The following is a 50,328-nucleotide window of genomic DNA, read 5'->3' on the forward strand; positions in this document are numbered from 1 at the left end:
TCGAACTGCTGCGGGGCGGAGGCGGCGGTTCGTGCGACGTCGATGCAGTGGAGGAGGTCGACGTGCTCGCCTCGCTGGACACCGTGCCCGGCGGTTTCGGCCGATTGGCCGAGCGCGGCGGAATCGGCGGCGGCGTGCCCGGCGTCTGGCCCGCGTTGCGCAGCGGCGAGCGCGGCGGTGGCGTCAACGGCGCACCGGTCGAGGTCGATGTCGAGGCGGACGTCGAGGCGGTGCCTGGCAATTCGGGGGCCGACGAGCGCGCCGTGATGCGCGGCGAACCATCGCCGCGCGGGGCTTCGGTCGAGGGCGTCAGGTCCGATAACGCATGATTCGATGCGGAACGGCGCGCCGCGCCGGAATCGGTCGCCGGGGTGGAATGCTCGGTGTGTGTGCTGGAATCGGCGCCGGGTTGCGGGCCGATCCGGTTCCCCGAATTGACGTTATTGAGCATGACGAAGTCCTTTGAGTGCGCGGCGTGGTCGAACGCTGGGCCTTTTGTCATGAAAATTTAATCTTCCGATCAAACGGAAAATAATTCCATGCGAACAGGCGTCGCGTGATGCGAAGCACTCAGGGTTTCGGCTTGCTCCGTTCAGGCCACCACGGTTGCGGTGTCTCGCGAATCCGGTAGTCGTCGAGGTTCTTGCCGACGATCCATTGCGGGCGCTGGCCGCGCCCGGACCAGGTCTGCCCGGTTTCCGGGTTGTAGAACTTCGCCTGCACCGGCGTGCGCTTGGGCTTGATGAAGCCCGCCGCGCGCAGCAACTCCAGTTCGGAGATGTCGTACTCCTGGACATCCTTGGCGAGCTGTTCGAGCTTGGCCAGCTTTTCCCGTTGACGGGTTTCCTCCAGCAACTGGTTCAGTTGCCCGAGCCGTCGTTGCAACTGGCGGATGGTGGGATTGGTCATCGTGCAATGTCATGAGCAGATCATGGCGTGGCAGGCCGACCTCGCCCCACCATCGTTCGTCAGTCGCGCCGGGCCGCGGCCGGCGAGTCAGGTCATCGTGAACTCCGCCTGGGTGCCTGCCGCGACCGGGCGGACGTGTTCCCGGCGCACGGCGAGAAAAATTTCCTGAAGCAGTGCGAAGCATTCGGTGGTCACGTCCTCGCGGGCACGCCGGTTCAGCACTTCGTGATCGACGTTGTCCAGCACCAGCGCGTTGAGCCGCGGCAGGCTGCCGAGCTTGCGGCGGCTCGCGCCGAAGTGCAGGTAGAACTCGTCGAGCGCGTGATCCTTCGGGCTGAACAGCAGCCGCACGCGCACGCCCGCCGCATCGAGCCGGCGGAAGTGGCGATGCACCTGATGGCTGGAGGTGGTGGCGAACAGCCGGTCGTTCGACAGCGTCGCCAGATGGTGCTGCGCGCGCGTCATGGCGTGACGCCATAGCGTGCGGGCCGCCGGACGCAGGCTGACCTCGCCGCGCAGCACCTTGGTCCATTTGTCGGCGCGCGTCATCGAGCGCAGGTTGGCGCGCGCCGAGCCGCGCGGGTTCTGCGCCGCCTGCAGGATGGTGCAGTTCTCCGGCAGCAGGAAGCTGGCCGGATTCACGAGGATCAGCCCACGGATGCCCAGGTTCTTGCGCGCCGCGACCAGCGCCGTGTACGCCCCGGCGCAGATGCCGAAGATCACGATCTGCCGGTAGCCCTGTTCGGCCAGCCAGTCCACCCAGGCCGACAGGTCCGCCGCCATCGATTCGTACGGAATCTGGCCGGGGCCGCGTGCCTGCGCCGCGCCCGCGCTGTCGCCGATGCCGTCCGCATCGACGCGCAGCGACGCGTAGCCATGAAACACCATCTCGCGCGCCAGTTCCACGCCGAAGCGGCCGTCGCCGACATGATGGGTGGCCCCGGTGTTGGCAATCAGCAGCGCGGGCGCGGCCATGTCGCCGTGTTGCATCGGCTCGCACAGGATGCCGGCGAGCCGGCCATCGCCGGTGCGCACCGGGCGTTCGACGCCGCCCGGCACCGGCATGCCTGGGTGCAGGCGCTCGACGGTGCGGCACGACGCGACGGTGGCGGTGCCGTCGTGCCGCGACAGCCAGTCCGCCGCCGCGTTGAGCATGACCACTGGCGATTCGGTCATCCAGGGCGGGCAGAGCGTTTGTGCGTAATGGGTGAACTCGATCGATTCGACCGGCACGCCTTGCGCGCCGAGCCGTGCGGCGAGCTTGTCGCTGCCGTCGTTCTGCCCGCTGTGCGCGATCAGCACGCGGCCGGCCGACGGTCGCGGCCCGCTGGCGAGATCGTATTCGGCGATCGCGTCCAGCCCACCGGCGCAGAACAGGTGGCCGAAGATTTCGCGCGTGCCGTCCGGGGGCGGTGCTTCGTCGTCGGCGAGGCCGGCCTTGCGGCGCCAGGTTTGATGGAGGAAATTCATTTCACGCAGGAACAGCCGGGCCGACACCACGGGCGCGAACAGCGCGAGCGAATCGACCTCGACCTGCCGCGCCGCCAGCGCAGCGATCATCGCCCCGAAGCGGAACCCCGCCAGCGAAACGTGCTTGACCGCCGTGGTGTCCTTCAGCCAGTTGACGGCGTCCACCACCTCGGCCACCCAGTCGGCCGGCCGGACCCAGGCGCCGTTGTCGGTCGAGTCGCCCGTGCCCAGATAGTCGAAGCGCAACACCGTGACCCCTCTCAAGGCCAGATAGTCGGCCAACTGACGCATGGCCTGATGCAACCACATCGCTTCGTGCCCCAACGGATTGCAAAGCACGACCCCGCAGTCGCCATCGGCTTCATGCAGCCATCCGGCGTGCCCACTGAAAATGATCGGTTCCATATACTCATCGCGGTCTAATATTGGTCAAATTGGCGAAAGTCTCTCGTCATTCGAGGATCCCTCATGGTGAGCCTGGCGGAGCCCCCTTCCGCTGTCGAATGCGTCTCCCCCGTCCCGACGATATCGTCGTGCGTTCGGCATTCCTGATCGCCTTACCCTTCACGTCATTCCTCGTGCAGCCAGCATGCAATGCCGGTGCCCGGGCGTTCGGTGCGCTGGCGCACTTTGATGGGGCAGGCAGACATGCGAGCCGTCAGGAGCACGAAATATCGGGGCGGCGGCGCCTGTGTTCGCGACCGAACGGTGTGCAGTGCAGCAAGCTTTTACGTTGGCATGTACCGCGCGCCCGCCCGTTCCGGCGCACTTGCAGCGGACCGGCGCCGCGCGATTGCGCGAATCCCTCGTGAAACTGGAGCCCATCGATGAGCACACCCCTCGCATTCCAAGCTGCGCAACCTGTCCATGCGGCGGCCGCCAGCCTGCCGATCCAGCACGTGATCCTGGCGGGTGGCGCCGGCACGCGGCTGTGGCCGCTGTCGCGCGAGCAGTATCCGAAGCAGTTGCTGAAGCTGCTTGGCGAGGACTCCTTGCTGATGGCCACCGCGCGCCGCCTCGACGGCCTGCAGGCAAGCTGGCCGACCGCCGGCGAACTGTTTCTGGTGTGCGGCGAACCCCATCGCTATATCAGTGCCGAGCAATTGCGCTCGTGCAGCAAGCCGGCGCGCATCGTGCTGGAGCCGTGCGCGCGCAACACCGCGCCGGCGCTGACCGCCGCCGCGCTGGTCAGCGTGGCCAATGGCAACGACGCGATCCTGGTGGTGACGCCGGCCGACCATGCGGTGCCGGACGCCGCCGCGTTCCAGGCCGCCGTGTTGCGTGCCGCGCATTACGCGGCGAATGGTGCGATCGCAACCATCGGCGTGGTGCCGCGCCGCGTGGAGACGGGCTACGGCTATATTCGTACGGGCGTGCCGATCGGGCAGGACGGCGGCTTCGTGATCGACCGTTTCGTCGAGAAGCCGCGCCGCGAGCTGGCCGAGCAATACGTGCATTCCGGCGAATATCTGTGGAATGCCGGCGTGTTCGTGCTGCGGGCTTCGGTGTGGCTCGATGCGATCGGCATGGTGCGCCCCGATATTCTCGCGGCCTGCCGCGAGGCGCATCGCGGCAGCACGTCCGACGACGTGTTCGTGCGCCTGAACAAACAGGCATTCGATGCTTGTCCTGACGATTCGATCGACTACGCCGTGATGGAGCGGTTGGCCGAATGCGGCAACATCGCCGGCGTGGTGGTGCCGATGGATGCGCCGTGGTCCGACGTCGGATCGTGGGATGCGATCTGGGAGATCCTGCCGCGCGATGCGTCCGGCAATGTCGGGCAGGGGCGCGTGATGTTCGAGGACACCGAGAACACCTTCGCGCATTCGCAGGGCCGGCTGATCGCCTGCGTCGGGCTGCGCGACGTGGTGGTGGTCGAAACCGCCGACGCGATCCTGGTGGCCGACCGGCAGAACGCCCAGCAGATCAAGGCCGTGGTGTCGCGAATCCGCGCCGAGCGCGGCCCCGAGGCCGACAACCACCGCAAGGTGCATCGCCCGTGGGGCTATTACGATTCGATCGATTCGGGCGAGCGCTTCCAGGTCAAGCGCATCGTCGTGACGCCGGGCGAGAAGCTGTCGCTGCAAATGCATCATCATCGCGCCGAGCACTGGATCGTCGTGCGCGGCACGGCCGAGGTGACGCGCGGCGAGGACACCTTCCTGATTTCGGAGAACGAATCGACCTATATCCCGCTCGGCACCGTGCATCGCCTGGCGAACCCCGGCAAGACGCCGCTCGAAATCATCGAGGTGCAGTCGGGCACCTATCTCGGCGAGGACGACATCGTCCGCTTCGAGGACAACTACGGCCGGCTGGTCTGATTCGCCAGACGAAGCCTTCCGGCGCGGGGCGGGGCGTCCCGTCTTGCGCGGACCGGCTTGCCTCGCCTACAGGCCGTAGGTATTCAGCAGACGGTACAGCGTGGCGCGCGACACGCCCAGCTCGGCCGCCACCTCGAAATGGCGGCGGCGGTGCTTCAGCAGCGCGGCTTCGATGGTGAACTTCTCGGCGCGTTCGCGGGCTTCGGCGAGCGTCGTCGGGGCTTGCGCCGTGAACTGATCGAGGCCGAGATCGGCCGCCGAAATCAAGCGCCCGTCGGCCATCACGATCGCGCGGCGAATCCGGTTGATCAGCTCGCGCACGTTGCCCGGCCAGCCATAGCTGTACATCGCTGCGATCGCACAGGCCGTGAACCCGCGAATCTTGCGTGCACCGTCGCTGGCGAACTTCTGCAGCATGTACTGCGCGAGCAGTTCGATATCCTTGCCGCGCGCGCGCAGCGGCGGCTCGTCGATGCGCAGCACGCACAGGCGATGGAACAGGTCCTCGCGGAACTGGCCGGCGCGAATCGCCGCTTCGAGATCGACGTGGGTGGCCGAGATGATTCGCACGTCGATCGGAATCGATTCGTGCCCGCCGAGCCGCTCGATCCGGCCTTCCTGCAGGAAGCGCAGCAGGCTGGCCTGGCTTTCGAGCGGCATGTCGCCGATTTCGTCGAGAAACAGCGTGCCGCCGTGCGCCGCCTCGACGCGCCCGATCTTCTGCTTGTTCGCGCCGGTGAAGGCGCCGCGTTCATAGCCGAACAGTTCGGACTGCAGCAGATGGTGCGGAATCGCGCCGCAATTGATCGCGACGAACGGCGCCTTGCGTCGTGAGGATTGCTTGTGGATGGCGATCGCCGTCAGTTCCTTGCCGGTGCCCGATTCGCCGGAAACGAACACGGTCGCATCGGTGTTCGCAACCTTGCGAACGGTGCGGAACAGGCGCTGCATCGCCTCGCAAGTGCCGACCATCGCGCCGCCGCCGGTCTCCACTTCGACCGCCGGCTCGCTGTCGCACAGCGTCATCATGCCGTAGGCATGCGTCACCAGGTAATCGACCATGGTGCGCGTCAGCGGGCGCTTCACATAGTCGAAGCAGTACTGATGAATCAGCTTGCGAATCTCGGGATCGGCCAGCCGGGCCGAGTCCACCAGCGCGATCCAGCCGGTCTGCTTCTGGCGCAGGATCGGCTCCAGCGCGGCCAGTTCACGCGCCTTGAAGCTGTCGAGATCGACGATGCCGGCCTGCGCGACGCCCGGGTTCTCCAGGCGCTTCGCATCGGCCGAGGTGCTCGCGCAACGCACCTCCCAGTGCTGTTCCTTGAGGTAGGCCACCAGCGTGGGGTCGGGATGACGCGACAGGTACAGGCACGGGCGGGCCGAAGGCGCAGGGGCCGGTTCGTGCACTTGCGTGCCGCTCGGCAAGGATGTCGCAGTACGAAAGATCGGGGAAATCACATGATGAAATTCGTGCATGTTGTCCTCGTAAAGTAACCGCGCCCCGGTTCACGGAAGGAAGCGCTGGCAGATGCTGTCGTGCTTCGCGGCGGGTAGGCTCCCGGCGCGGCCGACGCATCCGGCGTCGGATGCTGGCGAGCGGCCGTGAAGGCCGCCTCCGGCCCCGGCTGCCGGTTGTTACGCGGGTTCGTGGCGAGGCACGTTGCCGATTCCGCCTCGGTCAGTCGGGCTGCCCCGCATCCGCCCTGGCTGAGTCGTCGATCCTCGAGGCCGACGAGAGCTGCTCCCGGAACTGCTTTCGCCAATGCGAAAGCTGACTGGGATTGATGTTGTGCCGCGCTGCCACCGTCTGCAGCGACGTGCCGGGGTCGAAGCTCTCGGCCACGATTTCCCGTTTTCGTTGTTTCGTCCAACGTCTGCGCCGCTTCGCGAGCTGATCCATTTTTCGGTCGAATATCAAGTTCAAGGGCACGGTCACAATGATTCCCAAAATTGATCGCTTCTGTTCGGTATCGCGCGCGGCAATTGAACGCGACATCGACCACGCAACACGGGCCGACGCGCGCGCAATACCTGGCAATCGGCCAGGTATTGCGCCCGTCGGACCCCTCACGATTATTTTTCGGACAAATCAGATGCCATCGAACAAAACCGCTTCATTCGGACCTCATGAAACGGTGCGCGTGATGGTAGCCCTGTCAGACGCTGGCCTGGATCTATGCGACTGGCATCGCGGTGCTGCGTCGATTGATGTGATTTAAGATAAGTCAGAAAACTGGCTTATCCATCAAGTGAAGCTGTCGACGCTATTGTTCACTAAATTCGCACGCAGCAGGGAGGACTGTAAGACTATTTAGCAGTTGCACCAAGCGGGAATATCCCGATTTTCATTTCAAGAAAACCAACATATAATGTTGCGCCTCGTTTTCGTGTAACGATTTCTTGCTGTTTGTCTCGAAACATTTCCTCGGCTTCCTGTTTGATTCCGTCTGATTGTTGATTTTTGATCGGCAATTCAATTCCAGGATGCAGGATTGTGCCGGAATGTGGCGTGAATTGGTGCAAGTCTCCGGCCATGCGTTGGTTTTCTTCAACAGGGTCGATTCACGGCGCTGCCTCCGTTCGATTTTTCGACGAATCCCGATACCGGTAGTTTTCGAAGCAGCGCGTCGCCAATCTCATGAAATACAAATCTAACGCACCTATGATTCCGTTTTTTGGCGTTTTCGATTCGAGACGATGAACCCGGGATTAATCAATTCAATGTAAAACGTTTGCGCGGTCATTTCAGGTAAAAACATCCGATTATTACTTCTTCTCGGGAACGAGATAAATTCGAGGCGAGATGGAGGGGCGGTAATTTTTATAAAGCAATTTGTTGTGCAGGCGGTACGCTTCTCGTGATTCGGTAATTCATGCCAATATTGTTTTTGGCGGCAAGCGCGTCGGTTTCGATACGGCAGGCCGTCCTTATTGCCGAATTCTTTCAGCCTGCGCCTTGCTCCACTGCGAAAGCCCGACCGCATCGCGATCGATTCGAGCCGATACCGGCGCGACCTTGCCGTGATACATCACGACGGCCGCGAGCGCGGCGGCGGCAAACAAGGTGGGATCGTGCAGCGTGAAGCCGCCGGGCTTGCCGAACAGGGTGTGGGCGAACGTGAACTGGAAGCAGGTCAGGGTGGCGACCAGCATGCCCGCCACCAGGCCGCACACCACTTCGGCGGTCGAGTGATAGCCGAGCAAGATGCGCGACGCGCCGATCGCCGTGGCCAGCAGCAGGCCGCCGGCATACGGGCCGACCACGGCGCCGCGGCGCGTGCGGTTGTCGCACAACGAGAACACGGTCGGATACACCGCACCGGCAAGCATCGCGTGGCCGCTCACCACCGTGAAATTCAGCGCCGGCACCTCGATGCCCCAGATCACATGCACCACCCGGCTGGCCGCCACCACCGACGCGCCGAGCGTCATGCCGCCGGCCCAGAACAGCGCGGCTCGCCAGGAGCGCATCATCGCCAGCCACAGCAGGATCAGCGCGGCCAGCGGAATCGTCAGATAAGGGTCGCCGAAATTCGTCACGTAACTGAGCAGGGGCATGGGGCAGATCCATTCGGGGTACGAACTGGCTTGAACAGGCAAGGGGAGTGTCGCGTCGATCTGACAGCGGCAGGAGACGAGGTCGAAGCGTGGCGCGGCGATCGCGGCAGGGCCCGCCGGCTGTGGCAAACTTGCGGCGCGGGCGAGCGTTGTCCCGCGTTCCCGGCCTTCTCCAGCCCTCGACCGCCATGCACCTCTTGATCGTCATCGTCATTACCGTTCTGGAAGTCGGCGCGATCCTCTTCGTCGTGGCGCTGTGCGTGGCGGCACGCCGCGCGGACGCGCGTACCGAGCGGATGCTGACGCGCGACGAAGTCGAGGCGCGCCAGCGCGTGGCGGAGGAGCCGCGGCGCCGGCCCTTGACCGTGACCGCCGGGCGTTGGCTGCGCCGGCTGTTCGGCGCCAGCCGGGGCTAGGCACCGGTGGGGCGGCTCGGCACGGCGCGCACCGGCAGCAGATAGCGCGGCAGCGGCCCGAGTTGCCAGAGGAACGGCCGGCTGGTGACCGTCACCGCCGTTTCCACGCCCTGCCAGTCGCGTTCCACATAGCGCCCGGGCGGCAGATCGATCGACGCCGTGCCCGGCGTGGCGCTCACCGTCCAGCCCACCGTCACCGCATCGTCTCCCGTCGCATACCGATAGACCTTCACGTCGCCATCGGCCAGCGCATTGCGCCAGGGCCGGCTGCCGAGCGTCGCCGCCAGCACCGAGGCGGCGACGAACGCGGGCTTCGGCGACATGTCGTGATGCAGCAATCCGAAGTTGTGCTCGATATTGTTCGGATCGGTGCCGTCGTCCATGAAGTCGTACCAGAACAGCACGCGGACCGAATCGGCGCGTCGCGACATCAGATAGCTGCGCACGAGGTTGCCGGCCTGGCTCGCCTCGTCTTGCCCCGGCACCTTCGGATTGACGGGCCAGCCGTATTCGGTGATCCATACCTGCAGCGGCGTGCCGTTCTTTTTCGAATATCGCGTGCCCACGGATTTCAGATAAGGCCAGGTGGTCGGGATGCTGACCGTATCGATCGGGCCACCCTTGGCCGCATAACCGCGCTCGGGCGTGTTCGGCGACATGTAGGGGTGCACGCTGAAGCCGTCCTGATAATCGAGGGCGCCGGCCTTGACCAGCTCGATCGGGCAATCGGCGCCGGGGCCGCCGCCGATGCCGCCGCCGCCGCACGCGATCACCGTCGCGGCCGGGCTCAAGGCCTTGATCGCGGGGTAGACGGCCTTCAGCAGCGCGCCGTAGGTTGCGTAGGAGATCTGATCGAACGACGGCTCGTTCCATAGCTCCCAATGCTTGACCAGGCTGCCGTAGCGCTTGACGACCTGCTCGACGTAGCCGACGAAGCGCTGGCGTGCCTCGGGGGTTTGCGGGAACGACGCCTTGCCGAACAGCGCCGGATAGGCGCGGGGGTTGCCGTAATCGAGCACCACGAGCGGCGCGATGCCCAACTGCGCGGCCTGCTTGAGATAGGCATCGTATGGCGGCGGGAAGCGGAACTGGCCCGGGGTTTTCTCGATCTCCTGCCAATAGAGTTCGTCGCGAATCCACGAAAATCCGGCTCGCTGCACCATCGGCAGCAGCACGGCCGGCGAGCCCTGCAGTTGCGCGAAGTGCGTCACCACGCCGAATCCGGGCAAGCCGGCCACGCGGCGTGTCGGCTGGAGCGTGAACGTGGTGGCCGCGCGGCCGAGCAAGGTGCCGGCGCGCGAATACAGTTCGGCCTGGGCCCGATAGAAGCCGGGCCGGGTCAGCGTGACCGGCACGCTCACCGCCCGGCCTTGCTGGTCGGGGTCGACATCCTGGAAGTAGGTGGCGGCCGGCGACGGATTGAGCCGGCCCGTGGCGTCGTACGAAAACACCAGCACCGTCAGCGTCGCGCCCAGGGCGTCGAGCGAGGCCGGCGTGAACTTCAGCGAAAATCGCTCGCCCGGCACCCCCTGCAAGGCGACCGCATCATTGGCACTGCGAAGCTGTGCCGAGGATTCGGCCGACCATCCGAGCAGCGGCGCGATAAACAGGGTGAAAAGCAGTGCGAGAAGCGGCATCGCACGCCAGGCTGCCCGCGGCGCCGGATGCATGAGCGCGAGCCTCATCGCAGCAAATGACGCGGAGGAACCGCGATCGGCGCCGGGGGTGGCCGCGAGATCAACCGCGAACGGGCCGGCGCGGCGGGGCGTTCGCGTTGCGCGCTCAGATACCGCGCAAAGCTCGGCCAATACGCGATCAAATAGGCAAGCGGCACGAACGAGGTCACGGTGGTCAGGCCGACGGTGGTGGTGATCAGCAGGCAGAGCAGGATCACGAAGCCGTCGCTGGCCGTGAACGCCAGCACGCCGAGCACCACCAGCGCGCCGAGCAGCCCCACATCGGCGAACAGGCCCGGGATTCCCGTGAACGTGACCGAGCTGATGGCGTACAGCTCGCGATTCGAGGCCAGGTAGGGCAGGTAGCCGTATTCGTCGTTGAGCTGTTGCGAGGTGACGCCCCGCACCAGGTCGGCGAAGCTCGCGTCCACCAGGAACGGATAGCCGGCAAACCGGTGCGCGAAGGTTTCCGAGCCGAAGAAGTCGTGGGCGCTCATGTACAGCGCGATCACCATCGTCACGCCGAAGAACGCGGCCAGCGAAAACAACGGCAGCATCGCGCGCAGTTGCCGCCGCATGCCGTACAGCGCGGCGAAGATCAGCAGCACGAACGAGGCCTTGGACAAGCTGATGAACAGGCCGACGCAGTACATCGCGATGATCCAGCGGTTGCGCCGCCCCTGAAACAGGTACAGCACGAACGCGGCCGACAGCAGCGAAGAGAAGAACCCGGCTTCGCGCGAGAAGCCGCTGACGCGCGCGAAATAGAGGATGGCGTAATAGTTGGCGTTGGTCTGGGTGGCCGAGTCGCCCCACAGCATCTTCGACACCTGATCGGGGCCCATCGATACCGACAGCGAATAGTCGGCGTAATACAGCACGAACTGCGCGAGCCCGAACAGGATATTGACCATCATCCACGGGTGCAGATAATCGATCCGCTTCGAAATGGTGTACATCAGGTAGCCGACACTGGCGAAGATCGAGACGATCTTCGCGGCCATCATCGGATTGGTCAGCAGGCACGCGGCCATGGCGATGCCGATCGGGATCAGCCAGCGGCGCGAGGTGGCCAGCAGGAACCGGCTGAAGCCCGGGTCGAGAAACGGCAGGAACGTGTAGAGATAGATCGTGACGCCGGACACCTGCGGATTGAAGATCACGCAGGTGAAGAACAGGTAAAACAGCATCGAAATCGACTTCGCGTACATCGAAACCTCCGGCGGGACGGCTGGACGATCGGCTGACCGAGGTCGCCACCTTAAGTCAGGTTGGGAGGCGGTTCAGTGTGCCAGCGCACTTGGGCCGGGCGGCGGGTGCAAGCTGTCATGCCTCGTCGCGCGCGGCCGACGCCGGGCGGGCGGCATCGAGCGCGGCGCGGCGCGGTGCGGCGCCGGCCGGCGAGCGGCGCGACGGCGTCAGCGCGTAGCCGGCGTCGATGCCGGCCGTCTCGACGAGCCGATAGCTCGCCCAGGCCAGCGCCAGCGCCGGAGGCACGGTCAGCACCATGTACAACCCCAGCGGGCCGCCCGTCAGGCCATTTGCTTTGCAGTACCAATAGATCAGGTAAAGCGGCACACCGTGCAGCAGATACAGCGAATAGCTGATTCGACCGATCCAGGCGAACACGCGCGCCCGGATGCGGATCACGGTGGCGAACAGCAGGAACGCGAGGATTCCGAACAGATAGCCGATCGACGCCGAAACGTGCACGAAATCGCGATGCAGCAGGTCGATGCCGGCCATCAACACGGCAATGCCGACCACGGCGGCCGTCACGGCAACAAACGCCGCGCGATACGACAGCGAAACCCTCCGCCAGAACACGCCGAAGCTCACGGCGGCGCGCGGGGTGTCGTAAGCCTGCCGGAAGCAGGCGCCCCAGAACATGATCGCCAGGTGATACAGCATGCCCTTGTATTGGCCGAGCGCATCGGCGGGAATCAGCTTCAACGCGGAACCGAGCACGAACGCGGCGCACAGGCCGAGGCAGGTCAGGCACAGCGTGCGCATCTGGTGCAGGCCGCCGAGCCAATGCAGCGCCAGGCACAGCGCGTAGAACGCCAGCTCGGTTTCGAGCGTCCAGTAATGCGACATGATGGCGTCCCAACCGAATGCGGTGGGGATCATCGACAGGTTCGCGGCCAGCCCCATCGGCGCCATTCGGTGGCCGAACAGCAGCCAATACACGGCATAGCCGATCGGCAGCGACAGCCAGAACGCCGGATACAGGCGAAACACCCGTCGGATCACGAAACGGCGCGTGCCGTCGGCCACCGAGCCGCGCAGGCTGTTGGGAATCAGCATGCCGCTGATCCCGAAGAAGATCACCACGCCGATCCGGCCGAAATTGATCGACTGCTGCATCGTGTCGAACGCGAATTGCGAGCCGGCGATGGTGCCGTACAGCTCGGCGTAGTGCGTCCACATCACGAGCAGCACGGCGATCGCGCGCATGGCGTCGACATGATCGAGACGGTGCGGGCTGGCGGCGCTGGGCATGAGGGTCGGTAGGAAAACGAAACGATTTGACGGCGCGCGCTGCCCGGCGGGCCGGCGCCGCGATGTTGCCCAAGCATGCTCGGGGCATCGTGGCGATCCATCGGTGCGCCGTCGCACATTGGCGAACGCGGGGCAGTGTGCGAGATCGTACGGTGCGCACCGGGCGCGAATTGCCTAATGCGCAGACCGACGTCAACCCCGGAGAGCCACGCCCGATGAGCCAGACGATCAAGGAGTCGCACACGCGCGCCACGGACCCGGACCTGCCGCGCGGTTCGGTCATGCGCGGCGCGGATCACGAGCTTCGCGACCGGTCGAGCCGATCCGGCCGGGGCGGGCGGTTCGCCATCAACGGCAAGTTCGCCTCGCAGCGCATGACCGGCGTGCAACGGGTGGGCTACGAACTGGCCATGGCGTTCGCGCGCCTGTTTCCGTCAGGCAGGCGCCCGGCCTTGCTGCTGCCCGCGAACGCGCAGGATGGCGTGGTGTTTCCGGCCGAGCAGATTGTGGCGGCACGCCTGAGCGGCTCGCTGTGGGAACAATTCGGACTGCCATGGGCCGTGGGCGGGCGCGTACTGTTGAGCCTGTGCAATATCGGCCCGTTGTTCGCCCGGCGGCAGGTGCTGATGGTGCACGACGTGGCCGTGTACGACCTGCCCGGGAATTACTCCTGGAAATACCGGCTCTGGTATCGCTTCGCCTACGCGATCCTGAAGCGCACCGCCCACCATATCGTGACCGTGTCGGAGTTCTCGAAGCTGCGCATCATGGCCCGGCTGAACATTCCCGCGTCGCGCATTTCGGTGGTCCACAACGGCGTGGATCATTTCGACCGGATCGTGCCCGATGCCGGCATCCTGGCGCGGCTGAACCTGCGCGCCGATCACTACGTGCTGATCGTCGGCAGCCTGTCGGTCGGCAAGAACCTGGCGCGCGTGCTGGCGGCCATCGCGCTGCTCGACGGCGGGCACGACTGGCAGTTCGTGGTGGTGGGCGGGTTCGACCTGCGGGTGTTCAACGCGAAGGAGAAAGCCGATATCTCGCTGTCGAACGACGTGGTGATGGCCGGCTTCGTGTCCGACGGCGAATTGAAGGCGCTGTACGAGCACGCCGGCTGTTTCCTGTTTCCTTCGCTCTACGAAGGTTTCGGCCTGCCGCCGCTGGAGGCCATGTCGTGCGGCTGCCCGGTGATCGCCTCGCGCGAGGCCGCGCTGCCGGAAGTGTGCGGCAACGCCGCGCTGTATTGCGACGCGCGCTCGGTCGAGGACATCGCCGCCAAGGTCGTGCAGATGATGACCGACCCCGACACCCGCGACACCTTGCGCGCACGCGGCCGCGCGCGCGCCGCCGATTTCCGTTGGGACGTGGCCGCGTGCCGGCTGCTCGAGATCGTCGAACGCGAACTGCCGGCGAGGCAGTGAGCGGCTGGCGGCCGGCAGCCGCCGGTCAGGCCGCGTCCGCCTGCTGCAACGTGCCGATCGCGTCGGCCAGCGCGTCGATGCTTTCGAACATCTCGTAGGTCAGCATCGCGTCGGGAACATGAACGTCGAATGCGCGTTCGATTTCCAGAAGCAACTGCACCGACGTCAACGACGTCAGGCCGACCGCGTAAAGGTCGGTGCGGTCGGTCACGGCGTCGACCGGCACGTCGAGGCAGTTCAGGTCGGCGATGATGTTTCGGACTACGTGCTGCGTGTTGTTCATGAAGTCACTCCATGGCGATGCCGGAACGGCAAAACAGCAGAAGGAATACCTCGTCGCGGCGCAGCCCGATCGCTCAACGCCACAGCACCCGGCGCACCGGCTCGGGCCACGCGCCGGGATCGAAGCCGTGGTGCCGGAACAGGCCCAGCGCCAGGCGCTCCAGCCCGAACCCGCAACAGCCGGTGTGGGCCGTGTCGCCGGTGGCCGTCTCGATCTTCCAGAGTTCGCCGAAGCGGTCGAGGTGGTAGTTGAAGCTGCCGCAGGCGGTGGGCTTGTCCGGGTTGATGCCGTCGACGAGCAGTTCGAACTTCAGCGCGCGTTGGCGCTGGCTGTTCGCCATGAACTTGCCGATGCGGCCGAAGAACGGATCGTTGGCCAGCTCGATCGACCAGGGCAGGCCGAGCGAGCCGATCGCCGCCTTCGCGTAGTCGATCAGGTCCTCGCGAAACGCCTGCACCTGTTCGGCGGTGCCCAGGCACACGAATTCGCGCTGCCGGAACATCAGCATCCGTTCCGGCTCGCGAGACGGTTCATGTCGGCAGCAGTACGAAAAGATATCGATCAACCGGCCGCCGGCGGGCAGCGGGCCGCGCGCGGCCATGATCGGGTAGACGGGATAGCAGGCCACCGGCGTGACGGCGAGGCGGGTGGGCTTGACGTCTTCGGTCCAGTCTTCCTGCCGGTCGAGGCAGGCCAGCAGGCGTTGATGGCGAACCTCGTCGCCGCTGAAGCAGAACACGCTGCCGATCTGATCGGGGAAATGCTTGAAATAACCGCTTTCTTCAAGAATCGTGCGGTTCATCGCGGGCGGGAAGCGCAACACTTCCACCGATTTGCCGTCGCCCCAGCGGCCGATCAACGCATTCACGCGCTCGACCACCTCCTCGAATACCGCGCTGCGGCCGTACAGGCCGTCCACGCCGGTGGAAATCAACAGGCCCGCCTCGAGCAGATCGTCGAGATAGGTCGGGGCGTCATGGTGCGGCAGTGCGCTTGCGTGGCCGGAGGAACCGGCCGGGACAGCTGACTGGGACATGGCGGACTCCTATGGAAATCGGGCATAGGTTGGCAGCCGGCGTGGCGACGAGCGTGTCGCCGCGACGCGGGCAGGTAGCGCGTGGTCCTTTTCGGTATGGGTTCGACTATCGGTCAGGCCGCGTGCGCCGTTTGTGCGGCGCCGCACGCAAGGGTTAACGCGACACCGGAATCAATCGATTTTCAGCGCCACGTCCGCCTGCTGCGAACCGGGCGCCTCGGGCGCGCGCAGCGCATCGCGCAACGCCGCGCGGATCTTGCGGGCAGCCGGCAGCGATGGCCGGGATTCGGCCGCCCCCAATACGGCGGTCAGCAGGCCGCGTTGGAATTCGGCCTTCGAAAAGCGCTCGGCATTGAGACGGCAACTCACCGGTGAGAATCGGCCGAGATTCGCCTCGAAGCGGCCGACGGCCGCCTGGATCGATTCCACCGTCTGTGCTTCGAAGAACAGGCCGGTGGGGTGGGGCTGCGTCTCGTCGATGACGGTTTCGCATGCGCCGCCCTTGCCGAACGCGATCACCGGCGTGCCGCACGCCTGCGCCTCGACCACTGAAATGCCGAAATCCTCTTCCGCCGCGAACACGAAGGCGCGCGCGCGTTGCAGGTGGTCCTTCAGGACGGCGAACGGTTGATGGCCGAGGATCGTCACGTTCGGGCCGGCCTTGGCGCGTACCTTGGCCATGTCCGGACCGTCGCCGATCACCACCAGCTGGCGGTCCGGCATCGCGGCGAACGCCTCGACGATCAGGTCCATGCGCTTGTACGGCACCATTCGCGAAACCGTCACGTAGAACGCTTCCTTTCGTGAGCACGGCTCGAACGCCTCGACGTCGACGGGCGGATGCACCACCACCGAATCGCGCCGGTAGGCCCGCTCGACACGCCGCCCGATGAACCGCGAATTGACGATGAACGTGTCGACGCCGTTCGCGGTACGCACATCCCAGATCCGCAGGTAATGCAGCACCGCGCGCGCGAGAAACGCGCGCAGCCCTTTCGTCAGGCCACTTTCGTTCAGGTACTGGTGCTGCAGATCCCACGCGTAGCGGATCGGCGAATGGATGTAGCTCACGTGCAATTGATCGGGGCCGACCAGCACGCCTTTCGCCACCGCATGCGAACTCGAAATGATCAGGTCGTAGCCGGACAGGTCGAACTGCTCGATCGCCAACGGAAACATCGGAAGGTAGCCGCGATAGCGGCGCTTCGCGAACGGCAGCTTCTGGATGAACGAGGTCTTGACCGGCTTGCCCTTCAGCAACGGGTGATCGGGCATGAAGTTGACGAGGCTGAAGAGATCGGCGTCGGGAAAGCATTCGAGAATCTGCTCGAGGACTTTTTCCGAGCCGCCGTACGTGACCAGCCAATCTTGAATCAGTGCGACCTTCATCGCCGTTCCTCCGTGATCGTTCAGTCCGCGCCAGCACGCCAGAGCCGAGTCGCGGGGATGATTCCGCAGACGCGATGCTATCGGGCGCCATGGCGTAATTCGGTACGGCGTCGCACAGAGTTTCGGTACTCGGAAAATCAATGCGCGGACATGAACGTCAGGGGAATGACAGTGCGCGATCGCGCATTTTCAGGCCGCGTATCAAATATGAAGCAGATCGAATCAAATCGCGCTTGCCGAAAATCACCGCCTTGCGGCGATCGCACGAGAGGGCTTATCGCGCCCTGCGCCTTGACAATCTTGCATCCGAGCCGGCTTGAGTGCAGCGCAGCATCTTGTGCAATGCGTCGAGGCTGCGGAGCGAGGCCGGAAAGTAGCTCAGATTCGAGACATTTCCGACATAAAACCCCTCACTGTTTAAAACACATTTTAAAAAAACGTTTATAAACAAAGACTTGATGTTGTTGGCATGGTTATCGCTGTATGAATCTCACCAACGGCAGATGACCGTCGGCAGTTGTCCTGCACCGGAGTAAGGGCTGGTGCGCTGCAAAAAAATGCTTGGCTGTCCTGCTTTCCAGCTTACAGGCCCGAATTACTTCGGTATGTCAAATGACCCAGCGCCAATATTTATGTCCGATGTCATGACCACACAACCTGCAAATCATCTTCTCGCGTCCTTGCCCGCCTCGGATTTCGACGCGCTTGCACCTCATCTTCAACTCGTTCAATTGAAGAGCGGCCAGTTATTGTCCGATGCCGGGGAAACCGTCAAGAAAGTCTATTTCCCCACCAGTGCCATCATTTCCATGATTTTCCTGATGGCGGACGGCGCCACCGCGGAAGTCGCCGCGGTGGGCAATGAAGGCGTGATCGGCGTGCCCGCCCTGACAGGCGGCTTCACGATGCCGACCCGCATCGAAGTGCGTAGCGGCGGTTACGCCTATGCGATGAATGCGCAATTGTTCAAGCGCGAATTCGATCGCCACGGTTTCGTGCATCAGTTGATGCTCTATTACATCCAGGCGCTGCTCACGCAGGTCGCGCAGAACTCGCTGTGCAACCGTCGCCATCACATCGTCAGGCAGGTCAGCAGCTGGCTGCTGCTCACGCAGGATCGTCTCAAGACTGACGAGCTGGCCGTCACCCAGCAATTGATCGCCTCGATGCTCGGCGTGCGTCGCGAAGGCGTGACGGAGGCCACCGGCAAGCTGCAGGACGCCGGCTTGATCGCGCAGCGGCGCGGCAAGATCACCATCCTCGATCGCGCCGGCCTCGAAGCGTCGGCCTGCGAGTGCTACGGAATCATCAAGGGCGAGTTTCAGCGTCTGCTGCACGCCAGCTCCTCGGCCGAAAGCGCCAGCGACGGCAACGTGCGTCGCATGCATGAGATGCCGTCGAAATCGGCAGGCAGCTATCTCGGGCATCAGATCCGCGCGGCGGCCTATTGAACGCGCGCCGCCCGATCGATTCGCACTGCGTATTGAACTGCATATTGAAAACGAACACCGACCTAGATCGATTCGTACCTCGTCACGGGATGACCAACATGAAAAGCATCGGCAGGATATTCGCACTGTTGACGTGCTGGGCGGCAGCCGCTTGCACGTTCGCCCCCGGGCCGTATCTCAATCCGGCTCAAATGCAGGAACCGGCGAAAAGCGATGCACCGCCGCCGGTGTACCCGGTGCAGATGATCGACGCCGGCGTCATTACCGGCCAGGTGCAGGCCATGAAATCCGAGCCGCCGGCGCTGCCGCAGGCGCCGGACGGCCCGCAGATCGACTATCGGGTCGGCCAGGGCGACATTCTCGGCATCACCGTGTGGGGGCACCCGGAACTGACCGTGACCGGTGCGGCCGCCACGCCGCTGCCGCCGCTCGACAACACGGGCGGGGGCGGCGTCGGCGCGCCGGGCGTGCAGATTACGCCGGACGGCGCGCGCGTGGCGGCCGACGGCACGATCTATTTCCCGACCGTGGGCCGTGTCGCGGTGGCCGGCAAGACCACCGCGCAGATCAGCGCGATGCTGGTGTCGCGCCTGGCGGGCTACGCCATCAAGCCGCAGCTCGACGTGCGCGTGATCCAGTACCGCAGCCAGCAGATCCAGCTCGCCGGCGAAGTGAAGAACCCGGGCTCGCTGCCGATTACCGACCTGAAGCTCACGGTGCTCGACGCGATCACGCGCTCCGGCGGTTCGCTGGCCGATGCGGATCTGCAACGCGTGCAGCTCACGCGCGGCGGCAAGACCTACCTGCTCGACGTGCAGCGCACGCTCGATCGCGGCGACATTTCGCAGAACGTGGCGCTGGAAACGGGCGACATCGTCTACGTGCCCGATCACAACGCGAGCCGCGTGTTCATGCTGGGAGAAATCTCGAAGCCGCAAACCCTGTTCATGGACAAGGGCCGCATGACGCTGGCCGATGCGCTCTCCAATGCAAACGGCATCAACCCGCAAAGTGCGCAGCCGCGGCAGATCCTCGTGATCCGACGCACGTTGAGCGACCCGACCAAGCCGAGCATCTACCGGCTCGACATGACCAAGGTCGATTCGATCCTGCTGTCCACCCAGTTCGACCTGAAGCCGCTCGATGTCGTGTACGTGGGCACCGCGCAGATCGCCCAGGTCAATCGCCTGCTGGAGCAACTGCTGCCGACGGTGACGAGCCTGTATCTGTTCTACGCCGCCACCCGCTAATGCCTGGCCCTGCGCCGCATCCATTCTCAACGAGCAAGGTTTAGAGGAACGACCAACGTGAACAGTCCGAATATGAACGCCCGATATTCCGGAGGCATGCCAGACGACGCGCCGGACGCACTGGGCATGATTCGCGTGTTGCGCGACCACCTGTGGACGGTGGCGGCCATCACGGTTGCCGTGGTGGCGCTGGCCGTGGTGTATATCTGGCTGGCCACGCCGATCTATTCGGCGAGCGCGGTGATCAAGGTCGAGGCGCAGGGCCGCAACGCGCTGGGCTTTGCCGCGGACGGCCAGCAGGTGGTGGTCGGGCAGCGGCCGGCGCGCACCGAGGCCGAGATCGGCATGATGCAGAGCCGCTCGGTGCTCGATCCGGTGCTGGCGCAATACGGCTACAACGTGACCGCCGCGCCGCGCGTGCTGCCGTTGCTCGGCATGCTGTCGCACAAGTTCGCGACGCCGGGCGAACTGTCTCATCCGTGGTTCGGTTTGACGTCCTATGCATGGGGCGGCGAGCAGATCGAGGTCGAATCGATGAAGGTGCCGACCCGCTTCGAGAACCGGCGGCTGCGGCTGCGCGCGCTCGAGAACGGCGCCTACGCGCTGCTCGACGGGAACGGCGCGGTGCTGCTGAACGGCAAGGTGGGCGAGCCGGCGCAGGCCGGCGGCGTATCGATCCGGGTCAAGCAGCTCGCGGCGTTGCCGGGCACCGAATTCAACGTCACGGCCTGGAACGGCGTGAATGCGCTGCAACGCTTCGCGCGCAAGCTCAAGATCGTCGAGAAGGGCAGCGATACCGGGCTCGTGCAGATCACCTACGACAGCGACAACCCGGATCTGTCCGCCAACGTCGCCAATTCGATCGCGGCGGGTTATGTCGCGGCGACCATCGCCGCCAGCCGCGCCAACGACAGCCAGACGCTGGATTTCATCAACCGCGAGCTGCCGCGCTTGCGCGACGAACTGCACCAGGCGGAGGCTTCGCTGATGGGCTATCAGGCGTCGGTCGGCTCGCTGCAGCCGACCGCCGAGGCGCAATCGTATCTGCAGGGCGGCATCGATATCGAGCGGCAGATCGCGACGCTGCAACTGCAGCGCACGCAGATGATGCAGAACTTCACGCCCGACAGCCCGCCGATGCAGAACATCAATCAGCAGATCGCGCAGTTGTCGGCGGCCAAGGCGCAGTTCAACGCGCGTTTCGTGCGCATGCCGGCCTCCGAGCGCACCAACGCCGACCTGAGCCGCAATGCCAAGGTGGCCGAATCGATCTATATCGCGATGGTGAACAAGGCCGAGGAACTGACGGTGCGCCGCGCGAGCACCACGGGCGACGTGCATATCGTCGACGATGCGGTGCGGCCGGTCGATCCGGTGTCGCCCAACGGGCCGATCATCCTGCTGGCCAGCCTCGGCCTCGGCCTGATGCTCGGTGTGCTGCTGGTGTTCTTGCGCCACCGCTACCTGACCGGCGTGACCGATACGAAGTTCATCGAGCGCAACCTGCGCATGCCGATGCTGGCCTCGGTGCTCTACAGCGCGCACCAGGCGCGGCTCGATCAGGCGATGCCGAGCAAGCTGGTGTTCGCGCCGCCCAACGCGGCGATCCAGCGCCGCACGCCGCTGCTGTCGTCCAACGTGCGCACCGACGAGCCCGCGCAGCCGGCCGCCTCGCAATACCTGCTGGCACGCAGCTTCCCGCATGATCCCTCGGTCGAGGCGCTGCGCGGCCTGCGCACGGCCCTGCACCTGCATCTGTACGAGACGGACCGGCCCGACGACGGCGTGATCGTGCTGACCGGCCCCACGCCCGAAACCGGCAAGAGCTTCATCGCGGCGAACCTCGCCGTGCTGGAGGCCGAAACCCGCAAGCGAGTGCTGCTGGTGGATGCGGACATGCGCTGCGGCCGGGCGGCGTCGTTCTTCAGCAAGCCGAACGCGGGCGGCCTGGCCGAACTATTGGCAGGACGCCTGAGCATCGATCAGGCGATCCAGCCGTCGGGCGTGCCGGGCCTGTCGCTCGTGTCGTGCGGCAAATACCCGCCGAACCCGTCCGAACTGCTGATGATGCCGGGCTTCAGGTCGCTGCTCGACGAGTTCAAGCGGCGCTTCGACCTGGTGATCATCGACACGCCGCCGCTGCTGGCCGTGAGCGATGCGGCGATCGTCGCGAACAGCGCCGGCAAGACCGTGATGGTGCTGCGCTCGGGCTCGCATACCGAAGCCGAGATCGAGGAAACGCTTACCCAGCTCGACCGTGCCGGCGCCTGGACGGTGGGCGCCATCTTCAACGTGGTGCCGTTGCGGCGCAGCGAGCGGCGCAGCTACGGCTATACCTCCGCGTATCTCGAACACAACCAGATGGCGACGTGATCCGTGCCCGAGAGTGTGGGGCGACGTACTGAATCAATATCGCGATCGAGTGTTCAATAGACCTGAACAATAGAGCCGTGGGCGGCATGTCGGCGATACGGTCGGTCGATATCGGGATCATCAGGAGTGCGTCAATGAAGTGGCAACTGGCGAGTATTCAACAGGGAGGGTGGGCGCGTATGCACAGCGGGCGTGATCGGGCTGTCGGCAAGCATCGGGGCGTGGCCGGTCGCGCGCCGTTTTTATGTCTACCGTGGTTGACCGACGCCTTCACCTGGAGCACGCCGACATGGCAATCCAAGTGACCGCAACGGCCTTGCCCGAAGTCAAGCTGATCGAACCGGCGGTGTTCGGCGACCGGCGCGGCTTCTTCTTCGAAAGCTTCAACGCGCGCGAATTCGAGGAATCCGTGGCCCAGGGCTTCGAATTCGTGCAGGACAATCACTCGCGCTCGTCGCGCGGCGTGCTGCGCGGCCTGCATTATCAGATCGTGCATCCGCAGGGCAAGCTCGTGAGGGTGACCGCGGGCGAAGTGTTCGACGTTGCCGTCGACCTCAGGCTCAGTTCTCCTAACTTTGGCAAATGGGTGGGCGTTCGGCTCAGTGCCCGCAACCATCGGCAGCTCTGGATTCCACCGGGCTTCGCGCATGGCTTCATCGTGCTGTCGGTGGCGGCGGAGTTCGTCTACAAGGTGACCGATTACTGGTTCCCCGAATACGAACGCAGCCTGCTGTGGAGCGACCCGATGATCAATATCGACTGGCCGATCGAATACCCGCCGGTGCTGGCGACCAAGGATGCCGAAGGCAAGCCGCTGTTCGAGGCCGAGTGCTACCCGTGATGCGCCGCACGGCCACGGCACGAACGGCGTGGCCAACGCATCGCAGGGACGATCCAGCGCCCGCCTGTCATTTTGCATTCCGAATCGATTGTCGTACCTGTCTCAATCATGAACCGGGCAGTGTGCGAGCCCGTACATTCCCGCCGGTTGTCCACCACTAAATTGGCTTCGTTGCGTGCAGTGCAGCATGACTTACGGGCAGCGTCCGCTGTCGATGGGCATCGCGGGTTCGTCTGTCGCGATCCGAATCATCCCGTCTCTTATCGCCTACCAAGATGCTCAAACGCAGCCTGATTTCGAACTATGCAGGTCAGATCGTGACGGTCGTGCTCGGCATGGTCATGGTGCCGGTGTATGTGCATCATCTCGGCGTCGAGGCGTATGGCCTGATCGCGTTCAATGCCGTGCTGCTTGCCTGGGTGCAATTGCTGGATCTCGGCCTGTCGCCCACCCTGTGCCGCGAGCTGGCCCGCGCCACCGACGATGGCTCGAAAGCCGAGGTGCGCGTGTTGTTGCAATCGCTCGAGAAATTCGTGGCGGCCATGTGCGCCGTGCTGGTCGTGCTGTCGATCTTCGGCGCGCCGTTCTTCGCCACCGGCTGGCTCAAGGCGAAGACGCTGCCCGCGCACGACATCGCGCTGGCCTTCGTGCTGATGATGCTGACGGTATCGGCGCGCTGGCTGTCGTCGCTGTATCGCGGCGGCATGGTGGGTATCGACCGGCAGGCGACGCTGAACACGGTGATCGTGATCTTCTCGGTGATTCGCGCCGTGCTGGTGGTGCCGCTGATCGCGATCTGGCCGCGCGTGGACGTGTTCTTCCTGTGGCAACTGGCGGCGATCGTCGGCGAGGCGCTGACCATGCGCCTGCTGCTCGGCCGCGCGATCGGCGCGCCGGTGCTGTCGCGCACGTTTTCACGGGTGGTGCTGGCGGCCCGCGCCAGGCTCTCGCTGTCGATCGCGTTCTCGGCGCTGATGTGGGCCACCTCCACGCAGGCCGACAAGATCATCCTGTCCAAGGTGTTGCCGCTGTCCGCGTTCGGCGTGTTCAGCATGGCGACGCTGCTGGCCAGCGGCATCCTGCTGCTCGCCAGCCCGATCCAGCAGGCGTTCACGCCGCGCTTCACGGCCGACAGCGCGCGCAACCGCGGCTCGCTCGAATCGAGCTATTTCCTCGCCAGCGAGATCCTGATGATCGCGGTGATTCCGGTCGCGATGCTGTTCGCCAGCGTGCCCGACCTGGTGTTCAAGCTGTGGGCGATGTCGCTGCCGGTGAATCCCGACGCCATGACCGTGCTGCGCTGCTATGCGATCGGCAACGGCTGCTCGGCCATCGCGGGCTTGTCGTTCCTGATCCAGTACGCGGACGGCGACCTCTCGCTGCATATCAAGGGCAACCTCGGCTTCGTCGCGATCCTGGTGCCGGCGGTGCTGATCGGCGCGCTGCATTACGGCGCGGTGGGCGCGGCCTATGCGTGGCTCGCCATCAACCTCGCGCAACTGTTTCTGTGGGTCGCCGTGGTGCACCGCAAGTTCCTGCCCGGCATCAATGCGGCCTGGTATCGCGGCCTGCTGATACGGGTGGTGGCGGCCAGTGCGCTGGGCGTGGCGTTTCATTACACCCAGTTCCCGCCGGTCAACCGCTTCGCGCTGCTGATGATCGTGGCGAGCATGTGGCTGCTGATGGTGGGCGCGACGATTGCCGTCTCGCCGATTTCGCAGCGCAAGGCCCGCGATCTGGCCCGCCGCTTCGCCTTGAATTGAGGAGCAAGACATGGAGATTCAACCCGTGAAGCCGCCGGTCATCTCGGTCGTGGTGCTGTGCTACAACCTCGAACGCTATATCGGCCCGTGCCTCGACAGCATCCTGAGCCAGGAAATCGGCGTGCCGTTCGATATCGTGATCGGCGACGACGGCTCGGTGGACGGCTCGCTCGCCATCATCGAAAGCTTTCGCGCGCGGTATCCCGACATCATCAAGCTGGTTGCGCACGAAACCAATGTCGGCTATTCGCGCAACCTGGCCGATGCGATGGCGCAGGCGAGCGGCGAGTACATCGCCACCGTGGACGGCGACGACATGGTGCTGCCCGGCAAGCTCGCGCATCAATACACCTTCCTCGAAACGCAACGCGAATTCGGCATGGTGGCGCACAAGATGCGCACGGTCGACGCACTGACCGGCGAGCCGGTGGATTTCGCGCTCGCCCGCGACAAGCCTGCCGTGTTCGACGCCGAATACCTGATCGAACACGGTCCGTTCTTCCTGAACAGCTCGGTGATGTTTCGCGGCGCGTTGCGCCGCCGCCATCCGGTCGATCTCGAACTGAAGGTAGTGGCCGACGTGGCGAACCTCGTGCAATGCCTGCACGGCAGCCGGGCCGCGTATCTCGATCAGGAACTGGGCGTGTATCGCGTCAACCCGAAGGGCTTCACCTCGACGGTGATCCTCAACCCGGCGCGCCACGAAACCAATATCCAGGACCTGATGCGCACCTGCAACATGGCCGAGGCGCTCGGCATGAAGCGCGACGTGGTCGATCGCGGCCGGGCAGGCGTGTTGCTGCGCTCGGCGATCCTGTACCTCGAAAGCGGCCTGTACGAGCAGTTCCAGCATTGCATCGGCAGGAGCGCCGAGTTCGCGGATGTCGGCGTCAAGCAGCGCGCACTGCATGCGCTGCGAAGCCGTCCGCGCATGCTGCGCTCGCTGTACGTGTTCGCCAAGCAGATGGCAGGCCGGCCGACGGTGCGCGCATGAGCGTGCTGCCGCGAAGCCTCGCGAGGTTCGGTGAAGCGAACTGGCTCGAACGGATCAACACCGTGAAGCGCGCCTATTTCATGCTCAAGACGCGCCTCTGGTATGCCCATCTGTTCGAGCGGGTGGGCAAGGGCAGCGTGATCTATCAGCCTTATCTGCTCGCGAACGTGCAGCACGCCACGGTGGGCGAACGGGTGCTGATACGCGCCGGCGCGCGCATCGAGCTGGTGGTGGGCGAAACCGGCGTGCCGCCCCGATTGTCGATCGGCAACGACGTGAATATCGAACAGAACGTCCATATCGTGTGCGGGTCCCGCATTGAAATTCAGGATGACGTAACGATTACCGGCGGCTGCGCGATCGTCGACGTCGAGCATCCGTTCGAGGATGTGAACGACCCGGTGCGCATCGGCATGCGGCTGCGCACGCAGGGCAACCGCGTGGTGATCGGCGCGGGCAGCTTTATCGGCTTCAACTCGATGATCTTGCCGAACGTGGTGATTGGACGCAACGCGGTGGTGGGCAGCCACGCCGTCGTGACGCGCGATGTGCCTGACTACTGCGTGGTGGCCGGCAATCCGGCGCGCGTGATCAGGCGATACAACCGGAACACGCAAACCTGGGAGCACTGCAAATCATGAAAGTCCTCATCACCGGCGGCGCCGGCTTCATCGGATCGCACCTCGCCAGACAGCTCGCCAGCCAGAACGCGACCGTCACCGTGCTCGACAACCTCGCGCAACAGATTCACGGCGTGGACCCTTATCAGGAATCGTCGCTGCTGCGCTCGCTCGGCAATTCGGTACGCCTGATCGAAGGCTCGGTATGCGACCGCTCGGTGGTCGAGCGCGCCATGCAGGGCCAGGATGCCGTGGTGCACCTGGCCGCCGAAACCGGCACCGGCCAATCGATGTACGAGGTCGGCCATTACATCGACGTGAACGTGGGCGGCAGCGGCGTGCTGCTCGACGTTCTCGTCAAGAACCGCAGCAACACCGTGCGCAAGTTCGTGGTGGCCTCGTCGCGGGCGATCTACGGCGATGGCAAGTACCGCTCGCCGGCGCTCGGCATCGTGTACCCCGATGCACGCGAGGAGCGCGACCTGCTGGCCGGCCGCTTCGACTACCTGTGCCCGGAATCGGGCGAGCCGCTCGAATGCCTGCCCACCGACGAGGAATCGAAGATCCATCCGTCGTCGGTGTACGGCATCACGAAGTACGACCAGGAACAGATGGTGATGACGGTGTGCCGCTCGATCGGCGTCGGCGCGTCGGCGCTGCGTTATCAGAACGTGTACGGGCCGGGCCAGTCGCTGTCGAATCCGTACACGGGGATTCTGTCGATCTTCTCGACCCGCATCAAGAACGGCAACGAGATCAACGTGTTCGAGGACGGGCAGGAGAGCCGCGATTTCGTGTATGTGGACGACGTGGTGGACGCCACGCAGGCCGCGCTGATGAACCCCGAGGCGGCCGGCCGCGTGTTCGGCATCGGCTCGGGCCGCCGCACCGCCGTGATCGACGTGGCGCGCCGGCTCAACGAACTGTATGGCAGCCAGGTGCCGATCAATGTGACCGGCGCATTCCGCCTGGGCGACATCCGCCACAACTACGCCGACCTCACGCGCGCCCGCGAATTTCTCGGCTTCGAGCCGAAGGTGCACTTCGACGAGGGCATCGCGCGTTTCGCCGCCTGGGTGGAGGGGCAGGAGGTCAAGCAGGACAACTACGAGCAGAGCATCGTCGAGATGCAATCCAAGGGGCTGTACCAGGCCAGTCGGGCCGTGGCGTGAGCGGGGAGGGTGGGGCAATGGGCAATGGACGTGTGAAGCCGCTCGGCAAGCCGGGCGCGAAGCCGATGGTGGGCGTGGTGACGGTGCTGTATCACTCCGACGACGTGCTGCCGGATTTCTTCGACAGCCTCGCGGTGCAGGCCGGCGTGGCGATGAAGCTCTACGTGATCGACAACAGCGCGAGCGACAGCGGCAGCATCCTGTCGCGCGAACTGGCGAGCCGGGCGGGCCTGACCGCGCAGGTGGTGTTCAACGACGCCAACGTGGGCGTGGCGCGCGGCAACAACCAGGGCATCGCGATGGCGCTGGCCGACGGTTGCGACTACGTGCTGCTGGCCAACAACGACGTGGAGTTTCGCCACCCCGATACGGTGGCCAGCCTGATCCGGCCGATCGAGGACGGCCCGGACACGCTCGCGACGTTTCCGAAGATCCTCTATCACGGCACCAACCGGATCTGGTGCGCGGGCGGCACGATCTCGCGCATGAAGGCCACCACCGCGCATATCGGCGATGGCGACGAGGACGTCGGGCAGTTCGATCACCCGGGCGAATCCGAATACGCGCCCACCTGCTTCATGGCGCTGCACAAGAGCGTGTTCGCGCGCGTCGGCATGATGGACGAGAAGTATTTCGTCTATTACGACGACACCGATTTCGTGTGGCGCATGAATCAGGCCGGCATACACCTGTGGTACGTGCCGAGTTCGCTCGTCGCGCACAAGGTCAGCTTCTCGACCGGCGGCGGCGAAAGCCCGTTCAGCCTGTTCTATTGCACGCGCAACCGTTTGTACTTCAGCCGCAAGAACCTGGGCTTTCCGTATTCGCTGCTGGCGCAGACCTATTCGGTCGCGGCCATGCTCGTGAAATGCGCGCGCTTCACCTCCGACGGCCGGCGCAGCGTGTTCCGGGGCATCGCCGAAGGCATGCGGCTGCGCGGCGCGCCGGGGCCGGGCTGAACCACGAATCGAGATCGGGCCAGACGGATGGCCAGCCAATCGATACGGAGTGCGATGCAATGAGGCACGCACGCCAAGCCAACGGGGCGGGAACGAGCGATGCGTAAGGGAATCATTCTGGCGGGCGGATCGGGCACGCGCCTCTATCCGATCACGCATGCGGTATCGAAGCAGCTCTTGCCGGTGTACGACAAGCCGATGATCTATTACCCGCTGTGCACGCTGATGGTGGCCGGCATTCGCGAGGTGCTGGTGATTTCCACGCCGCGCGACCTGCCGTGCTTCATCGCCTTGCTCGGCGACGGCAGCCGTTGGGGCATGCATATCCAGTATGCCGAACAACCGTCGCCCGACGGGCTCGCGCAGGCGTTCGTGATCGGGCGCGCGTTCGTCGATGGCCAGCCGTCGGCGCTGATCCTCGGCGACAACATTTTCTACGGCCACGATCAGGTCGCCCAACTCGAAGCCGCGGACCGGCGCACGCAGGGCGCCACCGTGTTCGCCTATCACGTACGCGACCCCGAGCGCTACGGCGTGGTCGAATTCGACCCGCAGTTCCGCGCCTTGTCGATCGAGGAAAAGCCCGAGGTGCCGCGCTCGAACTACGCCGTCACGGGCCTGTATTTCTACGACAGCGAGGTGTGCGACATCGCCGCCGGGATTCGCCCGTCGGCGCGCGGCGAACTGGAAATCACCGACGTCAATCGGCGCTATCTCGAACGCGAGCGCCTGCAGGTCGAAATCATGGGGCGCGGCTATGCGTGGTTCGACACCGGCACGCACGATTCGCTGACCGAAGCGGCCAACTTCGTTGCCACCTTGCAGAAGCGTCAGGGCCTGATGGTGGCCTGCCCGGAGGAGGTGGCGTACCGCCGCAACTGGATCGATGCCGGCCAGCTCGAACGGCTCGCCACGCCGCTGAAGAAGAACGCCTACGGCAAGTATCTGATCAACCTGATCGAAGACGGCGTCGCATGAGCGATAACCGGCTTCTGTGCGAAGCCGAACCGAGTATCGGGCGGGCCGCACTTAGGATTAACCCGAGCACGGCGCTTGCCGCGACTTCAACGAGTTCGGAATCCGAATGATTGCGGTGGACGTTCATCAGAATCAGCGATGCCAACATCAATACGAGGACAGGTCACGTGAGCTCAATCATCAGTCTCGACAGTCTGTCGGAACGGCACATCGAACTGCGCCCGTTTCCGGCCTTGACGATCAAGGTGGCGCTGGCGGCCACCGATGTGATCGGTTTCGCCGTGGCCCTGCTGATCACCACCAACGTGCTCGGCACGTTCCAGAGCGATCCGCAGATCAGCCTCTGGAAAGCGATCAGCCAGCAGCCGATGGTGGTGTACATGCTGCTGTCGTTCGGCGGCACGCTGTGGTTCTGGCTGCGCGTGCGGCACTACGGGCTGCGCCGGCCGTTCGGGCGCGAGTTGCGCGAGGTGTTCGAGGCGCTGGTGGTGCTCGCGATCCTGCATCTCGCGCTGACCACGCTGACCAAGGGCATGTTCTCGCGCGGCTGGTGGGCGATGACCTGGAGCGGCGCGTTCGTGCTGGTGCCCACGTTCCGGCTGGTGACGAAGAAGGTGCTCGACATGGCGCACCTGTGGAAGCGCCCGACGCTGATCGTCGGCTGCGGCGAGTCGGCGCTCGAAGCGCAGCGCCTGATGTCGGCGCAGTTGTATCTGGGCGCGGACGTGGTGGCCTACGTGGCGCCCGATGGCCGGGCCGACACGGCGTTCGTCGGCGACGTGCCGGTACTGAAGGGCTTGTCCGCCGCCACGCTCAAGGCTTTGCCCGGCGCGCAGGTGGTGATCGCGCTGGAGCCGGAGGACAAGGAGCTGCGCAACGCGTGGATCCGCGACCTGACCGAAAGCGGCATTCGCGACCTGACCGTGATGGCCCCGATGCGCGGCGTGCCGCTCTGCAAGACCGACGTGTCCTACTTCTTCGGCCATGAAGTGATGATGCTGCGCGTGCAGAACAACCTCACGCGGTTCTCGGCCAAGGTGCTCAAGCGGGCGTTCGACGTGACGGCGGGCGGCCTGCTGATGCTGATGTTGCTGCCCATTTTCGCCATCCTGACGATTCTGGTGGCGAAGGATGGCGGCTCGGCGTTCTTCGGCCACACGCGCATCGGCCAGAACGGCAGGAAGTTCAAGTGCTACAAGTTCCGTTCGATGGTGCTCGACGCCGACAAGGTGCTCAAGGAGTTGCTCGCGAACGACCCGGTGGCGCGCGCCGAATGGGACAAGGATTTCAAGCTCAAGCACGACGTGCGCGTCACGCGCATCGGCTCGGTGCTGCGCAAGACCAGCCTCGACGAGTTGCCGCAATTGTGGAACGTGCTGCGCGGCGACATGAGCCTGGTCGGGCCGCGCCCGGTGGTGGAAAAGGAAATCGAGCGCTATGGCGCCGATGCCGCCTACTACCTGCTGGCCAAGCCGGGCATGACGGGCCTCTGGCAGGTCAGTGGCCGCAACGACACCGATTACGCGCGCCGCGTGTTCCTCGACGCCTGGTACGTGCGCAATTGGTCGCTGCGCAGCGATATCGCGATCCTGTTCAAGACGATCGGCGTGGTGCTCCATCGCGACGGCGCGTACTGACCGCCGGCCAGCCGGCTCGGGACCGTCAGCCAGCCGGCCCGGCCGCCGCCGTCTTCTGCAGTCCGGAACATTCAACCGATGTGGGAAACCCCGCCATGCTGAAAGTCACCAAAGCCGTATTCCCGGTCGCTGGCCTCGGGACGCGGTTCCTGCCGGCCACCAAGGCCAGCCCGAAGGAAATGCTGCCGATCGTCGACAAGCCGCTGATTCAATATGCGGTGGAGGAAGCGGTGGCGGCCGGCATCACCGAGCTGATCTTCGTGACGGGCCGCAGCAAGCGCGCGATCGAGGATCACTTCGACAAATCCTACGAGATCGAGGCCGAGCTGGAGGCGCGCAACAAGCACAAGCTGCTCGACATCGTCCGCAACATCAAGCCGGCCAACGTGGATTGCTTCTACGTGCGCCAGGCCACCGCGCTCGGGCTCGGCCATGCCGTGCTGTGCGCCGAGAAGCTGATAGGCGACAGCCCGTTCGTGGTGATCCTGGCCGACGACCTGCTGCACGGCCCGACGCCCGTGGTGAAGCAACTGATCGAGATGTTCGATCACTATCACAGCTCGGTGGTGGGCGTCGAAACCATCGCGCGCGAGGAAAGCGCCTCGTACGGCGTGGTGGACGGCCGCCTGTGGGGCGACAACGTGATCAAGCTGTCCGGCATCGTCGAGAAGCCTGCGCCGGCCGATGCGCCGTCGAATTTCGGCGTGGTGGGCCGCTATGTGCTGATGCCGACGATCTTCCGCCATATCCGCGCGTTGCAGCCCGGCGCCGGCGGCGAACTGCAACTGACCGACGCGCTGCAATCGCTGCTGACCGAGGAGCAGGTGCTGGCCTACCGGTATCACGGCACGCGTTTCGATTGCGGCAGCAAGCTCGGCTATTTGAAGGCAACGGTCGAATTTGCGCTGCGTCACCCCGAGGTCAAGGCGGAATTCGAGGCCTACCTGCAGCAATTCCTGCAAGCCCAACCGGCCGTGGCCCTGTCCTGACGGCCGTTGCATCATATTCGTCGGAAGATTTCCACTCCCGCACCGGGCGGCCCGCGCCGGCCGGTGCGCGTCCCTGTTTGATCTCGCGCTTATCGGCGCGGCCCACGCGTGCGCTACACTCCCTGCCTTGAAAACTGAATCGCTAGAGAAACTGAATGAGACGGATCGGCGTGTATGTCGACGCAAGCAATATCGGGATGAACGGCGGCCACGGCATGCGCTATGAAGCGCTGCGCGAGCTGGCGTGCCGCGCGGAAGGCTTCGCGCAACGTCTGAACGTGTATATCGCCTACGACCTGCAGCGTGCCGAGCAGTCGCCGGAATACAGCGCGAAGGCGCTCGGTTATCAGTCGGCGCTGCGCGACCAGGGCTTCCGTGTCACGGTCAAGCACGTCAAGCATTTCACCGACGACGAAGGCAACGAGGTGTCGAAGTCGAACGCCGATCTCGACATGGCCGTCGACGTGCTGATGGAATCCGAACGGCTCGACACCGTGATGCTGGTCACCGGCGACGGCGATTTCGTTCAGGTGGTGCGCGCGTTGCAGAGCAAGGGCTGCCGCGTGGAGATTCTCGGCTTCGGCAATGTGTCGCGCGAGCTGCGTGATGCGGCCGATCAATACATCAACGGCTATCTGGTGCCGGGGCTGTTGTCGACCGACAGCTCGCCCGATCCGCGTGCGCGCTGGGGCAGCATCGGCAGCCGCGTGCGCGGCGCGTGCAACCGCTTCGATCATCAGGAAGGGCGCGGCTTCCTCAATTTCTGGCCCGAGATGCCGCGTGCGTCGATCGTGACGGCCAGCGAAACCAAGGGCGCGTATTTCCGCACGGCGTCGCTGGTGGACCCGCAGATCATCTCGAAGCTGCCGTCGCGCCAGTATGTGTTCGAGTTCGACCTGGTCGAGCCGGCCAAGCCGGATGGCTTGCCGGAGGCCAAGCGGATCGTGCTGGTGAATTGAGCGGCGGGCTCAGGCTCGCCGCCTGCCGTCCGTCACTCCGCCTCCCGCAATCTTCGCATCACGCAATCTTCGCCACTCGCGCGCCGCCTTCGCTCGCCATCGCTTCGCGCACACAGGCCGCGAACGCCAGCGCCGCCGGCTGCGCCTCGGCCGGCGGCGCGGGTGTTCGCAGGCAAATCGCGAACGGCGGCAACACCGGCAAGCCGGCCGCATGCGGCGCGAGCGTTTCGAGATCGGCCGGCACCGTCGACACGAGCCACGCCGTCACGGCCAGCCCCGCGCGAACCGTGGCGGCGGTGGCCTCGATGCTGCCGCTCTCGAACACCGTGCGCCAGGCGATCGCCCGCTCGGCCAGCGCGCCGAGCACCCAGGGGCGGAACGCGCAGCGCTCGTCCACCATCGACAGCGGCAACGGCCGCTTCTGCCATGCGTCGCTGCCGCGGCCCGTCACCCACACCAATGGTTCGATGCGGATCACTTCGCCGGCAGCCTCGCTCGCGACCGATTCGACCAGCGCCACGTCCACCCGGCCGGCATCCAGCGCGTCGCCCAGCTCGGCCGACGCCGCGCACACCAGCGACAATTCCACCTGCGGATGCGCTTCGGCGAACGCCTTCATGGCCGGCGCGAGCGGCGTGACGAGATCGAACGGCACGCCCACTCGAAGGCTGCCGCGCAACGCATCGGCCTGCATGTCGGCCCAGATTTCGTCGTTGAGATGCAGCAATTGGCGCGCCTTGACCAGAAACGTCTCGCCCTGACGCGACAGCGCGAGCTTGCGCGTCTGGCGCACGAACAGCAGGCAGCCGAGCCCGTCCTCCAGGCGCTTGACCTGCTGGCTCACGGCGCCTTGCGTCATGTGCAGCCGGTTCGCGGCGACGGTCATGCCGCCGCTGTCGGCAACGGCCACAAAGGTGCGGATCAGATCGAGATCGAGGTTTCGCGTCATCGACGCATTATGCAGCGTAATGCATCGCATCAAAATTATTGGTTTTCCTGATGGATGGCGGCTCGGTACAGTCATCGCTTTCGATCGACGGGATTCGTACCGATGGCTGCCTCTTACGCTCCGCTGTTTCTGTTCGTCGTGGTGGCGACCGTCACGCCCGGCGGCGCCACCACCCTGGCCACGGCGTCCGGCGCGCGCTTCGGCTTCCTGCGCTCGATTCCGCTGATGCTGGGGATCGCGCTGGGGCTGGCGTCGCTGGCGGCGTTTGCCGCGCTCGGGCTGGCCAGCGTGCTGCTGGCGATGCCGGCGCTGCAAACGGCGGTCAAGGCGATCGGTTCGGCCTATCTGCTGTGGCTCGCCTGGCGCATCGCGCGCAGCGGCCCGATGAACGCGGGCGAGGGGCCGGCGCAGCCGATCACGCTCGTCAATGGCGCGCTGCTGCTGTGGCTCAATCCGAAAAGCTGGGCGATGACGGTGGGCGCGGCGGCATCGTTCGCACTGCTGGCGAACACCCCCGGCGGGCTCGCGCTGCTGCTGGCGGTGTCGTTCGCCGTGGCGGCGAGCGCATCGCTGGCGCTGTGGTGCTCGCTCGGGGCGCTGCTGGCGCGCGTGTTCCGCACGCCGCGTCAGTGGCGTGCGCTCAATCTGGTGCTGGGGGCACTGCTGGCGGGGTCGGTGGTGCTGACCTGGCGATGAGGATGCCGAACCGTTTCGCTCCGTTTCCCGTGAAAGTCCGTCAATCCTCGTGGGTGCTGCCTGCGAGCAGCAGGTCGATATAGTCGTTCGCCACCCGCAACGCCGATTTCGTGTCGAACGGCTGGCCGGCCGTCGCGCCGCGCAACCACAGGCCGTCGATGATCGCGGCGAGGCCGGTGGCTGCGCGCCGGGCGGCCGCCACCGGCAGCGCGTGCTTGAACTCGGCGCACAGGTTCGAATAAAGCCGCCGCGTATTCAATCGCTGCAACCGGCCCAGCGTGGGCTGGTGCATGCTCTCCGCCCAGAACGCGAGCCATGTCTTCATGACGGGCGAGCTGACCTGCGACACATCGAAATTCGCCGCGACGATGGCGCGCAACCGTGCGCGCGGCTCGGCGCGCGCCGCGAGGCGGCGGCGCTGCGTGGCCGTCCACAGGTCATGCAGGATGTGGCGCATGGTGGCTTCCAGCAGGCCGTCCTTGCCGCCGAAATAATGGCTGACGATCCCGGTCGAGATATTGGCGCGCTGCGCGACCAGCGCGAGCGTGGTGCCGGACAAACCTTCGTGCTCGATGGTCTGCAAGGTCGCATCGATCAATTGCGCGCGCCGCACTTCGCGGATTCCGATTTTTGGCATGGCGATCCGCCTGGGTTCTCGAACAGGCGCCAATCTTATGCGGACATTGAATCCCGAACAATGGGCAATGCCGATGCGACGGCGCGGCAAGCGGCGCATGCCACGGCGGCGGGTTCGACGCGGGCCGATCCGGCGCTTGCCTCGCGCCAACGCAAACCGGGTGTCGATCGGGCGCCATCGCGCTACGATTCCGATGCCGCGCCTGGCGGGGCGCACCGCCCGGGCCAAGGCGCGGGCCGTGCGCCATGCCGGTTCGATTTCCGAAAGTTGAAGACACGTTCAATAAAAGACCTTATTGCACAAGGCTTTCATAAAAACAGTGAAGTCGCATTTGGAAAAGCTTTTGTCGCAAAACCTCCGCTGCGCCGAATTGATTCCACGAATGATTCGATACATGGGATTTGCACCGCGCAGGCCGCCACGGGCTCGGCGCGAGCCAACCCGCGGCAGGTTGCCGGGAAGCCGGCTCCCTCATGCCGATAACCTCCAATACGTACGGGAGTCCTTCATGTTGATGCGATTCAAGCAATTCAAGGCAGCCGGCGCCGTTCAGGCGTTGAGCGCGGTGTCGTTGATGGGCGCGCTGGCCGCGCCGGCCCAGGCGGCCGACCCGGCGGCGTGCTCCGCCGTGCGCTTCGCCGATGTCGGCTGGACCGACATCGCCGCCACCACCGGCCTCGCATCGAGCGTGCTGGCCGGCCTCGGCTACAAGCCGACCAAGACGATCGCCTCGGTGCCGATCACGTTCGCCGGCGTCAAGAGCGGGCAGATCGACGTGTTCCTCGGCTACTGGTCGCCCACCATGGACCCGATCGTCGCGCCGTTCGTGCAGGCGCATTCGTTCACGGTGCTGCCCACGCCGAACCTGACCGGGGCGAAATACACGCTGGCCGTGCCCGATTACGAATATGCGGCGGGGCTGCGCTCGTTCGCCGACATCGCCAAGTTCGCGGACAAGCTCCAGGGCCATATCTACGGCATCGAGCCGGGCAACGACGGCAACCGCCTGATCGAGAAGATGATCGGCAGCAACCAGTTCGGCCTGGGCAAGTTCAAGCTGGTGGAATCGAGCGAGGCCGGCATGCTGGTGCAGGTCAATCGCGCGGTGCGCGAGAAGCAGTGGGTGGTGTTCCTCGGTTGGGAACCGCATCCGATGAACGTGCAGATGAAGATCAACTATCTGAGCGGCGGCGACGACGTGTTCGGCCCGAACTTCGGCGAGGCGAAGGTGATGACGGTCGAGCCGACCAATTACGCCGCGCGCTGCCCGAACGTGGCGAAGTTCGTGTCGAACCTGCAATTCACGACCGACATCGAGAACCACGTGATGCTGCCGATCACCAACAAGGTTTCGCCCGACAAGGCCGCCACCGATTGGCTCAAGGCCAACCCCGGCGTGCTCGACAAATGGCTGGCCGGCGTGACCACGCTGGACGGCAAGCCGGGCCTGCCGGCCGTCAAGGCCTACCTCGCGGCGCACTGAACGCCACCGCGCAGTGGGCGGGGCCGCTACGCCGCGCAGGCGGGCGGCGCACGGCGCCCATTGCATCGACCTGACGCCGCCGTCGCGCGGCGCCTGAAAAACCGGCTGCCTCGGCGCGCAGCCATACCTCGCTTCACCCATCTTCAGCAAGCCGCGCCACGCCGCGCCACGCGGTGCGACGCATCAATCAGTTCGCAATACGAATCAATTCATAAAACCTACTCGACAGGGGTCCGTCATGAAACGATTGGCATGGGGTGTCACGTTCGGCATGTTGGCCGCGGCAAGCGGCAGCGCGTATGCACAAAGCAGCGTCACGCTGTTCGGCGTGCTCGACGAGGGCATCAACCTGACCAGCAACGCCAACGGCAGCAAGGCCTGGCAGACGTCCAGCGTGGATCTGGTGACGAGCCGCTGGGGTTTGAAGGGCTCGGAGGATCTCGGCGGCGGCGTGCACGCGATCTTCGATCTCGAGAGCGGCGTGATGCTCGACAACGGAAAGGCCTATTACGGCGGCCGCGAATTCGGCTATCAATCGTACGTGGGGCTGGAATCGGCCACGCTCGGCACCGTGACGCTCGGGCGCCAGTTCGACACCGTGACCGACACCATCGGCCTGATGACGGCGAACGGCAACTGGGGCGGCTTCCTGTTCTCGCACCCGGTGGATAACGACAACACCGATGCATCGTTCCATGCCAACAACTCGGTGAAATACCTGTCACCCGAATTCCACGGGCTGTCGGTCACCGGCCTGTACGGCTTCGGCAACCAGCCCGGCTTCGCCGGCAACCGGATCTACGCGGCCGGCATCAAGTATCACTATGCAACGCTGTCGCTGGCCGCGGTGTACGAGGACCTGTCGTCGCCCGGCACCACCGCGGGTGGCGCGATTGCTTCGGATGACTACGGGTTCGTGGCGGCCAACGAGAAGATTTACGGCGTGGCGGGCAGCTACGGCATCGGCCAGGCCGTGATCTCGACCACCTGGACGCACGTTGCGTTGCAACGTCCGACCTCGTCGATCTATGTGGATTCGCTCGGGCCGAACAACGACGGCCTGAACTTCGACAACTTCGAGGCCAACATCAAGTACAACCTCACGCCCGCGCTGTTCGTGGCCGGGATGTATACCTACACGATGGCGCATCTGAGCCAGGGCGGGGCGGCCGCGTCGCTGCACTGGAACCAGCTCGGCGCGATGGCGCAGTATTCGCTGTCGGCGCGCACCGCCTTGTATGCGCAGGCCGTGTATCAGAAGGTGAACGGCGGCCCGGCGGGCTTCGCGCTCGACAACGCCTATATCCCGGGCTCGGCCGGGGTGTCGTCGAACTCGCATCAGATCGTCGCGCGGGTGGGGCTGACGCATTCGTTCTGAGAAAGCGAGGGCGGCGCCCACGGACCCACGCCTCGGCGCCGCCCGCCGCCGATTCGCACCATCATTCGCATCGAGTACACCATTTACCCTCCGCGCCATAGTGGAAATTTCAAACATATTTGCCGATTCTCCGAATATAAAAACAAAAAGAGATTTAATGCATAGGCAGCAGTGAGATTTGAAATTGATATGGATTTACGCGAAATTGGGATCGGATAATCGTTTGCGCGGCGGGGTTGTGATCGAACTGCATCCGCGCAAGACCGAGGCATCGCGACAATTTTCTCGAATCGCCTAAAGTTTTCGCGCGCAGCCCCGTAATCCAAGGGTTCGGCTGCGTCGAGAGAGGCCGGCTGGGGTTCCATTACGCCACATTGCATTCCGATTACAACCGGTTGCGCATGCGCCGGGCCGCTGCAATGCAATACGGATTGCCGTCGATTTTTTTCTGATCGGGCTTCTCACTCCGGTCGAATTTAATTAGCATTGGGGCCGCGCGGGACGCTGAGTGCCGAATAAGTCGGTGCTGTTACGGGGGCGTTCGTTACCGGTGAATTGTGGGTCGTTTTTCACCCGGTTCCGTGGCTGGACTCCACCGCCCGACAATAAACGGATCTGCCGCGACGCCAGTTGCCTGCGCGTCGTCACGGGTCATCGGCACCAGCTTTGGAGTGCGTATGAATCAGTTCACCCGTCTCAACCTGATCGGATCGTCGGAGGCCATGGCGGCGCTGCGGCAGCAGATCGAGAAAATCGCGAGCGTCGACGTGCCGGTCACCGTGCTCGGCGAGACCGGGACGGGCAAGGAACTGGCCGTGCGCGCGATGCATTATCTCGGCGCGCGGCGGCACGGCCCGTTCGTGCCCGTCAATTGCGGGGCGCTGCCCGAGGCGCTGGTGGAGAGCGAACTGTTCGGCCACGAACGCGGTGCGTTCACCGATGCCAAGCTCGTCAGCGACGGCCTGATCGGCGAGGCCGAAGGCGGCACGCTGTTCCTCGACGAGGTGGACGCGCTCGGCCTGAAAGCCCAGGCGGCGCTGCTGCGCTTCCTGCAGGACGGCAGCTACCGCCGCGTCGGCGGCGCGAAAACACGCCAGGCCGACGTTCGCGTGATCGTCGCGACCAACGCCGATTTGCTCGAACGGGTGGACGCGCGCCAGTTCCGGCGCGACCTGCTGTACCGGCTCGACGTGGTCACCCTGCGCATTCCGCCGCTGCGCGAACGCACCGGCGACGCGCTCGAACTGGCCGAGGCGTTCCTGGCGCGGCTGCGCACGCGCTACGCCAAGCCGGCGCTGCATTTCCATCCGCAATCACAGGCCTATCTGCGCGCGCACACCTGGCCCGGCAACGTGCGCGAGCTCGAAAATGCCGTGCACCGCGCCGTGCTGATGAGCGAGGATGCCGGCGTGCGGCTCGGCGCGGCCAGCCAGGCCGGCGCCAGCGCCGATACCCTGGCCGCCGACGGCGATCCGCGCCCGTTTCGCACCGAGCGTGCGGCCGCGATCGCCAGCTTCGAGGTCGATTATCTGCGCCGGCTGCTGGCGCGCGCCAACGGCAATCTCTCGCATGCCGCGCGGTTGGCGGGGGAAGAGCGCAGTGCGTTCGGCAAGCTGGTGCGCAAGCACGGCCTGGAGCGGGAGCGCGCGAATCAGGCGGCCATGGGTGATTGAGGTAAGCTGGCGGCTTGACGATTCGACGGCGAGGTAGGGCGCATGAATGACGAGTTGGTCCGACACGTCGCCGGCCGCATTGCGCGTTATCTCGAGGCCTATCCCGCCGCGGCCGATACGATCGAGGGCGTGCACCGGTTCTGGATCGATGCGCACGACGCGCAGGAGTCGATCGACGTCACGCTCGCGGCGCTCGAATCCTTGCGCGCGCGCGGCGTGGTCGCCCGCGTGGCGATCGGCAACCGCACGCTGTGGCGCGTGCGGCGCGAAGGCGATCACCCGCCGGAAGGCGATGCCGGGCACTGAGCGCGCCCGTCCCCCTTCAACGCAAACGCCCCTTGAAGCGCGATTCCCGCTGCCAGCCCGCTTCACCCTGGCTGTCGACGAAACACGCCTTGATTTCCGCCATGCCGACATTGCAGAAATACACGATGGCGGTGGCATTGTGGCGGTCGCGGGTGATGTACCAGAGCGCATCGCCATGGGCGTAGCCCATGCTGGTTACGCGGTACACCAGCAGGTCGGCTTCGCCGCGCGAGGTGAGGGCGATACGCACGGTCGCTTCGCCCATGCTGGCAGCTTGATAGATTCGAGCCATCGAATCGGTTCCTGAATGTGAAACGGGCGTCAACCGCGCCCGCGTTGTGTGGTGTTGTCGAATCCGGCGCTCGCGTCGGCCCCCGAACCCCGGATCATCGCCTGCGTCATGCCCAAGAACAAGCCGTTTCCGCCGCCCACGCTGCGCTTGCGCGGCGATGCCCATCGCGTCGAGGTGATCGTGCCGAACGGCGCGACGCGCCCCGTGCTCGGCACGCGCGATCCCGGCGACACCGATCGCCGCGCGGCCACCATCGCCGCGGCAGGTGGCGCGGGCCGCTCGCCGCGCCAGGCGCCGCCGGCCTCGATCGAACTCGCGTTGCCGCGTCGCACGCAAACCATCCTGTCGCATCACCTGCCGCGCGCCGTGCAGGATCGTCTCAACGGCGGTGGCGGTGGGGAATCGGCACTGCCTGCCTCCCGCAAGGCCGATCCGGCGGGCACCGGCGCGCATCCGCTCGAGGTGCCGAACCTGTCCGGCGCGCGAGACGACAACACCTGAGCGACACACGAGCGGGGCGGGCAGCGGCTTCAGCCCCGCAACGGTATCGCCGCGTGCACCTCCGAATCGAGATCGTCGAGCAACCTGAGCGACAGCCGAGCCGTCAGGGTGCCGGCTTCAGCCCCGCAACGGTATCGCCGCGCGCACTTCCGAATCGAGATCGTCGAGCAGCGTGTGCAGCTCGTCGGCCACGCGCCCCGCGTCCGCGTGCGGCCCGACCCGGTAAAACCATTGATCGTCGTACGGCGCCGCGCCGCGAATGCCGGTGTCGCCGAACCCCATCCGTTCCAGCGTCCTGCGCGACGGCAGGTTGTACGCATAGACCTTCGCGTAACACACCGCCATGCCGGCATGCCGATGTGCGGCGGCCAGCAACATCGAAGCCGCGTGCGTGCCAAAGCCGTGCCCCTGGAAGTCGCGTCCGATCCAGTAATAGAGGCACCCCACGCCGCGCTGCAGCGACAACCCGACGAAGCCGATCAAGCCCCAATGACGATGCAGCACCGCGCAGGGGTTGTCGCCGAAGCGGTGCAGCCCGTCGAGCCAGTCGTGCCACGCCGCGCGGCTCTCGAAATGCGGCAGGCTGCATAGCTCGGCGATGTCGGGATCGTCGTACTGCCAGCCGAAATCGTCGCGATGATGATGGCCGAGCGGTTCGAGCCGCAGCACGTCGCCTGCGTGCGCGGGTTCGCTGGCCGGCAGCGTGCCGGCACGCCAGTCGCGCCATGCCACCAGCTCGCGGTGGCGGGCCGCATGGGCCAGCTGCGCGGGGCAGGCCAGTTGCAGCGCCACGCTCGCGTCGAACGCGGCGTCGGGTTCGCCCATCTGGTGATAGGCATCGCGGAGCCGGTCGAGCACGGCGGCGTCGTGACGTTGCACGCACAACAAGGCCTGGCCGACCTCGATCGCGAGCGGCCAGCAGCCCCAAGCGGCGGCCAGATCGAGCAGGTCGCGGCGCGCGGCCGGCGGGAACGCCTCGGGAGCACGTTGCCAGGCCTGGCGCAAGCCGATCAGCCAATCCAGCCGGCTCGCCGGGGCCAGCGCGTCGGCGTGATCGAGCACGCCGGGCAGGTGAGCCGCCAGTGCGTCGGCAGGCCAGTCCGCGTGCGTGAGATCGCCGAGCAGGCGCGCGAGCGGCGTGGCGTCGGCCGGCGATGCATCGTTCGCGGGCGACGCGGGCCGGGCGTCGGAGGCGGGGGCAAGTTGCATGGTGGAGGGGCCTTGCGTCCGGTGGCGGCGACGGGATCAGATCGACGTGATCTTGCGCGGCCCCTTCACGCGGAAGATCGGGCGGGCCGTGACCGGCGACGTCGATTGGCCGAACGCCGAAAAGGGCGACGGGGCGAACGTGAAACCACCCGTTTTCATGGTCGGAATGCCGCCCGACGGTGCGCTCGGAGGATTCAGCTTCGGTTTCTTGGTGGTCGGCGGCGCGGACAACTGATAGGTGGCCGGGCGCTTGCCGTTCCGCACCCCCGGGTTCGGCTCCTCCATGCTGCTCGATACGCGCACGTTGTTCTGGTCGATCGTAAACGTGCGATTCGGCGCGTGCAGCCGGGGCGGCGCATAGGTCGCGTGGGCGTTCAGCAGCCGTTGGCCATGCGCCGTCGGCGTCAGGCCGTCGGCCCGCAGCGGGATGTCGATACCGGTACGGGCCAGGTTGTTGCCGTACTCGTCGCCCACCCGCAGGTTGCCGGGGGAGTCGAACGTCATGCGCAGCACGTCGCGATAGGCGCGCACGCGGGCGTTCGGCGTCGCGCCCTGAAACGCCGTGAGCGTGTGCTGCAACGCCATGTCGCGGGTCGGCTGCACCTGCAGCCGCTGGCCGGCTTGCGCGTTGCCGTAGATGCGCCGGTTGGTGGCCGTGTTGTTCAACGGTTCGTTGCCGCGCTCGTTGATGATCGCGCGCGAGTAACCCTGCTGCCGGCCCACCGCCGCGGCCTGCTCGGCGATGCCGTGCATCACGTTCATGCGCGCCTGCAAGCGCCCCGGCGCCATCGGCCCGATGGCGGCATTCCAATGCTGATTCACGCGTGCCTGGCCGGTCTGGAAGGACAGCGTGCCTTCGTTGAGCAGGTTCTGCCCAGTACCCGAGGCGATCACATGGTTGATCGAGGCGTGGGTGGCCTGCCTGCCCGTGACGCGCGCCTGATCCTCCTGGATGGTGAGCGGCCGGTTGCCGGCCTGTGCCGCCGCCACGTAGGTGGCGTGACGCGTGCTGTACTGCGTGACCCGCGCGAGCACCTGCGGCGTGCCGTAATGATTCTGCAAGCGCTGCTGATCCAACGGGGCGATGTCGGCGGTCGGCCCGTAGCTGACCTGCCGATTCACCTGCGTGGGGTTCATCGTGTGGTCGACGTAGCGATAAGGCATGGCTTACCTCCTGGTTTCATGAAGCGGGGTGCGCCCGGCACCGCGCATGTGGGACGTTCATTTGCCGTGGTTGAAGCGCTTTTCCATATGGTGATCGTGCTCGCCCATGCAGATGTCGCAGGAGTTCGCCATGCTGTCGACGCTCTTGCTGCGCGGCCGGCCGCTGATCGCCGGCGACAGCGCGACATCCGGCGCCACGGCGGACCCACGGCGCTTCTGCGCGGCGCTGAAATCGCTCAACAGGTTGCCGCGCCCGCTCGTGGCGGGGCTCATCATTTCGATCAACGAATCGGGCGGCGCAATATCGCGCCGATGCACGGGCTGGATCGGCGACAGGGGCGACCCGTTCGCGGCGTTCGCGACGCTGCTCGCCACATGCGAGGCGCGCTTCGCGGCGCAGATGTTGAGGTCCGATTTGTCCGCGAACACGTCGGAGACGGCAACGCCTTCCAGTCGCCCGCTCCAGTGCGCGGCCAGGCCGTTGTCCCCGTAGTCCTTCTGCAGATCCAGCATGCGCTGCTCGACGGCGCGGGTGTGCGCCATGCCGTCCTGCGTACCTGAAAACCCGACGCCCAGATGGCCGCCGACGTTGGCCACCCCGATCTGCCCCACCTGGCTCATGTCCCTGGGATTTTTGTACTCGCGATTCACCTCGTCCTGCGCCTCTTCCGCCATGCTCGAGGCGAAGCGCATCGCGGTCACTTCCCGCATGCCGACCGGGCCAAGCGCATTCATTTTCGGCCGGCCCCCTCCGGAAAACTGCGCACTGCTTTCCGCGACGAGGTCGTGGCGCACCCCGATTTCCCGCTCGGCGCCTTGTCTGACGTGGACGCTGTCATGCGTGTGCGCCAGCTCCATCAAATGTTCCGTCGGCAGCCGCCGCAGGCTGTTGGCGCGCTGGCGTCTCTCCACGGGCGCACCGAGCGGATTGTCCCGCTTGGCGGGTTTATCCGGCACCTTCGCATCGAGCTTTCGGCCGCGCGAGGTGTAATCGGGCTTCTTCGGAAACATCGCAATCCTCCGGACATGACATGACGGGACAGGAGCCGGCTGCCTCGCCGGCGTGGTTCGAATCGACGACGCGCGTTACTGCGCCGCGCCCGGGTTCGGGGCCTCGATGCCCAGCATCTCGAAGATGTTCAACTGCCCGCCCAAGCGCAGGAACACCTCGCGATACAGCTCCGGCGTGGAGAGCCGGCCCCATTCGGTGGCCGTGCGCACCAGGTACGGCGCCGGGCTGTGCGGCTCGATGCGCATCAGGAACGCGGCGATCTCGGCCAGACGCGCGTAGGCATCGGCGCGATCGCGCAGCACGTCGGCCGCCAAGCCGGGGGCCGCGGCGAACGCGATGTCCGTGGCCGGCTCCGAGGCCGGATCGGTCGCGGCGTCCGGCTCCCCGCCGGCCTCGGACGCCGCCTGCGCCTGCGCAGCGGGCGCTGCGGTTGCCGGCGCGAAGCCGGGCGGCTCGATGCCGCGCTTGTGCAGCTCGCCGACGAACAACGCCCGCATCTGTTCGAGCAGGTCGGCCAGCTTGCCGAGGCTCGGCGCCTCGGCGCCGAACAGCGGATCGACGCTCGCGCCCAGCGACGCCAGCGCGGCCAGCGCGCGCGCCAGTTCCGCATGCGTGGCGGCCAGCGCGTCGCTCGGCGTATCGGCCAGCGCGGTTTGCAGTTGGTCCAGCGTCGCCCCTTCGGGTGCCGCGTCGAGGCGCCCGCGCGACACGCGCACCTGGGCGTGGTAGCGGGCACGCTCCCAGTCCGCCCAGCCATAGCTGCGCTCGGCGTGCTGGATCAGCGGCGCGAGGCGCAGCACGCCCAGATGCTTGTCGGCGATCGAACGCAGGATGTTGGCGCGATGCTCGTAGTCGCCGCCATGGGGGAACGGGTGGATCGGATCCCAGAAACGCGTGCACATCTCGCGCGTGAGCGTCAGGGCCGGCGCGATGCCGGCGATGCCGTGATGCTTGACCTGCGCCTCGAACAGCCATTGGAGCAGTTGCAGATCCTTGCTCTGGAGCGCCAGCATCTGGACGATCAGATGACTGACCTTGAGCCAGTCGGCGCGCTTCAGGTCGCGCTCCCAGGCGCCCATCGGCAGCGAGGGGTCGTCGTGCCGACGTTCCTGGGCGATCTGGCCGTAGCTGCGCGATTCGCGCGCGGGGCGTCCGCACGGCGCATGGGCGTCGATCGGCGCGAGCAACGCGTCCAGGCCGAGATGCAGGTGTTCCTTGAAATGCGTGTCGGCGGCGAGATAGAGGGCATCGTTCATGAGTCGGTTTCCATTCATTGAGGAGCGGTGGTCGGGAAGGCCGGCGGCAGCTTCAGCAGCGCGCCGGGCTTGGCCGTCGGGCTTGCCGACGAAGCCGAAGCAGGCGCCGAAGCAGGCGCCGCCGCGCCGGCCGCCGGGTTGGACATGCGAATCCCGATGTAGACGTGAGCGGTATCGCTCGCGGGGCTGCCCGGCTTGCTCGCATCGAGCACCGGCACGTCGAATTGCAGCAGCGAGCGAGCCGGGTCGCGCGGGTCGGAAGCCGGGTCGGCCACCGGGCGATGCCGCTCGATCAGGCGCAGCAGCGCCCAGTTGCCGGCCGCCGCGAACGAGGCGGTATTGCCGTCCACCTGAAGATCGGGCGCGCTGACCGCCAGCGACGGCCGCCAGAGCGACAGGCCGGCCCACGACAGGTCGAGCACCAGCGGCTCGCCGAACTGCCAGTCGAGGCTCGCGCCGCCGTTCGGGAACGTGATGCCCTTGGCGCCCGACATCAGGTTCATCTCGCCGATCTGGTTGCTGCCGTTCGCGCCCGCGTGCAGCGCGCGGAAATTGACGTTCAGGCTCAACGATGCCGAACCGTCGCCGGCGGCCACCAGGTTGCCCGCCAGGAAATCGTCCACCTGATCGAGTTGGGCGAGGAACGCGCGCACGTTTTTCCAGTAGGGGTCCTTGAGGCCCGCCACCTGCTTCTGCAGCGCGGCGCGCCGGCCTTCGTAGTCGACCAGGAAACCCTTGACGGCGGCCAAGCTCGCGTCGTCCGCATCGAGCGAGCCGAACGGATAGCGGCCGGCCAGATCGCGAGTGAAGCGGCTCGCCACCGGCAGCCACGCGTTCTGCGCCTGCGCGTAGCGCTCGCCCTTGCAGCGCATCTGCACGCTTTGCATCAACTGGCCGCGATGGCTCGAGAACAGGTCGTTGCCGAGCGTGGGCGCGTCGTAGCCGGCCAGTTGCTCGCCGCAGTTGCCGTTCTGCAGCGACGGCAACAGCTTCATGAACAGCGTGTCGAGCACGGCCGGCTGCGAGTTCGGGTCCTTGCCCTGCGTGTAGCGCGTCAGTTCGTTGGCGGTGTGGGTCCAGTAGGCCGCGTTCGAGGTGTTGGCGCCGGCGTTCGAGGCGCCCGGCTCGGCCTGCGCCAGATAGTTCAGCACCGGCTGCGCATAGCCCACCAGCACCTGCACGCGGCTGACCTGGCGCGACAGCGTGTCGGTGATCACGGCCGTGCTGCCGAGGTCGAAGAAGCTGGCGTCGGGATCGGACGAAGCCGGCTGGAACGCCGGCTGATAAAGCTGGCTCTGGTCGGCCAGTTGCGCGATGCGGCCGAGCTGGCTGTTGGCGAACTGATGCGCGCACTGCGTGATCTGGGTGGCGCTGCCGGCCATGCCGAGCGTGCGGAACTGCTTTTCCACGCCGAGCAGCAGCGGCGAGAGGTTGGCGAAATTGCCGCTGTCGGCGCTTTGCTGCGCGTCGGCCGTGGTGCCGTCGGGGTTGCCCGGCGCGAGGTTGGCGGCGGCCTGGGCCAGTTGCAGGCTGTTGTTCATCGCCAGTTCGAGCTGGTAGCGGGCCAGTTGGCGATACAGCGCATCGGGCTGCGCGCCCTTGAGCATCGGCTGGGCGATGAATGTCTGATAGTCGGCCGGATACTGGTTCGCATCCTTGAGCAGGCCCTGGCTCCAGTTCGCCATGTCGTTGTTGGCGCAGGCGAACGGCGCGACCGGGTCGATCGCCATGTAGCCGAGGCTGCCGAGCGCGTCGAGCCCCGTCAGCTCGTTCTGCATCGCGGGGTTCAGCGCGGCGGCGCCGTTGGTGGTGACGAACAGCGGGCCGTAGCCGGGCAGCGACATCGCGTTCAGCGTCTGCATCGCGAGCGGATACTGGCCGGCGGCATCGAACTGAGCGGTGGCTTGCGCGAGCACGCTGGCCGGGTAGCCGTCGTCGTCGATCAGCGGGCGCAGGCTGGCGGCCAGTTGCGCCTGCGCCGCGAGGATCGGGTTGCGCGTGGCGCTGGAGCCGAGCCAGTCGGTGCGAATCCAGTTCAGCCAGTGCGTGAACTGTTTGACGTGCGCGAGGATCGGCAGCGTGCGCGCCTGCAACTGCCCCAGCAGCGTCACGCCCGATTGCAGTTCGGCCTGGGTCAGGTCGCGCGTCTGCGCGGCCAGCGCGACGATATGGTCGCTGACGTTCTGCTTCAGTTGCGGCGGCGTGCCGTAGCTGCCGGGGAAATCGGCCGCGTTCAGGCTCGCGAGCACGGCCGGCAGCAGGCCGGGCCGGGTGCGCAGATACGGCGAGAGCGGTGCGCCGTAGGCGTACTCCACCAGTTCGAGAAAGCCGGGCAGCGGCGTGCGCTCCTTGGCATACGGCGATTTGCCGAGCAGGCGCTGGAAGCGGCTCGCATTGCGTTCGTAGCGGTCGGCCTGCTGCACGAAGCCGCGCAGTTGCGCGGCGGCTCCGCTGTAGTCGAGCCGCGCGTCGATGCCGCGATTGGCGTCGGCACCGAGCGCGTAGGCCTGCGTCGACATCCGGCACGCCAGGCCGGGCAGGATCACGCTGCGGAACGCGTCGTCGGCCACCCGCCGCGCGCTCTGGCTCGACAGGCGCGAATCGATCAGCGACATCGGCAGCAGCCAGCTATGCGCATCGGCATCGATGCGCGCGACGTCGTCGATCAACTGATAGACGGGCGCCTGCGCCACGCAGCCCGCCGCGGGCGCCGCGGCTTGCAGCGTCTGCAGGCGGCGCAGCGCGTCGGTCACGCGGCCGATCTGGTCGTCGAGCTGCCAGGCGCGCACCACGAACGCCAGCAACAGCAGCGAGAAGCCCGCCACGCAGCCCCATTGCACGCGGCGGATCAACTGGTTGCGCGACCACACGCCGGCCCGGGTGGGCCGCGCCAGATGGCGCTCCGCGAGCGCCTTGTCGAGCAAGGGGCCGTGCACGAACGCCACGTCGCGCCGCGTGTCGTCGAGCGGGGCCACGCGCTCGCCGTCGGCCGCGATCGCGCCGGTGAAATACACGCCGCGCAGGAAGAAGCCGGTCTGCCACGCCGACACCTGGAACACCACCGACAGCCACTGCTGGAACGGCGTGCTCAACTGCGCGAACCGGCTCGGATACAGGAACAGCGCGTCGGCGTCGTGCGCGGCGATTCGCTCGCAGTGCGCGGCGGCCTCCACCTGCAAGGCGCGCAACTGGCTGTCGATCTCGGCGAAGATCGGCTCGGCCCATTGCGTGGGCGGCGTCTCGAAGGCCTGGCTCGGCGCGGACCAGCCCACCATCTCGTCGCGCCGCTGCGGCGTTTGCGAGCGCCAGAACGCGGCGAAGCCGTCGAGCGCATCGCAGGCGGTCACGATCACGTACACCGGCAGCGCGAATTCGAGCCGCTCCTCCAGCGTGCGCAACTGCTGACGCGTGTTCTGCGCCACCGCCAGCGTGCGCGCGGGGCCGCCCCCAAGCAGCGTGGCGGCGGACACGGTCAACACGATGCCGTCGAGCGCGCGCTCGGGGCGCAACGCGTCGAGCTGGTCGAGCGTCTTGCGCCAGCGGCGCGCGGCCGGTTCGTCGGCCGCGTTGCCGTCGAGCGCGGCGCGCGCGGCCGCTTCGGGCAGGCTGCCGTCCGGGTCGAGCACCAGCCCGCGGTCGAGCGAATACCAGGTGGCGCCGTCCACCGCGAGCGTGCGCTGATGCTCGCTGAGCGCTTGCGTGTGCGCCGGGCCGATCGATTCGAGCAGGCTGGTCTTGCCCGCGCCGGCCTGGCCCAGCATCAGCAGCCAGGGCGTGCCGTAGCGCCACTCGCGGCGGGTGTGCAGGTAATCGATGGCGAGCGAGGCGCGCGCGATCCAGCCCGGCTTGCGCGTGGCGGCGGCCGGCTCGCAGCCGCACAGCGCGGGCACGGCCGGCGCCTTCAGCAGCGGCTTGAGCTTGACCCACAGCGTGGCGGCCAGCTTCGCCGCCACGGCGAGCACGGCCAGCGCCGCCGCGCCGGTCAGCACGAGCTGCAGCGCGTGCGGGTCGAGCGTCCAGCCGGTCTGCGCCTTGAGCCAGGCGGTGAGAGGTTGCAATACGTTCACGGAAGCGCTCCGGCCTCGGCCACGCGGGCCATCGGGTGATCAGGAATTCAGGAATCGTTCGAACGGGTGCATCAGCACGAGCCACGTCACCACGCCGAGCACCAGGAAGGCGGCCAGCCCGTACAGCCCGAGGTTGCGCCACGGCGACACCGGCGCGAGCCGTTCGTCGCGGTTGCCGGTGAGCGGGTAGGCATAGGCCTGGGCGAACGCGGGGCCGTCGTCGTCGGGGCTCGCGCCGGCGGCGCTGACCCGCTGGAACAGGCGCTCGCGAATCCGGTCGAGGTGCGGCTGCGCCTGACGCGCGCGGTAGCGGCCGCGAAAGCCGAGTTCCATCGCCAGCAGGAACACCGCCGCCAGATCGACGTGGCGCGGCGTGGGCAGGCTCGCCTCGACCAGCGCCTCGGCCATCGCAAAGAAGCGCGAGCCGGCGTTGCCGGTGCCGAACATCGACTGTTCGAGCAGCACGTCGAGCCAGGCGTCGTGGCCGGCCCAATCGAGTTCGAAGATCAGGATCTCGTCGGCCAGCGCGGTCATCAGATAGAGCGCCTGCTGTTCGAGCCGGCTGTCTTCGGTGCCGGGTGTTTCGGTGCAGCGGCGGGCCTGCTGTTGCAGCAGCGCGCGCAGCCGGGCGGCGGCGCGCGCCGCGAACTCGGCGCCGGTGGTGGGCAGCGCGCCGCCGTCGCCGGCCAGATGGGCGGCCATGCGACCCTCGGCCTGGGCGCGCCTGAGCGC

General features: G+C 66.1%; 43 protein-coding genes and 1 pseudogene. 23 read left to right on the top strand and 21 right to left on the bottom strand.

Features of this window, described 5'->3' with window-relative positions; all coding sequences use genetic code 11:
* A partial coding sequence (locus tag ACYP33_RS16400) for a hypothetical protein (protein ID WP_459622842.1) occupies positions 1-329 on the top strand: 329 nt, incomplete at its 5' end.
* A gap of 241 nt (positions 330-570) precedes the next feature.
* Here ACYP33_RS16400 and ACYP33_RS16405 read toward each other — a convergent pair.
* Together ACYP33_RS16405 and ACYP33_RS16410 are read right to left on the bottom strand one after the other, a co-directional pair.
* Positions 571-909 (bottom strand): H-NS histone family protein, encoded by a 339-nt coding sequence (locus ACYP33_RS16405; RefSeq protein ID WP_414445152.1) that lies wholly within the window; start codon positions 907-909, stop codon positions 571-573.
* A gap of 87 nt (positions 910-996) precedes the next feature.
* Positions 997-2,670, bottom strand: coding sequence for an alpha/beta fold hydrolase (locus tag ACYP33_RS16410; RefSeq protein WP_459622843.1), 1,674 nt, complete (start codon positions 2,668-2,670; stop codon positions 997-999).
* Positions 2,671-3,206: 536 nt separating this feature from the next.
* Between ACYP33_RS16410 and ACYP33_RS16415 the strand changes: the two genes are divergently transcribed.
* Entirely contained in the window at positions 3,207-4,706 is a 1,500-nt protein-coding gene (locus ACYP33_RS16415; protein WP_459622844.1) for a mannose-1-phosphate guanylyltransferase/mannose-6-phosphate isomerase, read from the top strand.
* A 66-nt stretch (positions 4,707-4,772) separates the two neighbouring features.
* On the opposite strand, the gene ACYP33_RS16420 is transcribed toward ACYP33_RS16415, so the two are convergent.
* The 4 genes from ACYP33_RS16420 to ACYP33_RS16435 form a co-directional block, all read right to left on the bottom strand.
* Entirely contained in the window at positions 4,773-6,182 is a 1,410-nt protein-coding gene (locus ACYP33_RS16420; RefSeq protein ID WP_459622845.1) for a sigma-54 dependent transcriptional regulator, read from the bottom strand.
* Positions 6,183-6,384: 202 nt separating this feature from the next.
* Positions 6,385-6,702 (bottom strand): transposase, encoded by a 318-nt coding sequence (locus tag ACYP33_RS16425; protein ID WP_459622846.1) that lies wholly within the window; start codon positions 6,700-6,702, stop codon positions 6,385-6,387.
* Positions 6,703-7,013: 311 nt separating this feature from the next.
* Positions 7,014-7,241 (bottom strand): hypothetical protein, encoded by a 228-nt coding sequence (locus tag ACYP33_RS16430; RefSeq protein ID WP_459622847.1) that lies wholly within the window; start codon positions 7,239-7,241, stop codon positions 7,014-7,016.
* A 393-nt stretch (positions 7,242-7,634) separates the two neighbouring features.
* Positions 7,635-8,264, bottom strand: coding sequence for a phosphatase PAP2 family protein (locus tag ACYP33_RS16435; RefSeq protein ID WP_414449420.1), 630 nt, complete (start codon positions 8,262-8,264; stop codon positions 7,635-7,637).
* 188 nt (positions 8,265-8,452) lie between these two features.
* Between ACYP33_RS16435 and ACYP33_RS16440 the strand changes: the two genes are divergently transcribed.
* Positions 8,453-8,680 carry a hypothetical protein gene (locus ACYP33_RS16440; protein WP_459622848.1) on the top strand — a complete coding sequence of 76 codons (228 nt, stop codon included), beginning with the start codon at positions 8,453-8,455 and terminating at the stop codon, positions 8,678-8,680.
* On the opposite strand, the gene ACYP33_RS16445 is transcribed toward ACYP33_RS16440, so the two are convergent.
* The 3 genes from ACYP33_RS16445 to ACYP33_RS16455 all read right to left on the bottom strand — a co-directional run bounded on the left by ACYP33_RS16445 (position 8,677) and on the right by ACYP33_RS16455 (position 12,858).
* Positions 8,677-10,317, bottom strand: coding sequence for a beta-glucosidase (locus ACYP33_RS16445; protein ID WP_459622849.1), 1,641 nt, complete (start codon positions 10,315-10,317; stop codon positions 8,677-8,679). The two genes, ACYP33_RS16440 and ACYP33_RS16445, sit on opposite strands and share 4 nt — an antisense overlap.
* 44 nt (positions 10,318-10,361) lie before the next feature.
* Positions 10,362-11,567 carry a hypothetical protein gene (locus ACYP33_RS16450; protein WP_459622850.1) on the bottom strand — a complete coding sequence of 402 codons (1,206 nt, stop codon included), beginning with the start codon at positions 11,565-11,567 and terminating at the stop codon, positions 10,362-10,364.
* A 115-nt stretch (positions 11,568-11,682) separates the two neighbouring features.
* Positions 11,683-12,858 (bottom strand): acyltransferase family protein, encoded by a 1,176-nt coding sequence (locus ACYP33_RS16455; protein WP_459622851.1) that lies wholly within the window; start codon positions 12,856-12,858, stop codon positions 11,683-11,685.
* A gap of 281 nt (positions 12,859-13,139) precedes the next feature.
* On the opposite strand from ACYP33_RS16455, the gene ACYP33_RS16460 reads away from it, so the two are divergent.
* The gene (locus tag ACYP33_RS16460) at positions 13,140-14,279 is read left to right on the top strand and encodes a glycosyltransferase family 4 protein (protein ID WP_459623169.1); all 1,140 of its coding nucleotides are present in this window, start codon (positions 13,140-13,142) and stop codon (positions 14,277-14,279) included.
* Between the two features lie 25 nt (positions 14,280-14,304).
* Here the strand turns inward: ACYP33_RS16460 and ACYP33_RS16465 are convergent, their stop codons facing one another.
* The 3 genes and pseudogenes from ACYP33_RS16465 to ACYP33_RS16475 all read right to left on the bottom strand — a co-directional run.
* Positions 14,305-14,562 carry an acyl carrier protein gene (locus tag ACYP33_RS16465; RefSeq protein WP_459622852.1) on the bottom strand — a complete coding sequence of 86 codons (258 nt, stop codon included), beginning with the start codon at positions 14,560-14,562 and terminating at the stop codon, positions 14,305-14,307.
* A gap of 73 nt (positions 14,563-14,635) precedes the next feature.
* Entirely contained in the window at positions 14,636-15,598 is a 963-nt protein-coding gene (locus ACYP33_RS16470; protein ID WP_414449414.1) for an amino acid--[acyl-carrier-protein] ligase, read from the bottom strand.
* A 258-nt stretch (positions 15,599-15,856) separates the two neighbouring features.
* Positions 15,857-17,029, bottom strand: a pseudogene (locus ACYP33_RS16475) (glycosyltransferase family 4 protein); the annotation flags it as partial.
* 602 nt (positions 17,030-17,631) lie between these two features.
* On the opposite strand from ACYP33_RS16475, the gene ACYP33_RS16480 reads away from it, so the two are divergent.
* From ACYP33_RS16480 to ACYP33_RS16540, 13 genes are all read left to right on the top strand, one after another.
* The gene (locus ACYP33_RS16480; RefSeq protein ID WP_414445583.1) at positions 17,632-18,438 is read left to right on the top strand and encodes a Crp/Fnr family transcriptional regulator; all 807 of its coding nucleotides are present in this window, start codon (positions 17,632-17,634) and stop codon (positions 18,436-18,438) included.
* 242 nt (positions 18,439-18,680) lie between these two features.
* Positions 18,681-19,688, top strand: a complete 1,008-nt coding sequence (locus ACYP33_RS16485; RefSeq protein ID WP_414451952.1) for a polysaccharide biosynthesis/export family protein — start codon at positions 18,681-18,683, stop codon at positions 19,686-19,688.
* Positions 19,689-19,784: 96 nt separating this feature from the next.
* On the top strand, positions 19,785-22,061 hold the full coding sequence (locus ACYP33_RS16490; RefSeq protein ID WP_459622853.1) for a polysaccharide biosynthesis tyrosine autokinase: 2,277 nt from the start codon (positions 19,785-19,787) through the stop codon (positions 22,059-22,061).
* 289 nt (positions 22,062-22,350) lie between these two features.
* A complete protein-coding gene (rfbC, locus tag ACYP33_RS16495) occupies positions 22,351-22,902 on the top strand; it encodes a dTDP-4-dehydrorhamnose 3,5-epimerase (RefSeq protein WP_459622854.1) in 552 nt (183 codons plus the stop codon).
* A 275-nt stretch (positions 22,903-23,177) separates the two neighbouring features.
* Complete coding sequence (locus ACYP33_RS16500; RefSeq protein WP_459622855.1) at positions 23,178-24,665, top strand: lipopolysaccharide biosynthesis protein; 1,488 nt, start codon at positions 23,178-23,180, stop codon at positions 24,663-24,665.
* A gap of 10 nt (positions 24,666-24,675) precedes the next feature.
* Positions 24,676-25,659 (top strand): glycosyltransferase family 2 protein, encoded by a 984-nt coding sequence (locus ACYP33_RS16505; protein WP_459622856.1) that lies wholly within the window; start codon positions 24,676-24,678, stop codon positions 25,657-25,659.
* The gene (locus ACYP33_RS16510; RefSeq protein WP_414449411.1) at positions 25,656-26,300 is read left to right on the top strand and encodes an acyltransferase; all 645 of its coding nucleotides are present in this window, start codon (positions 25,656-25,658) and stop codon (positions 26,298-26,300) included. Before ACYP33_RS16505 ends, ACYP33_RS16510 begins: the two co-directional genes overlap by 4 nt.
* Entirely contained in the window at positions 26,297-27,451 is a 1,155-nt protein-coding gene (locus ACYP33_RS16515; protein WP_414449410.1) for an NAD-dependent epimerase/dehydratase family protein, read from the top strand. The genes ACYP33_RS16510 and ACYP33_RS16515 overlap by 4 nt, the downstream gene beginning before the upstream one ends.
* Positions 27,452-27,468: 17 nt before the next feature.
* Entirely contained in the window at positions 27,469-28,410 is a 942-nt protein-coding gene (locus tag ACYP33_RS16520; RefSeq protein WP_459622857.1) for a glycosyltransferase family 2 protein, read from the top strand.
* Between the two features lie 99 nt (positions 28,411-28,509).
* Entirely contained in the window at positions 28,510-29,388 is an 879-nt protein-coding gene (gene rfbA / locus ACYP33_RS16525; RefSeq protein ID WP_414449408.1) for a glucose-1-phosphate thymidylyltransferase RfbA, read from the top strand.
* A 233-nt stretch (positions 29,389-29,621) separates the two neighbouring features.
* Positions 29,622-31,025 carry an undecaprenyl-phosphate galactose phosphotransferase WbaP gene (wbaP, locus tag ACYP33_RS16530; protein WP_414451951.1) on the top strand — a complete coding sequence of 468 codons (1,404 nt, stop codon included), beginning with the start codon at positions 29,622-29,624 and terminating at the stop codon, positions 31,023-31,025.
* 95 nt (positions 31,026-31,120) lie between these two features.
* Complete coding sequence (gene galU, locus ACYP33_RS16535) at positions 31,121-32,014, top strand: UTP--glucose-1-phosphate uridylyltransferase GalU (protein ID WP_459622858.1); 894 nt, start codon at positions 31,121-31,123, stop codon at positions 32,012-32,014.
* Positions 32,015-32,169: 155 nt separating this feature from the next.
* The gene (locus ACYP33_RS16540) at positions 32,170-32,973 is read left to right on the top strand and encodes a LabA-like NYN domain-containing protein (protein WP_414449406.1); all 804 of its coding nucleotides are present in this window, start codon (positions 32,170-32,172) and stop codon (positions 32,971-32,973) included.
* 58 nt (positions 32,974-33,031) lie between these two features.
* Here the strand turns inward: ACYP33_RS16540 and ACYP33_RS16545 are convergent, their stop codons facing one another.
* The gene (locus ACYP33_RS16545; protein WP_414449405.1) at positions 33,032-33,922 is read right to left on the bottom strand and encodes a LysR substrate-binding domain-containing protein; all 891 of its coding nucleotides are present in this window, start codon (positions 33,920-33,922) and stop codon (positions 33,032-33,034) included.
* Between the two features lie 102 nt (positions 33,923-34,024).
* Here ACYP33_RS16545 and ACYP33_RS16550 point away from each other — a divergent pair, with 102 nt between their 5' ends.
* Complete coding sequence (locus ACYP33_RS16550) at positions 34,025-34,618, top strand: LysE family translocator (protein WP_414449404.1); 594 nt, start codon at positions 34,025-34,027, stop codon at positions 34,616-34,618.
* A gap of 40 nt (positions 34,619-34,658) precedes the next feature.
* Here ACYP33_RS16550 and betI read toward each other — a convergent pair whose 3' ends face one another.
* Positions 34,659-35,255: a transcriptional regulator BetI gene (gene betI / locus ACYP33_RS16555; protein ID WP_414451950.1), complete on the bottom strand. Its 597-nt coding sequence runs from the start codon at positions 35,253-35,255 to the stop codon at positions 34,659-34,661.
* 574 nt (positions 35,256-35,829) lie between these two features.
* On the opposite strand from betI, the gene ACYP33_RS16560 reads away from it, so the two are divergent.
* From ACYP33_RS16560 to ACYP33_RS16575, 4 genes are all read left to right on the top strand, one after another.
* Complete coding sequence (locus ACYP33_RS16560) at positions 35,830-36,738, top strand: choline ABC transporter substrate-binding protein (RefSeq protein WP_414445585.1); 909 nt, start codon at positions 35,830-35,832, stop codon at positions 36,736-36,738.
* A gap of 238 nt (positions 36,739-36,976) precedes the next feature.
* The gene (locus tag ACYP33_RS16565) at positions 36,977-38,116 is read left to right on the top strand and encodes a porin (RefSeq protein WP_459622859.1); all 1,140 of its coding nucleotides are present in this window, start codon (positions 36,977-36,979) and stop codon (positions 38,114-38,116) included.
* Between the two features lie 677 nt (positions 38,117-38,793).
* Positions 38,794-39,789: a sigma 54-interacting transcriptional regulator gene (locus ACYP33_RS16570; RefSeq protein ID WP_459622860.1), complete on the top strand. Its 996-nt coding sequence runs from the start codon at positions 38,794-38,796 to the stop codon at positions 39,787-39,789.
* 42 nt (positions 39,790-39,831) lie between these two features.
* Positions 39,832-40,095, top strand: coding sequence for a hypothetical protein (locus ACYP33_RS16575; protein ID WP_414449383.1), 264 nt, complete (start codon positions 39,832-39,834; stop codon positions 40,093-40,095).
* A 16-nt stretch (positions 40,096-40,111) separates the two neighbouring features.
* On the opposite strand, the gene ACYP33_RS16580 is transcribed toward ACYP33_RS16575, so the two are convergent.
* The gene (locus ACYP33_RS16580; RefSeq protein ID WP_459622861.1) at positions 40,112-40,387 is read right to left on the bottom strand and encodes a DUF6150 family protein; all 276 of its coding nucleotides are present in this window, start codon (positions 40,385-40,387) and stop codon (positions 40,112-40,114) included.
* 108 nt (positions 40,388-40,495) lie between these two features.
* Between ACYP33_RS16580 and ACYP33_RS16585 the strand changes: the two genes are divergently transcribed.
* Positions 40,496-40,888 (top strand): hypothetical protein, encoded by a 393-nt coding sequence (locus ACYP33_RS16585; protein ID WP_459622862.1) that lies wholly within the window; start codon positions 40,496-40,498, stop codon positions 40,886-40,888.
* Positions 40,889-41,005: 117 nt separating this feature from the next.
* Here the strand turns inward: ACYP33_RS16585 and ACYP33_RS16590 are convergent, their stop codons facing one another.
* The 6 genes from ACYP33_RS16590 to ACYP33_RS16615 form a co-directional block, all read right to left on the bottom strand.
* Positions 41,006-42,097, bottom strand: coding sequence for a GNAT family N-acetyltransferase (locus ACYP33_RS16590; RefSeq protein ID WP_459622863.1), 1,092 nt, complete (start codon positions 42,095-42,097; stop codon positions 41,006-41,008).
* Between the two features lie 36 nt (positions 42,098-42,133).
* On the bottom strand, positions 42,134-43,261 hold the full coding sequence (locus ACYP33_RS16595) for a hypothetical protein (RefSeq protein ID WP_459622864.1): 1,128 nt from the start codon (positions 43,259-43,261) through the stop codon (positions 42,134-42,136).
* Positions 43,262-43,318: 57 nt separating this feature from the next.
* The gene (locus ACYP33_RS16600; protein ID WP_459622865.1) at positions 43,319-44,272 is read right to left on the bottom strand and encodes a hypothetical protein; all 954 of its coding nucleotides are present in this window, start codon (positions 44,270-44,272) and stop codon (positions 43,319-43,321) included.
* A gap of 75 nt (positions 44,273-44,347) precedes the next feature.
* A complete protein-coding gene (gene tssA / locus ACYP33_RS16605; protein WP_459622866.1) occupies positions 44,348-45,529 on the bottom strand; it encodes a type VI secretion system protein TssA in 1,182 nt (393 codons plus the stop codon).
* Between the two features lie 14 nt (positions 45,530-45,543).
* Positions 45,544-49,596, bottom strand: a complete 4,053-nt coding sequence (locus ACYP33_RS16610; RefSeq protein ID WP_459622867.1) for a type VI secretion protein IcmF/TssM N-terminal domain-containing protein — start codon at positions 49,594-49,596, stop codon at positions 45,544-45,546.
* Positions 49,597-49,635: 39 nt separating this feature from the next.
* Positions 49,636-50,328 (bottom strand): DotU family type IV/VI secretion system protein (locus tag ACYP33_RS16615; RefSeq protein WP_459622868.1); only part of this gene is annotated, 693 nt, incomplete at its 5' end.

This window comes from Burkholderia sp. 3C, from assembly GCF_054589155.1.

What these genes read in the sequence shown, in the direction of transcription:
- ACYP33_RS16405 (WP_414445152.1), bottom strand. Translation starts at nt 909, where the DNA reads ATGACCAATCCCACCATCCGCCAGTTGCAACGACGGCTCGGGCAACTG.
- ACYP33_RS16410 (WP_459622843.1), bottom strand. Translation starts at nt 2,670, where the DNA reads ATGCGTCAGTTGGCCGACTATCTGGCCTTGAGAGGGGTCACGGTGTTG.
- ACYP33_RS16415 (WP_459622844.1), top strand. Translation starts at nt 3,207, where the DNA reads ATGAGCACACCCCTCGCATTCCAAGCTGCGCAACCTGTCCATGCGGCG.
- ACYP33_RS16420 (WP_459622845.1), bottom strand. Translation starts at nt 6,182, where the DNA reads ATGCACGAATTTCATCATGTGATTTCCCCGATCTTTCGTACTGCGACA.
- ACYP33_RS16425 (WP_459622846.1), bottom strand. Translation starts at nt 6,702, where the DNA reads ATGTCGCGTTCAATTGCCGCGCGCGATACCGAACAGAAGCGATCAATT.
- ACYP33_RS16430 (WP_459622847.1), bottom strand. Translation starts at nt 7,241, where the DNA reads ATGGCCGGAGACTTGCACCAATTCACGCCACATTCCGGCACAATCCTG.
- ACYP33_RS16435 (WP_414449420.1), bottom strand. Translation starts at nt 8,264, where the DNA reads ATGCCCCTGCTCAGTTACGTGACGAATTTCGGCGACCCTTATCTGACG.
- ACYP33_RS16440 (WP_459622848.1), top strand. Translation starts at nt 8,453, where the DNA reads ATGCACCTCTTGATCGTCATCGTCATTACCGTTCTGGAAGTCGGCGCG.
- ACYP33_RS16445 (WP_459622849.1), bottom strand. Translation starts at nt 10,317, where the DNA reads ATGCCGCTTCTCGCACTGCTTTTCACCCTGTTTATCGCGCCGCTGCTC.
- ACYP33_RS16450 (WP_459622850.1), bottom strand. Translation starts at nt 11,567, where the DNA reads ATGTACGCGAAGTCGATTTCGATGCTGTTTTACCTGTTCTTCACCTGC.
- ACYP33_RS16455 (WP_459622851.1), bottom strand. Translation starts at nt 12,858, where the DNA reads ATGCCCAGCGCCGCCAGCCCGCACCGTCTCGATCATGTCGACGCCATG.
- ACYP33_RS16460 (WP_459623169.1), top strand. Translation starts at nt 13,140, where the DNA reads ATGCGCGGCGCGGATCACGAGCTTCGCGACCGGTCGAGCCGATCCGGC.
- ACYP33_RS16465 (WP_459622852.1), bottom strand. Translation starts at nt 14,562, where the DNA reads ATGAACAACACGCAGCACGTAGTCCGAAACATCATCGCCGACCTGAAC.
- ACYP33_RS16470 (WP_414449414.1), bottom strand. Translation starts at nt 15,598, where the DNA reads ATGTCCCAGTCAGCTGTCCCGGCCGGTTCCTCCGGCCACGCAAGCGCA.
- ACYP33_RS16480 (WP_414445583.1), top strand. Translation starts at nt 17,632, where the DNA reads ATGACCACACAACCTGCAAATCATCTTCTCGCGTCCTTGCCCGCCTCG.
- ACYP33_RS16485 (WP_414451952.1), top strand. Translation starts at nt 18,681, where the DNA reads ATGATCGACGCCGGCGTCATTACCGGCCAGGTGCAGGCCATGAAATCC.
- ACYP33_RS16490 (WP_459622853.1), top strand. Translation starts at nt 19,785, where the DNA reads ATGCCAGACGACGCGCCGGACGCACTGGGCATGATTCGCGTGTTGCGC.
- rfbC (WP_459622854.1), top strand. Translation starts at nt 22,351, where the DNA reads ATGGCAATCCAAGTGACCGCAACGGCCTTGCCCGAAGTCAAGCTGATC.
- ACYP33_RS16500 (WP_459622855.1), top strand. Translation starts at nt 23,178, where the DNA reads ATGCTCAAACGCAGCCTGATTTCGAACTATGCAGGTCAGATCGTGACG.
- ACYP33_RS16505 (WP_459622856.1), top strand. Translation starts at nt 24,676, where the DNA reads ATGGAGATTCAACCCGTGAAGCCGCCGGTCATCTCGGTCGTGGTGCTG.
- ACYP33_RS16510 (WP_414449411.1), top strand. Translation starts at nt 25,656, where the DNA reads ATGAGCGTGCTGCCGCGAAGCCTCGCGAGGTTCGGTGAAGCGAACTGG.
- ACYP33_RS16515 (WP_414449410.1), top strand. Translation starts at nt 26,297, where the DNA reads ATGAAAGTCCTCATCACCGGCGGCGCCGGCTTCATCGGATCGCACCTC.
- ACYP33_RS16520 (WP_459622857.1), top strand. Translation starts at nt 27,469, where the DNA reads ATGGGCAATGGACGTGTGAAGCCGCTCGGCAAGCCGGGCGCGAAGCCG.
- rfbA (WP_414449408.1), top strand. Translation starts at nt 28,510, where the DNA reads ATGCGTAAGGGAATCATTCTGGCGGGCGGATCGGGCACGCGCCTCTAT.
- galU (WP_459622858.1), top strand. Translation starts at nt 31,121, where the DNA reads ATGCTGAAAGTCACCAAAGCCGTATTCCCGGTCGCTGGCCTCGGGACG.
- ACYP33_RS16540 (WP_414449406.1), top strand. Translation starts at nt 32,170, where the DNA reads ATGAGACGGATCGGCGTGTATGTCGACGCAAGCAATATCGGGATGAAC.
- ACYP33_RS16545 (WP_414449405.1), bottom strand. Translation starts at nt 33,922, where the DNA reads ATGACGCGAAACCTCGATCTCGATCTGATCCGCACCTTTGTGGCCGTT.
- ACYP33_RS16550 (WP_414449404.1), top strand. Translation starts at nt 34,025, where the DNA reads ATGGCTGCCTCTTACGCTCCGCTGTTTCTGTTCGTCGTGGTGGCGACC.
- betI (WP_414451950.1), bottom strand. Translation starts at nt 35,255, where the DNA reads ATGCCAAAAATCGGAATCCGCGAAGTGCGGCGCGCGCAATTGATCGAT.
- ACYP33_RS16560 (WP_414445585.1), top strand. Translation starts at nt 35,830, where the DNA reads ATGGGCGCGCTGGCCGCGCCGGCCCAGGCGGCCGACCCGGCGGCGTGC.
- ACYP33_RS16565 (WP_459622859.1), top strand. Translation starts at nt 36,977, where the DNA reads ATGAAACGATTGGCATGGGGTGTCACGTTCGGCATGTTGGCCGCGGCA.
- ACYP33_RS16570 (WP_459622860.1), top strand. Translation starts at nt 38,794, where the DNA reads ATGAATCAGTTCACCCGTCTCAACCTGATCGGATCGTCGGAGGCCATG.
- ACYP33_RS16575 (WP_414449383.1), top strand. Translation starts at nt 39,832, where the DNA reads ATGAATGACGAGTTGGTCCGACACGTCGCCGGCCGCATTGCGCGTTAT.
- ACYP33_RS16580 (WP_459622861.1), bottom strand. Translation starts at nt 40,387, where the DNA reads ATGGCTCGAATCTATCAAGCTGCCAGCATGGGCGAAGCGACCGTGCGT.
- ACYP33_RS16585 (WP_459622862.1), top strand. Translation starts at nt 40,496, where the DNA reads ATGCCCAAGAACAAGCCGTTTCCGCCGCCCACGCTGCGCTTGCGCGGC.
- ACYP33_RS16590 (WP_459622863.1), bottom strand. Translation starts at nt 42,097, where the DNA reads ATGCAACTTGCCCCCGCCTCCGACGCCCGGCCCGCGTCGCCCGCGAAC.
- ACYP33_RS16595 (WP_459622864.1), bottom strand. Translation starts at nt 43,261, where the DNA reads ATGCCTTATCGCTACGTCGACCACACGATGAACCCCACGCAGGTGAAT.
- ACYP33_RS16600 (WP_459622865.1), bottom strand. Translation starts at nt 44,272, where the DNA reads ATGTTTCCGAAGAAGCCCGATTACACCTCGCGCGGCCGAAAGCTCGAT.
- tssA (WP_459622866.1), bottom strand. Translation starts at nt 45,529, where the DNA reads ATGAACGATGCCCTCTATCTCGCCGCCGACACGCATTTCAAGGAACAC.